We start from the raw sequence: 56,431 nt of genomic DNA, 5'->3' as shown, positions 1-56,431 counted from the left end.
GCCCCCGGCAGGCGGGCCCCACCGCGTAGAACACGGCGGTGGGCGCCTTCCGCGCGGAGGCGCCCACCGGTACGTCGTGTGCCGCCGCCAGGGCTCTCGGCCGTACGTGGCACGTCAGTTGGCGAGGGGCAGCCGTTCGACATGGGCGACCCGGAGGGAGTCGATGTCGGCCAGGGTGTGCTTGTCCGCCAGCTCCACGTACTCGTCGAAGTCGCCCTCGGCGGAGTCGGTCTCGCCCGGTCCGAGGTGGGTGGAGCTGACGTACGCCTGGCCCACGAAGTCGCCGTCGTCGTCGAACCCGTTGACGATCACGGTGTAGTTGGCGGGTTCGCCGCCCTTGTTGGTGATCTCGTAGTCGAAGCGGTACGTCGTGCTCGCGTCGCAGTCGTTGTAGTCGAACTCGTCGCGGTCGTTGCACCGTTCGCCCTCGTCGAGGAGGTCGTTCCGCTCCTTCGCGAGCTTCCCGCCCGAGATCTCGACATGGCTCATGGCGTCGTCCCCACCGGCCACGGACCACCAGGTGACGCCGGCGCCGACGAGCAGTCCCGCCACGACTCCGAGGGCGACGAGCGCGCCCCGTCCGCCCAGTCGCCTCGGCGTCACCTCGGGGCCGTGCGGCGTCACCTCGGTTCTCATCGGCGTCACATCGGGTATCTGCGGCATCCGGTCGGTCATGGCGCTGCTCCTCGTAGGGATGGATGGTCGTTCCACCGACATCCACACCGTTGGCGCGGAAACGGTTGCACTGATCGCCGTCCCGCCGTCCCGCCGATCACGGAAAACGACCACCACAGGACGATTTCAGCCCACTACAGGGCACCGCGGGGCCCGTACGTTCGTCGTATGCCAACCAGCAAGCACCTCCTGACCTCGGTCCAGGTGGCCCGCTTCGTCGCGCAGGGATTCCTGCGCCTGGACGGGGTGGTGCCGCCGGAGACCAACGAACGGGCCATCGCCGCGCTCGCCCAGGGCCTGCCCGGCGTGCCCTACGGCACCCCGCTGGGCGAGGCGTTCCCACCCGGCACCTTCGTCCGCGAACTGCTCGACCTGCCCGTCGTCGCCGGTGCCGTGGAGAGCCTGGTCGGGCCCGGACCGACCGTCGACCACCACGCCGTGCACGTCCGTGAGCCCCACGAGGGCCACGCCCAGGACCTCCACGCGGACGCGATCATCGACGTACGGCCGGACGCCTTCGACATCCAGCTCATGTACTACCCGCACGAGGTGACCGCCGAGATGGGCGGCACGCTCAGCGTGCCCGGCAGCCATCTGCGCAGGATCAACGAGACGGACATCGGCCGCGTCCAGAACCTGCGCGGCCAGACCCGGCTGACCTGCCCGGCGGGCACGGTCGTCCTCGTACACCACGGCATCTGGCACGGCGGCCGCCGCAACGACACCGCCCGCCGCCGCTACATGTACAAGCTGCGCCTCAACCCGACCGTGCCGCAGGTACGCCTGTGGGACACCACCGACCTGCACGACCCGGCCGTCACCGCCGAACTGGACACCCACTTCCCGTGGTACGAACAGGCCACCGGCCGACTGGAGATCCACAACCGGGCCCTGCTGTGGCGGGCCCTGACCGGCGACCCGTCGTTCGACGTCGAGTACTGGGTCACCCGCGTCAGCAACCGGCCCGCCCTGAGGAGCCACGCATGAGGCAACAGGTCCTGGTCCTCTATCTGTCGACCTCGGCGCTCGACTCCCCGGTCGTCGGCTGGTCCCGCTACGACGGGACCGGCCGGACCCGCCCCACGGCCGGCGACAGCGACGAACCGCCCTACGACACGGGGCTCGACGCGCTGCTCGACGGGTGGCGGCTGTTCCAGGCGTCGCAACTGCTGCCGCCCCAGTCCGGCCACGAGTACGACGTCTCCTTCCTGAAGCACGAGTTCTTCTTCGAGAAACTGGAGGAGACCTCGTCCTGATCCCCGGGGTGCCCGTGGCCCGGTCGCGGGGCGTGGCGTACCGGGCCACGGGAGTCCGGGATCAGTAGCCGTAGATCATCTTGTAGGCGACCTCGGGCAGGAACTGACCGGCCGAGGAACCGGGGCCGACACCGCAGTTGCCGTCCGACTCGCCCGGCACCTTGATCCACAGCAGCATCTCGGCGCCGCCGCCCATCTGTGTGGCCGGGCCGATCCGGCGGCCCGACGGGTTGCACCACTGGCCGTTGGAGCCGTTGCCGTTGCGGCTGGTGTCCACGACGAACGGCTTGGTGTAGCCGTAGCGGGCGCTGAGCTGGCTGTTCACCGCGTTGCCGTAGGCGGAGTTCTCGCCCGTGGTGAGGTAGTTGGAGATGTTCAGCGAGAAGCCGTGGGCCTGCCGCAGGCCCGCCTCGTGCAGCCGCTTGGCCATGGTCGCGGCGTCCGTCCAGGCGGGGTTGCCGGCGTCCATGTAGACCCAGGTGTTGGGAGCCTGGCGGCTGAACTGGGAGACGGCGCCGCTGAGCATGCTCTGGCGCTCGGCTATCTGGGCCTGGTTCATGCAGCCGTAGTCCCCGAGGGAGTCCGGCTCCAGGATCACCAGGGCCGGACGGTTGCCGATACCGCCGGCGAACTGGGAGATCCAGCTCGCGTAGGCGGACGGCGAGGAGGCCCCGCCCGCGGAGTGCCCGCCGCAGTAGTCGCGGTTGTAGACGTTGTACGCGACGAGGATGGGCAGCTTGTCCCGGCTGTCCGCGGCGCCCGTGAACGAGCTGGTGGCGGAGCCGATCGAGCCGCTCCACGAGCCGAACCAGCGGGCCATCGGGGTGTTGGCGATCGAGTTGTTGATCGCCGACGCCCGGCCGTCACCGGGGTTGGCCGCGACCCACCGCTTCGCGCTGTTGTCAGGGTCCACATAGAACCCGCTGGTCATGCTGGTCGGGTCGGCGGCATGGGCGGAGGGGGCGGCGGTGAGCGCGAGCGGCAGAGCGCAGAGCGCTGCCATCAGGACGCGGAGCCTGCGGCGCATGACTTCTCCTCGGATTCCTGGCAGGGATGCGGCGCGCGCTCTCGTCCAGAGCGTGCGACGCGCTGACTCTGAGGAAGTGCGGGGGTTCGACGTGCTCAGAAAGGGAGGTGGGAGCGCTCCCATTGGAAGCGCTTCCAGTGGTGCGGAGGGTGCTGAGAACCTTTGGGGTGTGCTCGGTATCGTGTGGCTGGCTGGTAGAACTGTCAAGAGTCGAGGTGTGAAACTCCCTCTGTACACGGTGAGTTCGAGGCTCTACGGTCGCTGTGACCGGAAGCGCTCCCAGTTTTCGGTCAGGGGGGAGAGGTACATGGTCATGGCGGACGATCCGCCGCGTCGGCAGCCCACACTCGAGGCCGTGGCCGAACTCGCGGGCGTCTCCCGGTCGGTGGCCTCCCGTGTCCTCAACAACGCGCCGCATGTCAGCCAGGGGAAACGCGACGCCGTCGAGCGGGCCGTCCGGGAACTGGGCTATGTGCCCAATCCGACCGCGCGCGCACTGGCCACCCGTCAGACGGGAGCGGCCGCCCTGGTCGTCTCCGGCGAGGACCCGTCGATCTTCGCGGACCCGTTCTTCGCCCAGGTGATCGTGGGGGCGTCGGCGGCGCTGGAGGAGGCCGACCTGCATCTGATGCTCTGCCTGGCCGCGACCGACCGGGGCCGCAAACGCGTGGAGGAACTCCTCCGCGGCAAGGGCGCCGACGGGGTCATGCTGATGGCGCTGCGCGAGAACGATCCGCTGGCGCGGACGGCCGAGGAGGCGGAGATGCCGGTGGTGTTCGGGGGCCGCCCCGTCGGCTCGGCTCCCCGTTGGTACGTGGACGTCGACAACACCGGCGGGGCGCGCGAGGCGACGGAGTACCTGCTCTCCCGGGGCCGGACCCGGGTGGCCGTGATCTGCGGGCGGCTGGACACCGAGGTGGGCCGTGCGCGGTACCGCGGCTACCAGGACGCCATGCTGGCCGCCGGCCTCGAACCGTTCCCGCCCCACGAGGGCGACTTCACGGAGCCCAGCGGGGCCGCTGTCATGGCCGCGCTGCTGCTCCAGCATCCCGACCTGGACGCGGTGTTCGCCGCCAACGACAACATGGCGGCGGGGGCGCTGCGCACCCTGCGGGAGGCCGGGCGAAGCGTCCCCGCCGACGTCGCCGTGGTCGGCTTCGACGACCTGGCCGTCGCCCGGATCGCGGATCCGCCGCTCACCACCGTCCACCAGCCGATACCGGCGCTCGGCCGCGAGATGGCCCGCATGCTCGTCGCCCTCCTCAACGGCGAGGATCCCACGCCACTGATCCTCCCCACCCGCCTGGTCACCCGCACCAGTGCGTGACCTTGACGGGGCTGGCCGTTGCGCCCCGGACCGCTACCGGGGTGTGGGTGTCGTCCTGTCGGTGGGTGTGGGCGTGGTGCAGGGCGAGGGTCGTCTTGCCGATCCCACCCAGTCCGTCTTGAGTGCGTGGGTCCGGCCGACAAACACCCCCGACGCCGAACCTGGCAGGTTCCCTGCCCCTGTCGGTGCCTGCACGTCCTGAGCCCAGCGCACCGCTTCAGCCGGAAGTGTCACCGTCCGGGCGCCGTCACCGGTGAGTGGTACGTCCCCTATCGGCATCTCCGCGGATGACTGGGCACGATCCGGTAGTCGCGCTGGAAGACCAGGTTGTGCAGGTCGCCGGTGGCGATGGCCCGCAGTGTGGGAACCTCCGCCGCCGCCTGGTCGGGCGTGAACACGTTCAGGGGCCAGTCGTGGACGGTCGCGCCTCGCAGATGCGGGTGGTGGAACCCGCCCCCGTAGTACGCCAGTAACGTGATCGGCGCGATCTCCGTCTCGCGCTGCTCCGGCCAGGACAGCGTCCAGGACGCTGCGAGGCCTGCGTCCCGGGTGTGTCGGACCCCGGTCGCGTCGACCTCGCCCGTGCCGAGGAGCAGAGTGGCGTCGAACTCGTCGAGGACCTGCACGGCGTACGGGTGGAGCAGTTCGACGGCGCGCCGGAAGTGCTGCTCCTTGCCGAGGCGGGACACGGTGTCGCCGCCCTCGCCGTGGGTGCCGTCGCGCAGGTCGGCGAAGTGCCGGGCCAGCGCCTCGATGTGCGGGAGGCCCGTGGTGTCCGGTGCCCTGGTTGTCATGCTGTCTCCTTCCGTGGCCACAGCCGGTCGCGCAGCGCCGTGCCGAGCCAGTGCCTCAGTGGAGGGTCATGCGGGTCGGAGCCGTCGGCGGTGAGGAAGACGGCGTGCGGGGTGCGGGGGAAGACCCGCAGACGTACGTCGTTACCGACGGCGCGCAGTCGTCGCGCGTACCCCGTGACGTCGTCGGCGACCGGGTCGAGATCCCCGACGGCGAGAATGGCCGGGGCCAGCCCGTCGAGCCGCCCGGCCTCCAGGGGGGTGCTGTGCAGCCGCTGGTCGTCCCGTACGGCGATGCCGTTCGCCCCGCGGTACCGCCGCCACGCCTGCCGCAGGTCCTCGGCTGCGGGGAACGCTCCCGGCACGCGGCTGTAGGAGGGGGCGGCGCAGTCGGGGTCGAGCGGCGGGTAGGCCAGCACCTGGGCAGCGAGCGGTTCACCCCGGTCGCGGCGGACGAGGGCCGCGCAGGCGGCGATGGTGCCGCCCGCGCTGTCACCCCCGACCACGACCGGTTCGCCGGGCTCCGCCTGCTCGCCTGCCCATGTCAGTGCGGTCAGGACGTCGTCGAGCTGGGCCGGGTGCCGGTGGCGGGGTGCCAGACGATATCCGGTGCTGACAACGGTGCATCCCGACACCCGGGCGAGATCCATGACCGGTTCGTGCCAGTGCTCCACGGACCCCGCCTGCCAGCTGCCCCCGTGCGCCCAGACCAGCCAACCGTACGGGTTCGGGCCGGGCCGGTAGACCCGCACCGGGATGCTGTGCGTCCCGGCGTCGAGCGACCTGCCCTCCCAGTCGGCCTCCTCGCGCCGCGGGTCGCCGAGACGTACGGAGGTGGGGGCCGGTAGGCCGGCGTCAGGCGGCCCGTACGGCCCGTCGTCAGTGCGCACTCGACCGGGCGCCGCGCAGGAACAGGGCGCTGGTGAGGGTGCCGAGGAGCACGATGGCGGCGTTCACCGCGATCGCGACCTTCAGACCGCCGAGGATGGCCGAGGCTCCGGCGCCGGTCATGGCGGCGGTGGCGACGGCACTCATGATCGGCGTGCCCATGGTGATGCCGACCTGCTGGGTCATCGTGGCGAGGCCGGTGGCCAGCCCCTGTTCGTGATCGGCGAGCCCCGAGGTGGCGGTGACCATGAAGCCCACGATGACGAGCATGTTGCCCACCCCACCGGCGAAGGTGCCGATCAGCAGCAGCCACATCCACGAGCGGTCGTCGCCGAGGCCGAGCAGCGCGGCCGTGAAGACGGTCTGCAGAATCCCGCCGGTGATCAGTGTCGACTTGCTGCCGATGCGTCCGATGACCTTCGGGGCGATGGTGCCGCCCACGACGGTTCCGATGCCGAGCACGCCGAAGGACAGACCGGCGGCGAGCGGGGAGAAACCGAGCACTTCCTGGAGGTAGAGGGTCAGCAGGAAGACCAGGGAGGTCTCGGTGAGGAACGCGATCAGGCCGGCGATATTGCCCCAGGCCACCGACCGCTTGCCGAGCACAGCGAGCGGCACGAGTGGCGCGGACACCTTGCGCTCGACGGCGTAGAACACCAGCAGCAGGGCCACACCCACGACCAGCGACACCAGGGCCTCGGACGAACCCCACCCCTTCTCGCCCGCCTGGGTGAGCCCGAAGACGATGGCCAGCAGGCCGAGCGTGACGCTGACGGCGCCGGGCAGATCCAGCTTGGGACGCTCGTCCGGGCGGGACTCCTTGATGACCGTCGGGGCGATGAACAGCACGGCGAGGGCCACGGGCACATTGATGAAGAACGCCCAGCGCCACGACAGCAGGTCGGTCAGCAGGCCGCCGAGGATGGCGCCGGTGGTGAACCCGGCCGACATCAGCGCCCCGTTGAGACCGAGGGCCTTCTCGCGCAGCGGGCCCTCCGGGAACGAGGTCGTCAGCAGCGACAGCCCGGCCGGGGTGACAGCGGCGGTGGCCAGGCCCTGGAAGACGCGGGCCACGATCAGTACCTCGGGGTTCTGCGCCAGGCCGCCCACGAGCGAGGCCGCGCCCAGGACGACGAGGCCGCCGAGGAACAGCCGGCGGCGGCCGAACAGGTCCGCGACCCGGCCGAACAGCAGGGTGAAGCCCGCCGCGCACAGTGCGAACGACGTGGCGATCCACTGCAGATGCGACAGTGAGAAGCCCAGACCCTCACCGATCACCGGCAGCGCCACGTTCAGGATGGAGAAGTCCACGGCCAGCATGAACTGGGCCGCGAGCAACAGCACCAGCACCAACCGAAGCCGGGGGGTGAGCGCGGCCGGGGCCGTACCGGCGGCGGTGCCGGAGACGGTACCGGCCGCCTCCGAATCAGTGACAGACATGACGTCGAATCCCTTTCCTCTTCCTCTCGTTTCCTGACACCCGGCGCGCGCTCGGTCGCGTCACGCGCGGTTACGGAAGAAGAGACTCGTCGACCCCCGGTATCCCTGCCAGCACCCTGTCTTGCACAGCCGGCGCGAGGGTAGTCATCACATGACCACCCTTAGGGCCTCCAACCTTCGGGACGGGCAGGCATCATGGGGAGTCAGCGGGAGTCAGTGGCCACGGCCTGTCGCACACCGCCGATCTGGAGGCATGGATGGACGCCCCGTCCGAGCTGGGAGACTTCCTCAAGTCGCGCCGCGCCGCGCTGCGCCCCGAGGACGTCGGCATCACCCCGCACCCGACTCGCCGCCGCGTCAGTGGTCTGCGCCGTGAGGAGTTGGCGGTGCTCGCCGGCGTCAGCATCACCCACTACACCCGTCTGGAACAGGGCCGTGCCCCCAGCGCCTCCGACGGCGTGCTGGAGGCGATCGCGCGTACGCTGCGCCTCTCCGACGACGAGACGGCCCATCTGAAGGACCTCGCCCGCCCCGTCGCCGCTGCCGCCCGCCCGGCTCCGCCCCGGGTCGCCCATGCCAGCGCCTCGGCCCGGCAGTTGCTGGCGGCGATGAGCGATGTGCCAGCCCTCGTCCTGGACCGGCGCAACGACGTTCTCGCCTGGAACCGGATGGGGCATGCTCTGCTCGCCGGACATCTGGCGCCCGAGAGCCCCGACGTGCCGGCGACCCGCCCCAACCTGACCCGGATGCTCTTCCTGGACGAGCGGTACCAGGAGTTGTTCACGAACTGGAACGAGGAGGCCCAACTCGGTGTCGCCTCCCTGCGCCTGGTTGCCGGCCGCCACCCCCACGACCGCGGCCTTGCGGAACTCGTCGGTCAGCTCACCATGAACAGCGACGAGTTCGCTTCCCGCTGGGCACGGCACCCGGTACGCACCTGCACCTCAGGGGTGAAACACCTGCGTCATCCGCAAGTCGGCGCGATGGACCTCAGCTTCGAGAACCTTGTCATCCCCGGCGCTTCCGGCCAACGCCTCATCGCCTACACGGCGGAGCCCGGCTCGCCGTCGGAGGCGGCGCTGCGGCTCCTCGGTAGCGTGACGGCTCCGGTGGCACAGGACCCGACGGCTGTACGGAGCTGAAGCGCCGCCGGACACGCCGCCGGGCGATGCCCGCCTCCCTCAGGCGCTGCGCCGCCCGGCGAGCGGAGGCTCCATCGGGTGCGCTACGTGGGCGAGGCGCGTGTAGGTGTACGCCGCCGAGGCCATGGTCATGTGGTGGTGCCAGGCGGGGAAGGAACGCCCGGCGAAGTCGAGCAGATCATGGCTGGGAGCTGGGCCGCCCCGCAGGGTCGAGCTCGGTGAACAGCCGGTACGTGTGCTGCCCACCGCTGGTCTGCCACGGCACGAGGGTGGACAGGATCTGCGCCTGCCGGAATCTGCCGTCGGCCCCCCGGTAACGGTGGCGATGCGCCGGCTCCACGGCCGTTGTGCACCGGGGGCGCCCGGGAGTCCGCCGACCGCAATGGCGGCCCTCACCGGGCACGGGCGGCGAGGAGCTACGTGTGGCCATGCTGCCCACCAGGTCGAGCATGTGCTTCCACGGCGGCTGGAAGCTCTCAGTCTCGGGTATGCGGGCGCGTCGGCGTAGCTGAGCGTCATCGGTCCACTGCCGAGGAAGGAACAGACGCCAGTCGATCGGGAAGTTGGCACCGGGGCATGACAGGAAGAGAGCGATCCCCAACTGGCAGTTGAGGCGCCGCCCGGTTGAGGTGACGAACCGCCGCTGCACGCCCACGGAGTGGCCGCCACGCTTGGGCACGGCGACCGGCGTCAGGGTCCAGGCCCGTACGGACGACCTCTCCTCGACCCACCGGTTCAGCGCGTCACGGGCGGGTTCCCACTCCCATGGACTGCTGTTGATGAACTGCTGTAAGGAATACCAGGCCGTAGGAGAGGCGGAGACGGACTCGGGCGTCTGGCCGTGGCCCAACGAGGTACTGCTCGCCAAGCTGGACGCGGCAGCGAAGCTCGACAGGTCGCGTTGTGTGGTCGACTCCTCCCACGTCAGGGCCTGCGGTTGGACCAGGGATCGCGTGGCGTGTCGGTCGGGTGGGCAGGGGCAGTGGCTGGGTGGTCGTTGCCCGGTGGCGGGACGCCCGGCCGGCGATGGGGTCGCGTCGTTGGACGGCCGGCCACGCGACCGCGAGAGCCACCGGCCCTGACCAGCTCGCGTCGGCCAGGTCGGCCCGTTCGGCCCCACCCCCGCCCGTCTGGACCCCACCCCGCCCTATTCGACCCCACTCCACTCAGCCTGCCCCTAACAGGCGCTGCCCCCGGCCGGGGCCCGGCGTGTCACGAGGCGTTCTTGCGGACCTCCTCCAGCTGGACCGGGCGGCGCTCGGCCACCGACAGCGTGCAGGCCTCGGCGATCCAGCTGGCCTCGATCGCGTCGGCGACCGTGCAGGGGGAGGGGCGGGTGCCTGCCACGACCTCGGTGAACGCGGTCAGTTCGGCGCGGTACGCGGGGGCGAAGCGGTCCATGAAGAAGTTGTGCGGCGGCCCGGCGGGGAAGGTCACGCCCGGCTCCGCTGAGCGCAGCGGGAGCTGGCCGTCGAGCCCCGCCGCGATGCTGTCCTTCATCCCGTGCACCTCAAGGCGCACGTCGTACCCGCGCGCGTTGTGGCGGGTGTTGGAGATGACGCCGATGGTCCCGTCGTCGAACGTGAGCAGCGAGGACGCCGTGTCGACGTCACCGGCCTCCTTGATGTACTCCGCGCCCTTGTTGCCGCCCGTCGCGTACACCTCCACGACCTCGCGGCCCGTCACCCAGCGCACGATGTCGAAGTCGTGCACCGCGCAGTCCCGGAAGATGCCGCCCGACACCGCCACGTACGCCGCCGGCGGCGGAGCCGGGTCCAGCGTCGTCGACCGCACGGTGTGCAGCGCGCCCAGCTCACCGCTGAGCACCGCCTCACGCGCGGTCACACAGCCCGCGTCGAAGCGGCGGTTGTAGCCGATCTGCACCTCGATGCCGCTGTCCCGGACGGCGCGCAGCACGGTGAGGCTGTCCTCCACCGTCTTCGCCACCGGCTTCTCGCAGAACACCGGGATGCCCGCCTCGACGGCGGCGAGGATCAGTCCGGGGTGCGCGTCCGTCGCCGCCGTGATCACGACTCCGTCGATCCCGGAGGCGAACACCGCCTCCGGGGAGTCGGCGACCGTGGCGCCGAACTTCTCCGCCGCCGCGGCCGCCGCCGCGGCCACCGGGTCGGAGACCACCAGCTCCTCCACGATGTCCAGCCCGGACAGTGTCCCGGCGTGGAAGGCGCCGATACGGCCCAGCCCCAGAATGCCAATACGCATGATCGAGTGTCCCTTTCAGATGTACGGGGGGAGAGAAGGAGGAGAAAGAAAACGAGGAGGAGGGTACGTGCAGGTCAGAGGGTCAGTCGGTCGCGCCCACCACGTTCTGGTCCCAGTCGATCAGTGAACCGGTGACCACACCACTGCGGTCGGACAGCAGGAACACGACGAAGTCGGCGATCTCGTCGACCTGGCCGAGCTTCCCCATCGGCAGCCGCTCCGCCGCCCGTTCCCGCCAGTCGTCGCCCGCGTCGTGGAACTCCCGCTGGATCGCGTCCTCGCCCTCCGTCTCCGTCCAGCCGATGTTGAGGTCGTTGATCCGGATCCGGTCCCAGCGGTGGGCGTGCGCGGCGTTGCGGGTGAGGCCCGCCAGGCCGGCCTTCGCGGCGGAGTACGGCGCGAGGAACGGAGGGCCGCCGTGCGCGCAGTTCGAGCCGATGTTGACGATCGTGCCGGGCGCCCCGCGGGCCACCAGATGCGCCACCACCGCCTGCATGGCGAAGAAGGGGGCGCGCAGGTTGATCGCGATGTGCGCGTCGAACAGCTCCGGTGAGGTGTCGAGCAGCGAGCCGCGCGAGGTCAGCCCAGCTGCGTTCACCAGGCTGTCGACCCGGCCGTGGGCCGCGATCACCTTGTCCACGCTGCCGCGCACCCGCTCCGGGTCGGCGAGGTCCGCCCGTACGAAGGTCGCGCCGGTCTCCGCCACCAGCTTCTCGCCGACCTCGGCGCGGCGGCCCGTGAACGCGACGGTCGCGCCCTCGCGCAGGGCCGCGCGGACGACGCCCGCGCCGACGCCCTGGCTGCCGCCGTTGACGAGGACGACCTTGTCCTCCAGGAGTGCCATCCGGGGTGCTTCCTTTCGTTCGAGCCCGGCGCTTCGGCCGACGGGCGGTGCCGGCGGCGAAACCGGCGCCGGCGGTTCAGGTGACGCGCCGGCGGTTCGGGTGACGCGCCGGCGGTTCGGGTGACGCGTCGACGGTCAGGTGACGCGCTGGTCGTCGGGTGACGCGCCGGCGGTTCACGTACGGCCCCCGCGGTTCAGGTGCGGCGTCGTTCCGCGTCGGCCCGTAGTGCCTCGCGCAGCCGTGCCGGGCTCCACTCCTCCGCCACCGCACGCCACAGCGTGTCCGCCTGGGACGGCGGGGCGAGTCCGTCGACCGGCGGGTCACGGTCCAGGTTCGTGGGGAACGCGTAGCCCTCGGCGGTGGCCGCGACCACGCGGCGCAGCGCGTCCTCGGGGGCGCCCTCGGCCCTGCGTGCCAGCAGGACCGGGAACACGGCGTTCGTCATGGCCTCGCGGTCCACCGTCTCCATCGCCCGGCCGAACGCGGAGGAGACCTGGAGCAGGTTCGCCATCCGCCGGATGTCCGTCGACCGGTTGTGCCCGGCGGCGTGGAACAGCGCCGGGTTGAAGAAGACCGCGTCGCCCTTCTCCAGCGGGAGCTGCACATGGTGGGCGTCGAAGTACGCGGCGAACTCGGGCAGCCGCCACGCCAGGTAGCCCGGCTCGTACGTCTGTGAGTACGGCAGGTACAGGGTCGGGCCGGACTCGACGGGCATGTCGCAGTGGGCGACCGCGCCCTGGAGGGTCAGCACGGGGGAGAGCCGGTGGACGTGCGCCGGGTACCCGGCCGCCCGCTCCCGGCCGAGGAAGCCGAGGTGGTAGTCGCGGTGCGGGCTCTGCGCCGCGCCGCCCGGGTTGACCACGTTGATCTGCGACGTCACCTGGTAGCCGGGGCCCAGCCAGGCCTCGGATACCAGCGCCAGCATGTCGTTGGCGTAGTAGTCGGCGAACGCCTCCGGGGCGCGCAGGGCCGTCTTCTCCAGCGCGTTCCACACCCGGTCGTTGGCGCCGGGCTTCGCGAAGTGGTCGCCGCGGGCCGACCCGGAGGCCCGTTCCTCCTCGATCAGCGCGGTGAAGGCCGCGGTGGCGGCGTCCACGACCCGCGGGTCCGGGAAGGCCCGCTTGAGGACGACGACACCGGGACCGTCGAGCATCGCCCGGACCAGCTCGACCTGCACGGCGCGGCGGTCCGCCGCCGCGCGGAGCCGCTCGCTGTCGTAGACGGGGACGTTCCGCTCGACGCCCTCCGCGTACGGGTGGTCGCGGGGATCGGTGGTGCGCTCGACCAGGGCGCGGAAGGCGTCGAGGTCGCAGTCCTCCTCGAACAGCCAGATCGCCGAGCCCGCAGCGGTGAGGGCCATGCCGGGTCCTTTCCCTGGTCTGGTCGGCCGGTCTTTCGTCGCGCCGCCGTCTCTGCCAGTCTTGGGCCCGGACCACCCTCATTCAACCCTCAGCAGCCCCTCAAAAACCCCTCATCCACAGCCGGGAACGCAGCCATGGGACACCCCTACACGATCCGTGAGATCGCCCGTCAGGCCGGGCTGAGCCTGGCCACGGTCGACCGGGTCCTCAACGGCCGCGGCGGGGTGCGGGAGAGCACCGCCCGCGAGGTCGAGCAGGCGATCAAGGACCTGGACCGGCAGCGGACCCAGGTGCGCATCGGCGGCCGTACGTTCATGGTCGACATCGTGATGCAGTCGCCGGACCGGTTCTCGACGGCGGTGCGGGAGGCCCTGGAGGCCGAACTGCCGTCCCTGCACCCGGCGGTCGTCCGTTCCCGCTTCCATTTCCGGGAGACCGGGCCCGCCTCGGAGATGGTGCGGATGCTCGACCGGATCGGGCGGCGCGGCTCGCAGGGCGTGATCCTCAAGGCCCCCGACGTCCCCGAGGTCACCGCCGCCATCGAACGGCTGGTCGCGGCCGGCATCCCTGTCGTCACCCTCGCGACGGACCTGCCGAGCAGCCCGCGCAGCGCGTACGTCGGCATCGACAACCGGGCCGCCGGGGCGACCGCCGCGTATCTGGTCCGGCAGTGGCTCGGCGACCGGCCCGGCGCCGTCCTGGTGACGATCAGCCGGGGCTTCTACCGCAACGAGGAGGAGCGCGAGATGGGCTTCCGGGCGGCGATGCGGGCCGCCGCACCGGCCCGGCGGCTCGTCGAGGTCACCGACAGCGACGGCCTCGACGCCACCCAGCGAGACCTGGTCCGGGACGCGCTGGAGCGGGAGCCGGATCTCGCCGCCGTCTACTCGATCGGCGGCGGCAACACCGCGACGCTCGACGCCTTCGCCGCCGCGGGGCGCGAGCCGCATGTCTTCGTCGCGCACGACCTGGACCACGACAACACCCGGCTGCTGCGGGCCGGCCGGCTGTCCGCCGTGCTCCACCACGACCTCCGCCAGGACCTGCGCCGCGCCTGCCAGACCATCATGCGCGCCCACCAGGCCCTCCCGGACGAGGGCCCGTCCCTGCCGTCGGCGATCCAGGTGGTCACTCCGTACAACATGCCGCCGGGGAACGGATAGGAGGGTGGCGACGGTGTGCATGGCCGGGCGGGACCGGTTGGCCGTCGGCCGGTCCGGCCGGTGGGCGAGCCCCGCTCGCCCTGTCTGCGGGTTCATTCGGGCCGACCGGGCTCGAGAAGGCCGCCGCCAGGTGCCGCCAGGTGAATCAGAGCCGGTTGGGTGACGATGGAGGTGTACGGCCGACCGTGCTCTTCCAGGAGGAGGCAGCGGCATGACTTATCCCTCTGATTCCTCGGGCACTCGCCCTCCGCGCGGCGGCGAGCCACAAGACGCCCCCTTGACCGAGGGCCTGGGCGCGTTGGCGAACAGGGGCTGGCAGATCCTGCTCACCACGGGCCTGGCCACGATCGCCCTGGGCGTCGTGGTGTTCGCCTGGCCGGAGGAGACGCTGCGGGTCGTCGGCGTGCTCTTCGGCATCTACCTGCTGGCCACCGGCGTGTTCCAGCTGGCCGCCGCCTTCGGCACACACGTCCCCCGGCATCTTCGGGTGCTGCACTTCCTCACGGGTGCGCTCTCCGTCCTGCTGGGGCTGATCTGCTTCCGGGGCACCGTGCAGTCGATCTTTCTGCTCGCCCTGTGGATCGGCTTCAGCTGGCTGCTGCGCGGCATCATGGTGACGGCCGCTGCGGCCTCCGCCGAGGACATGCCGGCACGCGGCTGGCAGCTGTTCTACGGGATCATCAGCACGCTGGCGGGCATCGTGCTGATCGTCTCGCCGTTCACCTCGATCGCCGCACTGACCCTGGCGGTGGGCGTCATGGCCGTGGTCCTCGGGGTGGTCGAGGTGTTCCAGGCCATCAGGATGCGCGTCGAAGTCGGCCGCCTCGCTCCGAGCGGCACTGCCACACAGCGGCGGCCCCTGTTCCACCGTCCGCACCCCCAGCACTGATCACCGGGACCGGACCGGGCAGCCACGGACGAGCGGCGACGCGGTACTCCGTGCAGTGCACTCCGTACAGCGGGCGGCCACCCGGGGACCCGGGAGTCCGCCCCTCCGGGACGTCCCCTCAGTGGCGCATCGCGCGCTTCGGCGGCATCCCCGGCCGGTCCTTCGGCAGCAGCAGGCGCAGGGCACCCGGCCGGACACCGCACACGACGGGCAGGGGCAGCCGTACCGCTTCGCCGTCGACGCCCGCGTCGAGATGCCGGACCTCACCGTGCAGCGTGATACGGGGAGCGGACCAGATGACGGCTCCGTCCCCCGCCGACCCGGCACCGCGCTCGTGCTGTCGCAGTTCGTCGCGCAGATGCCGCAAGAGTTCCGGGGGAGGCTGCGCCCGGTGCTTGAGAACGATGACGCCCAGCTGTCCTGTGCTGAGGGAGAAGCGACGTCCCAGCCAACGCGGTGTGGCCAGGTGGTAGGGGTTGTTGGAGATCAGCACCACCTGCGGGAACTCGACGGTTCCCCAGGGTGTGTCCACGCGGGCCTCGACCCACTGCTTGCCCTTGGCGTAGTCGGGTGCCACCGCGGCGAAGGCGCGAGGCTTGTCCTCCCGGTACCCGGGCTCCAGCAGGGCGTCGGCGTACACACCGAAAGAGACGTTGTTGACGAAGACACGCGAGCCGAGCACCCCCAGGTCCACCTGCGCGGGCTCACCGTCGACCAGGGCGTCCAGTGCCCGTCCCGGATCGCGCACATCGAGGCCCAGGTCCCGGGCGAAGTGGTTGCGGGTGCCCGCCGGGACCACGACCAGCGACCGGCCCGTGTCGGCGGCCACCGCGGCGACCGCCGACACGGTGCCGTCACCGCCGGCGACCCCCAGCACCTGCGCCCCCTCCACCACGGCGTTCCTCGCGAGCGACGACGCGTCCTCCTCCGCGCTGGTCGTCCGGACCTGGGCTCCCATGGCCTCGGCCTGCTGTACCAGGCCGTAACGAGCCGTCTTGCCGCCGCCTGAGCGTGGATTCATCACGATCACCACCGGGGCACGCGTCCGAGCGCCGGCCATCACCGCATCCCCTCTCGGTGCTCGGGAGGTGGGAAGGACGCGCCGGCCCTTGTTCGCCGGGGCCGCCGGGCTTCCGCCGGGCAGGGGGCCTGGGGTGCGGTGCCGTGCGGGGGAACGTGCCGGTGCCTGCTGGGGGTGCGGAGGGGGATGGCATGCCGTCTCACCTTCCCGGTAGAGGGCTGGACCGGTTCCCCTCCATCGTCACTCCGCCCAGCCTCGTCCTGCCTGGCGAGAGATGATCACTGCCGGCAGTCCTCTCGCCGCGCCCCCGCAAAGTCGGCACGGAACCACGGAGTGTCGACACCGGCCGTCGACTGACAGGTTCAGGCGCCCTCGGGCGCCGCCTCGGACCCGAACCGGCGTCTGTATGCCGACGGGGTGATGCCCGTCTCCCGGCGCATCAGAGTGCGAAGGTTGGCGGCCGTCCCGAGTCCGCTGTCCCGCGCGACCAGCTCGAAGCGCGACTGGCCTCGCTCGATCAACCGGCATGCCAGGGCGAGTCGTTCCCCGGTGAGCCAGGCCAACGGCGTCGTTCCGAGCTGGGCCCGGAAGCGGCGGTGCAGCGTCGCAGGGCTGACCGCCGCGCGCGCCGCGAGGTCGGAGACCGTCAGCGGTGCCGCCAGCCGTTCCTGGGCCCAGGCCAGGACCGGCGCCAGGGACTCGTCGGGCAGGTCGGGCATGGGCCGCTCCACGAACTGCCGCTGCCCGCCGTCCCGGTGGGCAGCGAAGACCAGTCGCCGGCTCACCGCGTTGGCGACCTCCGCGCCATGGTCGCGACGGACCACGTGCAGCCCGAGATCGAGCGCGGCCGCGCTCCCCGCGGCGGTGAGGATGTCGCCGTCGTCCACGAACAGAACGTCCGACTCGAGGCGTACGGCTGGGAAGCGGGCCCTGAAGGAATCCGCCCACTGCCAGTGCGCGGTGGCCCGGCGGCCATCGAGGACCCCCGCCTCCGCCAGGGTGAAGGCACCGCTGCAGAAGCCGACCAGACGCGCTCCCCGGGCGTGCGCCCGGCGGACGGCGTCGAGCACCGCAGGGCGGCGGGGCACGTCCACGTCGGGACGGTTGGGGACGATCAGGGTGTCCGCCGTGTCGGCCGCGTCGAGGTCGGCGACGTCGGTGAGCGTGAAGAATCCGTCCCGCATCGGGGTACGGGGCTCGGGGGAGCAGACCCTGAAGTCGTAGAGCTCACGGCCGATCTCCGGCCTGCGCAGTCCGAAGACCTCGGTGGCGCAGCCCAGCTCGAAGGGGTTCGAGTTCTCGTCGACGATCACGACGACCCGGTGCGCGCCCACCGAACGCGGTGCGTGCGAGGATTCTTTCGCCATGCGCGATTCCTAGCACTCACACCTGCCGGGCGGAACGGCTCAGCATGGGTCCATGAGCAACGAACCGATCCCTCTCAGCGGGGCGCTGGCCTCGTTCGACGCCCTGTGGAGCCCTCGCGTCGTCACGCGTGTCAACGACTACGACGTCCGTGTGGCCAAGGTCGAGGGCGAGCACGTCTGGCACGTCCACGACGCCACCGACGAGTTCTTCCTGGTGCTCGACGGCGAACTGCACATCTCCTTGCGCGAGCCCGCGGGCGAACGCACGGTCCTGCTCCCGCGAGGGTCGGTCTTCACCGTGCCCCGAGGCACGGAGCACAAGCCGTACGCCCCCTCCGGCGCCGCGATCCTCATGTTCGAGCCCTCCGGGACCCTGACCGTCGGCGATCGCCATGACGAGATCCCGGACCACGTGGACGCGACGACCGGCCACGCACTCGGCACCTGAGCCGCCAGGCTTCGGACTCGCCCCCTCGGCCGGGCGTACGCGCCAGCGGCCTACGCGTCGCTCGGCTCAGCTCGACACCAGCTGGGCCGCGCGGCGCTCCGCCGGGGCCTCCACGGTCACGGCCACGGTCACCTGCTCCGGCACGGTCACCGTGGCCGTCGCCGTCTCCCGGCCCTCACGGTTGCCGTACAGCCAGGCGATGTCCCGCCCGAACGACCAGACCAGCGAGCCCAGCGCCACCGCGACGACCGCGAAGTTCGCCGCGTACGGCAGCAGTCCGGAGGCGGCGACCAGCAGGAAGACGCCCTGGATCGCGGCGACCGTCTTGCGGGCCATGCTGTGCGGGAGGGAACCGTTCAGCCACGGCATGGCCTTGGCGGCGGCGACGAAGCCGTACCGCATCAGGCCGATCAGCAGCACCCACGGGCCGAGCGACATCGACACGTACACGCTCAGGACCAGGATCAGGAACGCGTCGACCTCCATGTCGAAGCGGGCGCCCAGCGCCGTCGACGTGCCCGTGCGCCGGGCCACCTTGCCGTCGACGCCGTCGAGTATCAGGGCCACGGCGGTCAGACCGACGAACAGCGAGACGGGCGGCGAGCTCTGGAAGGAGTCGGCGACCAGCGCGGTGACCGCGCCGACCAGGACCGCGCGGCCGAGCGTGACCCGGTTCGCGGGGCCGAAGGAGCGGGGCCGGGTGCGCAGCAGCGCGCGGTTGAGGACCGCCCAGGTGGCGAACGCGAACGCCAGCCCGGTCAGCCAGCCGGCGGGACCCAGTCCGATCGCCGTACCCAGGAAGGCGAGCAGCAGCACCTGGGCGCCCGCGCCCACCGCCGTCTCAGAGAGCACCAGCCGGCCGTCGTAAGTGTTGTTCAGGGCCACCGCAAACCTTCCGAACGTGTGTGGAAGAGTCGATCACCGCCGCGTACCGTTCCGCGACGTCCACCGCTGCGTACGTGGAGAACCGCCCGACCGTTCACGGAGACCCCTATGAAACACACAGCCCGCGCCTTCTGGCTCAGCGCCCCGGGACGGGGCGAGATCCGCGAGGAGCGCCTCGCCGCCCCGGCCGACGGCGAGGTGCTCGTCCGCACGCTGTACACGGGTGTCAGCCGGGGCACGGAGACCCTCGTGTTCAGCGGTCGCGTACCCGAGAACCAGCGCGCGACCATGCGCGCGCCCTTCCAGGAAGGGGAGTTCCCGGCCCCGGTGAAGTACGGCTATCTCAGCGTCGGCCGGGTCGAAGAGGGGCCGGACGCACTGGTCGGCCGGAACGTGTTCTGCCTGTATCCGCACCAGAGCCACTACGTCGTCCCGACGAGCGCCGTCACCGTCGTGCCGGAGTCCGTCCCCGCGGCCCGCGCCGTCCTCGCCGGCACCGTCGAGACCGCCGTCAACGCCCTGTGGGACGCCGCGCCCCTCGTCGGCGACCGGATCGCCGTCGTCGGCGGCGGCATGGTCGGCTGCTCGGTGGCCGCCCTCCTCGCCGGGTACCCCGGTGTCCGGGTCCAACTCGTCGACGCCGACCCCGCGCGCGCCGACATCGCCCGCGCCCTCGGTGTGGACTTCGCGCTGCCCGGCGACGCGCTCGGGGAGTGCGACCTCGTCGTGCACGCCAGCGCCAGCGAACAGGGCCTCGTCACCTCGCTCGGCCTGCTCGCCGCCGAGGGCACCGTCATCGAACTCAGCTGGTACGGCGACCGGCGGATCGCCCTGCCGCTCGGCGAGGCCTTCCACTCGCGCCGGCTCACCATCCGCAGCAGCCAGGTCGGCACCGTCTCCCCGGCTGCCCGCCCCGGCCGCACCTACGCCGACCGGTTGGCGCTCGCCCTCGAACTCCTCGCCGACGCACGCTTCGACGCGCTCGTCACGGGGGAGTGTGCCTTCGACGAACTCCCGGACGTGCTGCCGAGGCTCGCGAGCGGAGAGCTGCCGGGGCTCTGCCATCGGGTACGGTACGCCGCCGAGTGACCTACTGACCGGTCAGCGCTCCCGCCCCACCCGTCCCTGAACTGCCCCGACGGAACGCTGACCTCCAAGAAACCGCAAAACTCGGCTGAACAACGGGTAGGGAGCAGCCGTACTACACGGCATGCCCCGGCCCGGGGGCAGACGTACCGCACTGGAGGGTCGTCCGTTGTTCAGCATCACCGTCCGCGATCACATCATGATCGCCCACAGCTTCCGCGGGGAGGTCTTCGGACCCGCGCAGCGCCTGCACGGCGCCACCTTCCTCGTGGACGCCACCTTCCGGCGCGCCGAACTGGACGACGACAACATCGTCGTAGACATCGGGCTGGCCACGCAGGAGCTGGGTGCCGTGGTGAGCGAGTTGAACTACCGCAACCTCGACAACGAGCCCGACTTCGCGAACACCAACACCTCGACGGAGTTCCTCGCCAAGGTGATCGCGGACCGGCTCGCCGAGCGGATCCACAAGGGCGCCATGGGCGAGAACGCCAAGGGCATCGCGAGCATCACGGTCACTCTGCACGAATCGCACATCGCCTGGGCGAGTTACGAGCGTGCCCTGTGACCGACACGACCATCGAACGGGCGGACCTCGGCACCGCCTCCCAGACGAGCGGTGCAGCCCAGGCGGACGGGGGAGAGCAAGTGAGGCTCGGCTATGTGCCCGTGCAGAACGCGGCGCTGAAGACCGCCGCGATCGTGCCCATGTCGCTGCGCTCCGTGCACTTCGTGATGCCGGGCGGCGTCGACGACCTGGCCCGCCCCAGCGGCGGCAACGCCTACGACCGCCGGATCTGCCTCGATCTGCCCGGATTCGGCTGGCAGGTGCACCAGCACGCCCTTCCCGGCAGCTGGCCGCGCCCCGACGCGGACGCCCGCGCCGAACTCGCCCGTACGCTGCGGGAATTCCCCGACGGTACGGTCGTCCTCCTGGACGGACTTGTCGCCTGCGGGGTCCCCGAGATCATCCTCCCCGAGGCCGAACGCCTCTGCCTGGCCGTCCTGGTGCATCTGCCGCTCGGCGACGAGACCGGCCTGGAGCCGGACGTGGCCGCCGACCTCGACGCCAAGGAACGCACGACCCTGCGGGGCGTGTCCGCCGTGATCGCGACCAGCGACTGGGCGGTCCGCCGACTGGTGTCCCACCACGGCCTCGCTCCCGAGCGGGTCCATGTCGCCGCCCCCGGCGCCGACATCGCCCCCCTCGCCTCCGGCACCGACGGCGTCTCCCGGCTGCTGTGCGTCGCCGCGGTCACCCCGCGCAAGGGCCAGCACCGGCTGGTCGAGGCCCTCGCGACGGTCACCGACCTGCCGTGGAGCTGCGTCCTCGTCGGCGGCATCGACCAGGACCCCGAGTACGTCGACCACATCCGGGGCCTCGTCGCCAAGTTCGGCCTGGAGGACCGGCTGCACCTCGCCGGACCGCAGGCGGGCGCCGAACTCGACGCCAGCTACGCCTCCGCCGACCTGATGGTCCTCACCTCGTACGCGGAGACCTACGGCATGGCGGTCACCGAGGCCCTCGCCCGGGGGATCCCCGTGCTGGCCACGGACGTCGGCGGTCTCCCGGAGGCCGTCGGCCGCGCCCCCGACGGCGGCGTGCCCGGCATCCTCGTCCCGCCGGAGAACCCCGCGGCCATCGCGTCGGAGCTGCGCGGCTGGTTCGGGGAGGCCGACGTGCGGCGCCGGCTGAAGGCCGCGGCACGCGGACGCCGCGCCGCGCTCGACGGCTGGGCGACCACGGCCCGCAGCCTGGCCCACGTCCTCGGACGACTGCGTCACGAACCCCGGAGGGCGGCATGACCACTCCAGCCTCGACGGCGACCACGGCGACCGCGTCCGCGGGCGCGGCGGGTTCCCCGGGCATACCCGCGGGCGCCCCGCTCCCCGCGGGTGGGGCGGCGACCACCGTCGGTGGGGCGGCTCCCGTCGCGGGCATATCCGTGCTCTCCGCGGCCTCCGCCTCCGGCGCCGCGCTCAGCATGGCGGGGCGGGGCGGTGACACCCCGGCGGCCGAGGGACACCAGTACGCCCCGCAGTGGCTGGAGTTGCGGGAGAGCGCCGACGCCGCCGCGCGCGCGACGGACCTGCTCGACCCGCTGCGCATACGTCTCGCGAACCTGCCCCGCCGCGCCACCGGCCTGGTCGTCCACGACCTCGGCTGCGGCACCGGCTCGATGGGCCGCTGGCTCGCGCCCCGGCTCGACGGCGCCCAGCAGTGGGTCCTGCACGACCAGGACCCCGCCCTGCTGCGGCTGGCCATCGAGCGGGCGCCCCGCGCGGGCGCCGACGGCAGCCCCGTCACGGTCACCACCCGGCGCGGCGACATCGGGCGGCTCACGGCGGACGACCTGGCCGGGGCCTCCCTCGTCACCGCGTCCGCGCTGCTCGACGTCCTCACCCGCGAGGAGATCGAGGCGCTCGCCGGGGCCTGCGCGGACGCCGGCGTCCCCGCGCTGCTGACGCTCTCCGTCGTCGGCCGCGCCGACCTCGCACCGGCCCACCCCATGGACCAGGAGATAGCCGAGGCGTTCAACGCCCACCAGCGCGCGAGCGAGCTGCTCGGCCCCGACGCGATCACCGTGGCCTGCGAGGCGTTCGCCCAGCGGGGCGCCACGGTCCGGGTCCACCCGAGCCCCTGGCAGCTCGACGACCGGCACATCGCCCTCACCGAGGAGTGGCTGCGCGGCTGGGTCGGCGCGGCCTGCGAACAGCGCCCCGAACTCACCGAGCGCGCCGAGGCCTACCTGCGCGACCGCCTGGCGGCCTGCGCGGCGGGCGAGTTGCACGTCACCCTCCACCACAGCGACCTCCTGGCCCTGCCCCGGCCGACGGGCGGCACGTCATGACGGCGCCGGTGGACACCCGGGTGTCGGCGGGCGAACGACGGGTCCGGGTACGCCCGAAGGGAGTCCGGGCCCGTGTGCGGGCGAGCGCCCCGTCGGCGCGGGCGCGCATGCGCACCACCGCGCCCGTCACCCTCCCGCGCCAACGGACGCTGACCGAGGCACCGCCCACCGCGACACCGGCCGACACCCGCACGCAAGCCCACGGCGCCGCCGCGCGCCCCGCCCCGGCGAAGCCCCCGACCGTGGTCACCCCGGCGGCCCGCCGCCCCTCGCCGGGCCCGGTCCGGGCACCCCGGGCCTCCTCGGCCCCGCTGCCCGGCCACGCGCCCTTGACGGAGGCGCCCGCAGAGCCGTTCGACGGCCACCGGACCGGGGCCGACGCGGCACCCGGCCGTCCGGCACCGCGCGCGCTGCCGGGTGAGGGCGCCTCCGGTGCTCCGGCAGCCGTCCCGGCAGAGGGCGACGCCCCGGCCGAGCCACCCCGCCGGGGCGCCGGCAAGGTGCTCCGTGCCCTGCGCGCCCACTTCGGGAGCATTGCCGGAACGATCATTCTCGTGGTCGTCGTGTGGCGGCTCGGGACCGGTGTGTTCGTGGACGGGCTGCGGCGCATCGACGGCGGGACGCTGGTCGCCGCCGTCGGTATCGGCGTACTGACGACCGTGGTCAGCGCCTGGCGCTGGTGCGCGGTGACGAGGGCGCTGGGCCTGCGGCTGCCGCTCGGCCCGGCCGTCGCGGACTACTACCGGGCGCTGTTCCTCAACGCGGCGCTCCCCGGCGGTGTCCTCGGCGACGTGCACCGGGCCGTCCGGCACGGGCAGAGCTCCGGGGACATGGGGCGGGGCGTGCGCGCGGTGGTCATCGAGCGGACGGCGGGTCAGCTGGTGCTGGCCGTCGTGGGCGTGGCGGCTCTGCTGACGATGCCTTCACCGGTGCTGGAGCAGACCCGTCATACGGCGGGCGTCCTGGCGCTGGTCACCCTGGGTGCGACCGCGATCTGGGCGGCGCTGCGGATGGGCCGGAAGCCGCGTCCCGAGGCCGGCCGGGGCGGCCGGGTCCGCGCCGCCCTCACCGAGGCGCGCGGCGCCCTGCTGAACCGCGACAGCGGCCCGGCGGTGCTGATCTCCTCCGTGGTGGTGCTGGCCGGGTACGTGGCGATGTTCCTGCTCGCCGCCCGCGTCGCCGGCACCTCCGCGGGCCCGGCGGCCCTGGTGCCGCTCGCGCTGCTGGCCCTGATCGCCATGAGCCTGCCGCTGAACGTCGGCGGCTGGGGCCCCCGCGAGGGCGTCACCGCCTGGTCGTTCGGCGCGGCCGGCCTGGGGGCCTCCCAGGGCCTGACCGTGGCCGTCGTCTACGGCGTGCTCAGCTTCGCGGCGGCGCTGCCGGGGGCCCTGGTCCTCGTCGGCCGCTGGTACGGCTCGCTGCGGGCCCGCCGTCAGTCGGCGGCCGGAGCGTCCGAGGTGACCACGGAGAAGTACGCCCCGAAGGACTCGACGAACCCCTCCAGCAATTCCTTCCCCTTCGTGGCGGACGCCAACGAAGGACGGCCGATCACACCGGAATCGGTGTAGGCCGACATACCGAGGGAGAGGAGATGACGGCGGTCGTCGGCAAGGAAATCGGTGGTCTCGTGACCGGGCCGGACCAATTCCGGATGGCAATGCAGAAGTATGGAGGTCTCAATTTCTCCCGCATGCATATCACTGAGCAACGAGGTCTCGACGCCCGCCCGTTCACGGGCGGCCTCCCAGTCCTCCATCGCCGGGAAAAGCGCCATTCGATGTCCCGCCGCGGTGGATTCCTGGACGACATTGCCCAGGACGTAATTCCCGCCGTGTCCGTTCACCACGACCAGCGCCTCGACGCCCGACCGGCGCAGCGAGTCGGCGATGTCGCGGACCATCGCGTGCAGGGTCGTCGCGGAAATGCTCACCGTGCCCGGCCAGCCGGCGTGCTCGTGCGAGCAGGCGATGGTCACGGGCGGCAGGAGGTGCACCGGGTAGGCGGCGGCTATCTCCCGCGCTATGGCGCACGCCACCAGCGTGTCCGTGGCCAGCGGCAGATACGGGCCGTGCTGCTCGAAGCTGCCGACCGGAAGCACCGCGACCTGTCGGCCGACCCCCGCCCCGCGCTCCCGTACGTCCGCGGTGGTGTCGGCGGGCAGCAGACCGTATACCGTCGGCTGCTGTCCCCGTCCCTCCTGCCGCGCACCGGACTCCGTTCCCGAACTGCTCATCTTTTCCCGGCCTTTCGTCTCTGCTGATGCTCCGTCATTTTCGCATGACGTCAGGACTCACCAGATAGGAACCAGATCATGACAGAAAATGTTGGCGTACTCGGCGCTCACGCCCAGTCCTCCGGTGCCGTCCGCGTGGTCAATGCACCGCTGCCCACGACGTACGGCGACTTCGAGGCCGTAGGTTATCTCGACCAGGATCGCGGCGAGGAACAAGTGGCGCTGGTGTACGGCGACATCAGCGGCAGCGAGAACATACTCGTCCGGCTGCACTCGGAGTGCCTGACCGGTGACGCGTTCGGCTCCCAGCACTGCGAATGCGGGGAGCAGCTCGACAGCGCGCTGCGCGCCATCGTCACGGAGGGCCGGGGCGTCCTCGTCTACCTGCGTGGCCACGAGGGACGCGGCATCGGGCTGCTCGCCAAGCTCCAGGCGATGAAGCTCCAGGCCGAGGGTCTGGACACCGTCGAGGCGAACATCGCCCTCGGCCTGCCGGTGGACGCCCGCGACTACCGGGTGGCGGCCGAGATGCTGCACGACCTCGGCGTACGGTCCGTGCGGCTGATGTCGAACAACCCGCGCAAGCGGGAGGCGCTGCTGCGCCACGGCATCCAGGTCTCCGAGCAGGTGCCGCTGCTGATCACGCCCTGCGAGGACAACATCACCTACCTGCGCACCAAGCGTGAGCGGCTGGACCACTACCTGCCCCATCTGGACGCCGTGGTCCACTCCTCCTGAGCGCCGCACCACGTACGTTCCCGCACGTCGCACGGGGTCGCGCGGCGGCCGTCATCGGATCGTCCGACACCGGCCGCCGCGCCCGCCGTAACGTTCCGGCGGGGCGGTGCGCACGGCGCGCCCCCGGGCCCACTCCGCTGCCGTACCGCATGAACGTTCGCCTGTGGTGGAAGACCTGACTCCGTCGGGTGAACCGACCACGACCGGACGAAGGGAGCCGCGTACGTGATCCGCAGCGCACGGGTCGTCGTCATAGGCGGCGGTGTCATCGGCACGAGCATCGCCTACCATCTCGCCGCCGCAGGAGTGGACGACGTCGTCCTCGTCGAACGGGACGAACTCGCCTCCGGCTCCACCGCCCGGGCCGCCGGCGGCGTACGCGCACAGTTCTCCGACGAACTGAACATCCAGCTCGGTGCCCGCAGCCTGGAGGCGTTCGGCCGGTTCGGACAGGACCTGGGCCACGACATCGGGCTCCACCGCGTCGGCTACCTCTTCCTGCTGTCGACGCCCGACGAGGTCGCCCAGTTCGAGGCCGGCGTACAGCTGCAGAACGACCTGGGTGTGCCCAGCCGCATGATCGACCCCGCCGAGGCCCAGCGGCTCTCCCCGCTGATCAGCACCGACGGGCTGCTCGCCGCCGCGTTCTCGCCCGACGACGGGCACTGCACCCCCGAGTCCGTGGTCCACGGCTACGCCGCGGGCGCCCGCCGCCACGGCGCGACCGTCCTGCGCAACTGCGAGGTCCTCGGCATCGAGACCTGGCGGGACACCATCACCGCCGTGGTCACCGGCAAGGGCCGCATCGTCACCGACACCGTGGTGTGCGCGGCCGGCGCCTGGTCCCGCTCCGTCGGCGCCATGGTCGGCGTGGACCTCCCGGTGGAGCCGCTGCGCCGCCAGATCGCGGTCACCGAACCAGTGCCGGGCCTGCCGCCCGACCTGCCCATGACGATCGACTTCACCAGCAGCCTCTACTTCCACAGCGAGGGCCCCGGCCTCCTCGTCGGCATGTCCGACCCCGACGAACGGCCCGGCTTCGCCACCGACACCCACGACCGCTGGATCCCCCGCCTCTACGCGGCCATGGAACACCGGGCGCCCGCCCTGCTCGACCTGCGCCGCACGGGCGGCTGGGCCGGCCTGTACGAGATCACACCGGACCACAACGCCCTGATCGGCGAGGCCGGTTCATGCTCCCGCTTCCTCTACGCGACCGGTTTCTCCGGCCACGGGTTCCTCCAGGGCCCGGCGGTCGGCGAGGTGGTCCGCGACCTGTACCTCGGCCGCGTACCCTTCGTCGACATCAGCCCCTTGAGCGTCGACCGCTTCACGGCCGACGCGTTGCGCCCGGAGGCCAACCTCGTATGACCGATCGCCACTTGTGGCTCCGCCACGAGACCCGTACCACCGAACGCCGCACCCCGATCGTCCCGTCCGACGCCCGGCGGCTCGTCGAGAGCGGCGTACGGATCACCGTCGAGGACTCCCCGCAGCGGATCTTCCCGACGGAGGCGTACGAGGAGGCGGGCTGCGAGGTCACCGAGCCCGGCCGCTGGCCGTCGGCGCCGTCGAACGCCGTGATCGTCGGGCTGAAGGAACTCCCCGACGAGCCCGCCGAACTCACCCACCGGCACATCTTCTTCGGGCACGCCTACAAGGGCCAGCCCGGCGCCGAGGCGCTGCTGCGCAGGTTCGCCGCCGGGGGCGGGGCGCTGCTGGACCTGGAGTACCTGGTGGACGACCAGGGCCGCCGCCTTGCCGCGTTCGGCTTCTGGGCCGGCTACCTCGGCGCGGCCCTGGCGGTCCTGCACCACCGGGGTGGCCTGGAGACGCCGCTGGTACCCATGGCCAAGGAGGAGATGGAGGCCCGGCTGCGCGCCTCCGAGGGCGACCTCACCGCGCTGGTGATCGGCGCCCTGGGCCGCAGCGGGAGCGGTGCGCGAGCCGCGCTCGACGAGGCCGGCGTCGAGCCCACCTGCTGGGACGTGGCCGAGACCCGTGACCTCGACAGGGGCGCCCTGCTCGCCCACGACCTGATGGTCAACACCGTCCTGACGACGAGCCCGGTGCCGCCGTTCCTCACGGACAAGGACCTCGACGAACCGGACCGCCGACTGCGCACCCTCGCCGACGTCACCGTCGACGTCGGCTCACCCATGAACGTCCTGCCGGTCTACGACACCACCACCGACTGGGACCACCCGGTCCGCCGCCTGCGCGAGCACCCACCCCTCGACCTGATCGCGATCGACAACCTGCCCTCCCTGCTGCCCCGCGAGGCGAGCACCGACTTCTCCGCCGCGCTGCTGCCGCAGCTGCTGGACTTCCGGACCGGCGGCGCGTGGGGCCGCTGCCTCGACCGGTTCCGCCGCGCGTCCCATGAACTCGGCCTGACTACAAGGGAGTTGCCGGATGACTGATGGCGCGGTCCCCGCGAGCGGCACCGTCCACTGGGTCGGTGCCGGCCTCTCCACGGGCAGCGGCCTGGCGAAGCTGTGCGGCACCGCCGCCCGGGTACGGCTGTGGCACCGCACCGAGGAGCGCGCCGAGGGGGCCCTGACCGCCCTCGGCCTCGCGGGCCGCGCCGAGCCCCGCGCGTACACACGCGCGGGGCTCGCGGCCGAGCTGGCCCCGGGTGACGTGGTCGTCTCGATGCTCCCGGCCCCGGAGCACGCGCCGCTGCTCGGGGCGTGCGTCGAGGCGCGGGCGCACTTCGCCTGCTCCAGCTATGTCTCCGACCCGGTCCTGGAACTGGCGCCGGCGGCCGGGGCGGCGGGCGTCACCGTCCTCACCGAGGCGGGCCTCGACCCCGGCATCGACCACCTCTTCGCCCACAGCCTGATCGCCCGGGCGACCGCCGCGATCGGGCCCGACACGGCCGCCTCGTACACCCTGACCTCGTACTGCGGCGGCGTCCCGGCCGTACCGAACGACTTCCGATACCGCTTCAGCTGGGCGCCCGCCGGTGTCCTGAACGCCCTGCGCGCACCGGCCCGCTACATCGAGGACGGTACGGAGACGACGGTCGAGCGCCCCTGGCGGGCGACCCGCCCGTACGTCGTCGACGGTGCCGTCGACGGCACCGTCGACGGTGATGTCGGCGGTGATGTCAAAGGCGAGACCTTCGAGGCCTACCCCAACCGCGACAGCGTGTCGTTCCTCGCCCAGTACGGCCTCCCGCCGGCCTGGAAACCGCGCACCTTCGTCCGCGGCACGCTGCGCCTCGACGGCTGGCTCACCGCGTGGGCCCCGGTCTTCGCGGAACTCGAACGGGACGACGACCGGCGCATCGCCGCGCTGGCCGGTGAGCTGGCCGCGCGGCACCCGATGACGGAGACCGACCGGGACCGCGTCGTCCTGGCCGTCACCCTCGACGTCGACGCCGGCTCCGGTGACCGCTGGTCGGGCCGCTACCTCCTCGACCTGACCGGCACGGCGGAGGAGAGCGCCATGGCCCGCTGCGTCTCCCGCCCCCTGGCCCTCGGCGTCACCCACATCCTCGACGGCTCCCTGCCCCCGGGCCTCCTCCGCGCGGCGGAGACGGCGGAACGCTCGGAGAAGTGGCTCACGGAACTGGCCGAGGACGGGGTGGAGTTCGCGTTGCGGGTGGAGAACTGAGGGGGTGGGGGCGGTGTCATGGCCGCCCCCGGTGGGTGGATCAGGCGGTTTCCCGCGCCGAGTAACCGCTGTGCATCACGACGGTTGTCGGGATGCACGTGAGCGTTGCGATTGCGATTACTCCCAGTGCAGACAGCGCGATGAGTGCTGCCCTGTGCGTGCTTCTCAAGGCGTACCTCTCAGAGCATGAATCGCTCAGTTGTGCCACGCCGGAACGGTTGTTCGCGACGTGCCCGAAGCTTAGTGAATCATGCTCGGTGACGCCCGGGTGATCGCAGAATCGTTGATCTTGTAGCCGGTCACAGACGCAATCGATCAAACTCGATCACTCTCGTGCGGATGCGATCCAACTCTTCCTCGGCCCCCGCCTCCTCCTCCGCCGCCTGGAGCCGCCGCGCCGCTTCGATCGCGGCCGTCAGATGGCGGACCGCGGCGGCTGACCGGCCGCGTTCGAACTCGCAGACGCCGAGGGCGCGCCGGGCCTGGACCTCCTCCAGTGCCGCCCCGATGTCCCTGGCCAGCGTCAGGGCCCGCCGGAGGTGGTCCGCCGCGCGGTCGACGTCGGACAGGGCCCGGTGGGCGAGCCCCAGCCGGGTGAGGGTGATCGCCTCGTTCTTCTGCGCGCCCATCCGGCGGAAGACGGGCAGGGCCTCCCGGCACAGGGCGACCGCCGCCGGGGCCTTGCCCGTGAGCAGGTGGATCTCGGCGAGGTTGATCTGGAGGATCGCCCTGTCCGAGGGGCTCCCCGTGCGCTCCGCGATCCGCAGTGAGCGCTCCAACGTCCGTCGGGCGCGCTCCGGGTCGCCGGTGCGCAGGAACAGATTGCCGAGGTTGTTGAGCGTCTTGGCCAGCATGCGCTCGTCGCCCGTGGCCTCGAAACCCTCGATCGCGTCCTGGAACCAGGACAGCGCGTCCGCGTGCTCGGACAGGTAGAGCAGGCAGATGGCGATGTTGTTCTGGCATCGGGCCACGCGCCACCGGTCCCCGGCGGGCGCGCACAGCGTCAGGGACTCCCGCTGGAACTCCAGGGCCTCGGGAAAGCGGCCCATGTGCCAGTGCAGCACCCCCAGTTCACGGAGCGCCTCGGCCTGGGCGTCCTCGTCGCCGACGGTCCGCGCACAGGTCAGGGCCTCCCTCGCCGTCCGGTCCGCCTCCGGGAACCGCCCGGTCGCCGTGTACGCCGCGCACAGGTCGAGCAGGGCCCGGCACCACTCCTTGCGGCGCCCCGCACCGCGCCAGTACCCGGCGGCCGCGCCGTGCAGCCGTACCGCGTCGGTCCAGTAGCACTCGCCGTCCAGGAACCCCGCCAGGACATGGCTGAGGAGGGCTGCCCGGGCCGACGACCCGTGGCTCCGCAGCCGCTGTTCGGCGCTCAGCAGGTTCTGTCGCTCGGTGGTGAACCAGGTGAGGGCCTCGGCGGCGGTGCGGGGCACGGGCAGGTGTGCGGACCGGGCGGCGGGGGCCGGGTCGGGTAGGTCCAGACGGATACGGCGGGGGTACAGCAGCCGGTCGCAGTGGTCCGCCGTGCGGAGGTAGTGCTCCAGCAGTCGGTCGCGGGCCGCTTCGCGCCGCTCGTCGGTGTCCTGGGCGCCGCACAGCAGATGCGCGTACTCGCCGAGCAGGTCGTGGAAGCGGAAGCGGTTCGGGACCGGTTCCTGGAGGACGTGGCACTGCAGGAGCGACTCCAGGAGGCGTTCCGTCTCGTCGAGAGGCCGGCCGAGGAGCGCGGCGGCCGCCTGCGGGCCGAACTCGGGGCCCGGATGGAGGCTGAGCAGGCGGAAGGCGGACTGCTCGGCGGGGGAGAGGGTCTGGTAGGAGACCTCGAAGGCGCGGGCGATCTCGGAGTAGCCGTCGCGGATCTGGGCGAGGCGGTCGGTGGTCCGCGACAGCAGGCCCCGCAGCACGGAGAGGTCCCACGAGGGGTGTGCGCTCAGCCGGTTGGCGGCGATCTCGATGGCGAGCGGAAGATGGCCGCAGAGCCGGACGATCTCCTCCAACTCCTCCCGCTCCTTCCGCCCTTCTCGCTCCTCCCGCTCCCTCCGCCCTTCCTGCTCATCCAGTTCCTCCCGCTGACCGGCCCTGCCCGGGGGCCGTGGACCGTCGAGGCCGGCGCACTCGCGGAACAGTGCGACTGCGTCGGCCGTGGGCAGCACGTCCAAGGCCAGGGAGCGTCCCCGCGGCAATCCCACCAGCCGGCGGCGGCTGGTGATGAGGACGAAGCACTCCGTCGCGCCGGGCAGCAGGGGGCGTACCTGCTCCGGGCCCGCCGCGTCGTCGAGGATGATCAGGGCACGGCGGTGGCCGAGGGCCTGGCGCCACAGCGCGGCGCGTTCCTCGACGTCGGCGGGGATGGACTGCGGCGGCACCTCCAGAAGGCGCAGGAGCGTGGCGAGCGCGGCCCCGGAGGTGAGGGGCTCCTGGCCCTGGGCGTGGGCGCGGAGATTCACGTAGAGGCAGCCGTCGGGGAAGCGGCCGGTGAACTCGTGGGCCGCGCGGATCGCCAGCGCGGACTTGCCGACGCCCGCCATCCCGGAGATGGACTCCAGGGTGACGACCGCGCCGTCACGCGAGGCTGTGTCGATCGCGGAGCGGATCCGTTCCATCTCGGCGCGGCGGCCCACGAGGGGGCCCTGCCGGGGGAGATGGTCGGGCACGCGCTGCGGCCGGACGGCGGCCGGTGACGTGGGCCGTGGCTCGGCGGGCCGTCGGACGAGGTCGTGCGGCGGGCCCCCGGCGAGGATGTGCCGGTGGACGCGGACCAGTTCCTCGCCCGGGTCCGTGCCGAACTCGGTGCGCAGGATCCGCCGCACCCGCTGGTAGAGGTGCAGGGCCTCGGCCTGCCGGCCGCCGCCGTAGTACGCGACCATCAACTGGCCCGCGAGGGCCTCGTCGCCACGGTACTCGTCGACCAGCGGGGACAGCTCGCCCGCCGTCTCGGCGAAGCGGCCCAGTCGCAGCTCCACCGCGACGCGCGCGCCGACCACGGCACGTCTCTTCTCCGCGAGAGCGGTCCGGACCCGCCGGGCCCACAGGCCGGGCAGGCCGGCCAGCGGCTCCGTCCATAGGCTCTCGGCCTCCCGGAACAGCACCGCCGCACGGGTGTCGTCCCCCTCGGCGGCCACCGTTCCCGCGCGGTCGGCGAGACGGAGGAAGCGGTGCCAGTCGACCGTCTCGGGGGCGGCGACCAGGGTGTAGGTGTGGGTGCGATGCGTGATCGCCGGGGCGCTCGGGCCCGGCGCCGCCTCCCGGATCGCCCGGCGGAGCCGGGAGACATAGGTGTGGACGTTCTCCCGGGCGCGCCCCGGAGGATCGTCCCAGAGCCGGTCGACGAGAGAGTCCAGCGGCACCGGACGGCCGACGTCCAGGGCCAGGGCAGCCAGGACCGACGCCTCCTTGCCGGAACCGAGACCGAGCCGGCCGTCCTGGACACCGAGGCCGACGGGGCCGAGAACATGGATCTCCACCAGCGTTCCTCTCGCCGGTACACCCGTTCAAGGACCGCGCAGACTGCACAGAATGACACCTCGTCACCTGGGAAACCAGACACGCCTCGAACTGTCGGCCGGATCCTTGTCCTTTATCCGGGAGCGGTGGCGGGTAGGGCACCTTCGATGCATGTACGCGGCATCCGTCGGTGCCCGTCGCGGGCTCGGATTCGACCACGGGGGCGGACAGGATGAGCGGCGGCACGGGCGGACTCGGCGGCCTTCCCGGACGCGGTGAACGCGGTCCGGACGGTGGCGCGGCCACCATCGGCAACCACATCGGCGGGGACGCGCGGGTGCACGGAGTCGTCGTCCAGGCCGACGAGGTGCACGGAGGCATCCACACCCATCTGCCGCCCCCGGCCCCATCGACGCCCGTACCCCGCCAGCTTCCCCCCGCGGTGCCCCACTTCACCGACCGGGAGGGCGACCTCGCCGCGCTGGAGCGGCTGTCGCCGCGCCGGACCGGGCTGGTCGTCGTGACGGGGCCCGCCGGGGTGGGGAAGACCTCCCTGGTCACCCGGTGGCTGCGCCGGATCGGCGGTGACTTCCCCGACGGGCAGTTCTACGCCGATCTACGGGGCCACGACCTCGCCGACGCGGCGGCGCCCGGCGAGATCCTCGGCCGGTTCCTCCGCGCCCTGTACCCCGGCCCGGTGCCCGCCGACACCGCCGAACAGAGCGCGCTGTGGCGTTCGGTCACCTCCGGGCTGCGGCTCGCCGTCCTCCTCGACAACGCCTGCACCGCGGCCCAGGCCCGGCCGCTGCTGCCCGGCTCGGACCGCTGCCTCGTCGTCGTCACCGGCCGCCGCCGGCTGACCGGGCTCGGCATCGACGGCGCCGCCTTCCACACCGTCGAGGTCATGCCGCCCGAGGCGGCCGAGGAACTGCTGATCAGAGGAGTCGGCCGGGAACGGGTCGCCGACGACCCGGCCGCCGCCCGTGCGGTGGTCAGCCTCTGCGCGGGGCTGCCCCTGGCGGTGTGCGTGGCCGCCGCCCGGCTCGCCTCCCGCCCCAGACAGCCGCTCCGCGCGCTGGCCGAGGCGCTCGCCCGCCCCGGTGACCGACTGGCCGTGCTGGCCGTGGAAGGAGAGACCGCGGTGCGAGGCGCACTCGACGAGTCCTACCGGGCCCTGCCCGCCCCGGCGGCCCGGCTCTACCGGCTGCTGGGGCTGCTGCCCACCCCCGAGCTGGACGGACGGCTCGCCGCGGCCACCGGTGACCTGACCCTCGACGAGGCGGACGGACTGCTCGACGTGCTCGTCGAGTCCCACCTCCTCCAGGACCTCGGCGAGGACCGCTACCGCTTCCACGACCTCGTCCGTCTCCACGCCCGCCAGCAGGCCGCCGGCTACGAGCACGACGAGGCACTGCGCAGGGCCGGCGACTGGTACCTGGCGACCACCACCCGCGCCGAACAGCTCATCACTCCGGCGCAGTTCACCCTGGAGCGGGCCGACGAGCACTGGCCCGACCTCGAACCACCCTTCGACGACGAGACCGGTGCGCTGGCCTGGCTCGACCGTCACCGGACCAACCTGATGGCCGTGCTGCGCGCCGCCGCCGAACGCCGCTGGTCCACGCTCACCTGGCAGCTCGTCGACGCCATGTGGCCCCTCTTCCTGCGCCTGCGCTTCTACGACCTGTGGATCGAGGCCCACGAACTGGGACTCGCCGCCGCCCGCCACGCCGGACACGCCGAGGCCGAGCGCCAGATGCTCAACTCCGGCGCCATCGGCCTGAGCGCCGCGGGCCGCGTCGACGAGGCGATCACCTGGTACGCCGCCTCACGGGAGGCGGCCCGTGCCGCCGGCGACCACCGGGACGAGGGCCAGGCACTCCTCGGCCTCGGCGTGGCCCACTTCCGGTCGGGACGGCTCACCGAGGCCGTGCCCCCGGTGGAGCAGGCCATCGCCCTGTGGGAGGGAGCAGGCTACCCGCGCGGTACGGGACTGGCCCGGATCGTGCTGGGCGAGATCGCCCTCGCGGCGGGCGAACTGCCCCCGGCGGTCTTCCACTTGGAGCAGGCATACGCGATCCTCACCGCGGTGGACGACCCGCACGAGGCCGCGCGGGCGCTGGCCTTCCTGGGGCGGGCGCGGGCCCGGTCCGGGGAACGGGCCGCCGGCATCCGGCAACTGCGCAGCGCGCTGCGGACGTTCGAGCGGCTGGGCGCTCCGCACTGGCAGGCCCGGACCCTGGAGATGCTGGGCCGGTGCGCCGAGGACGCGGGCGACACCGATGCCGCCCGCGACCACTACCTACGGGCGCTGCCGCTGACCGCGACGGTCAGCGCCGACGACGAGCGCCGGGTCACGGCACTCCTCGACGCCCTGCCACGGCCGTGAAGGGGTACGCCCGACCGCCAGCCATCGCCCACCCGCCAGCGGCAGCACCACCAGCACACAGCCGGGGTGGGCCGCCAGCAGACCCGTGGCCTCGCCGGCGGCTCCGGCCGCGTTCGGCCTCGGCCGGAGCCCGAAGAGGACGTCCGCGAGGTCCCGCCGGGGCGCGGGGCCGTCCACGTCGACGCAGTGACCGTCGGTGAACCATGCGGCCAGGATCGCGGCGAGTCCTCCGGCCGGCACCGTCACGCGGGCACCTCCCGGCCGGCGGACGGCCAGATCAAGGACGCGTCGGGCAGCGGGAGCGGTCCGCCCAGCGGAGCGTGCGCGGGCTGCCCCAGACCCAGCAGCCGGTACAGCAACGCCCGCATATTGCGGTGGAAACGCCCCGGCTCGGAAGTGATGCGCGCCGCGACCGCCTCGTATGCGGGCCTGCGGTACTCGGCCGCCGCGTAGGCGAACTGCCCGGCGAGCGGGTGGAACGGGGAGAGAGCCGGGGCCAGCAGCGCCAGTTCGGCCGCGGGCGAGTCCGGGTTGGTCTCGTCGTCCGCCGTGCCGGTCAGCAGGATCGGCGCCTCGGTCAGGGTGCCGTACAGGGTGACCGAGCCGTGGTCGCCGACGATGAGGTCGGCGGCGCACAGCACCGGCCGCCAGTCCATGTCGGGGGGTACGACGCCGAGGCCCCGTTCCGTCCAGGAGGCCAGCCAGGCGCGGACCTGACGCGCACCATGGCCGGACCACACATTGGGGTGGACGAGGACGACGACGCGGTGGAGGTCGTCGCGGAGTTCGTGGACCAGCCGGGGCAGGAGGCTCTCGAAGCGGGCGAACGAGGACTCGGGCCCCCACGTCGAGGTCACCGCGATCAGCCGCCGTCCCGCGTGGAGGCCGAGCGCCCGGCGGTAGGCGTCCCGCCGGGGCAGGCTCGCGACGATCCGGTCGTGCGCGGGGTCGCCCACCACCTGAGCGACGGGCAGGGCCTCCGGGCACGAGCCGGCCAGGGCGGCACGGTCGTCCTCATGGGCCAGGACCACCGCGGCCGGCGGGCGCCCGCCGGGCAGCAGGTCCTCCCGGCGCAGACCGAAGACCGGCGAGCCCGCCGCGGCGGCGAAACGCTTGAGGAAGCAGGCCCCGTGCGGCAGCAGCACCACCGGGGCACGCACCCCGTCCATGGCGCGCGGGCCCGCCGCGACGGCGAGGTCGAACGAGGCGCGCGTCGCCTCCTCCCAGGGCAGCACCGCGCCGCCCGACCCGCGCAGGTAGCGGACCGTGCCGTCACTCAGCTCGTGCGGCGGCACGGTGAACACGACCTGCACGCGGAAGTCCGACTCCAGCAGCGCGACCACGTCGAGCAGACGCTTGACGTAGGTGACGGTGTGGGCGACCACCAGGACGGTTCTGCGCCCGGTCAGTGTGAGCCACTGCCGGGCCGGAGTCCCCGCAAGCGCCGGGAGGTCCGAGGAACGAGCGGGCGTACCGAATGCCGACATGACATCCCCCGTGTCGTACAGCCGATTGGATACCCGGCCTCTTCCCGCACGACTGGACGGAGCCCTTGCCCGTTCCTTGCAGAAACCTTGCCCGCCGGGTCAGTCCAGCACGGCCTCGTGGACCAGTCGTTTCAGGTCCGGGTATACCGAGAACGACGAGCGGCGTCGTACCTGGGTCATGAACTGGACGGTCAGGTCCCGGCGGGGGTCCACCCAGAAGATCGTGGTGGCGGCGCCGGTCCAGCCGAAGGTGCCGAGGGAGGAGGGGCTCTCGGTGACCTCGGGGTCGATGACGACGGAGACGCCGAGGCCGAAGCCGACGCCCACGTTCCCCGGCTGCCGGTGGAAGCCACTGCCGTAGGTGTGGATGTCGACGCCGCCCGGCAGCTGGTTGGAGGCCATCATGTCGACGGACTCGGGAGTCAGCAGACGGACCCCGTCGAGTTCGCCGCGGCGGCGCAGGAACTCCGCGAAGCGGTGGTAGTCGCGGGCGGTGGCGACCATGCCGCCGCTGCCGGACAGGAAGCGGGGCCGGCCGTGCAGGGGCAGCCCCGGCACCGGGGCGATCGAGCCGTCCTCCTGCTCGCCGTACAGCTGGGCCAGCCGCCCGGCCTGCTCGGGGGAGACCTGGAAACCCGCGTCGGTCATCCCCAGCGGGCCGAGGATCCGCTCGGCGAAGAACGCGTCGAGGGACTGCCCCGACACCACCTCGACGATCCGGCCGAGGACGTTGCTGGCGACGGAGTAGTTCCACTGCGTGCCCGGCTCGAACTGCAGGGGCAGACGCGCGTACTCCGCGCAGGTCTGGGCGAGGTCGGCGCCCGGCCGGACCGAGTGCTCCAAGCCCGCGTCCCGATAGAGCGCGTCCACCGGGTGGTCGTAGTAGAAGCCGAACGTCAGGCCCGAGGTGTGGGTCATCAGATGCCGGACGAGGATCGGCTGCCGCGCCGGACGGGTCCGGATCCCGGCGCCCTCACCGGACTCGTACACCCGGGGCTCGGCGAACTCCGGCAGATGGCGGGAGACCGGGTCCGTGAGGGACAGCAGCCCCTCCTCGACCAGTATCAGCGCGGCCACCGACGTGACCGGCTTGGTCATCGAGTAGACCCGCCACAATGTGTCGGTCTCGACGGGCAGCCCCGCGTCCACGTCGCGCCGGCCGTACGTCGTGAGGTGGGCGACGCGGCCGTGCCGGGCGACGGAGAGCAGATAGCCGGGGAGCCGGCCGTCGTCGACCTGGCGGCCCAGGTACTCGTCGAGGCGGGCCAGGGTCTTCGGGTCGAGGCCGGCCTCGCGCGGCTCGCTCTGTCGGCGCAGTCGTTCCATGGTGCTTCTCCTCCGGTGGCCCGGTCACGGCTCACAGTCGTCCTTGCCTTCATCGTTCCGTACTGATCGCGATCCATCCCTCGGAGCACGGGCGGGTCGGGGCATTCGTCCGGCAAGTGGCGCACCCAGCGCCGACACCCCGGCCAGCAGCCAGAACGCGGGCCCCGCGGCGAGCGGCAGCAGCGTCGCGGCGGCCGCCACGCCGAGCGTCGGCCCGATGTTCATCGCCGTCTGCTGGAGGCCGCCCACCACCCCCGCCGCCTCCGGCGGAGCGTCCCGTACGACCACCGCGGTGGCCGTCACCATCATCGCGCCGAACCCGGCGCCCAGGAGCAGGAAGCCACCGCCGATCACCGCCGTCGGGGAGCCGGGCCGCACCGCCGACAGCACCAGCACCCCGGCGGTGAGCAGCAGGGTCCCGGTCAGGGCCGTCGGGCGGGCGCCCCACCGGCGCAGCAGCACCGCCGAGAGCGGTGCGCCGAGGATCATCATGACGCCGCCGGGCAGCGCGACGAGGCTGGTGCGCAGCGGGTCCATGCCGAGCACGTCCTGGAGCAGGTGGCTGCCGACGAACAGCGCGCCCATCATCGCCGCCGACGCGGTCACCAGCACCCCGAGGGCCGCGCCCGCCGTCGCCGAGCCGAGCACGGCGGGCGGCAACAGCGGATCGGGCGCCCGCCGTTCATGCCGTACGAGGGCAGCGCCGGCGGCGCCGGCCACGAGCAGGCCGAGCACACCGGTCACCGTCCAGCCGTGCCCCGGGATCCCGACCAGGGTGTGCACGAGCGCAGCGAGCGCCACGGCGAGCAGGGCCGCGCCACGGGTGTCGAGGCCGCCGACGGGCGCGCCGCGGGCCGCCCGCGGAGCGCGGACCGCGAGGGCCAGCAGGCCCATGACCAGCGCCGGTATCACGTTCAGGAAGAACACCGCGCGCCAGCCCAGCTCCGTCACCAGCACGCCGCCCACCAGCGGGCCGGCCGCGGCGGCCACCCCGATGGCGCTGGTCCGCAGCGCCACGGGCATGCCCAGCCGGTCGGGCGGGAACGCGGCCCGCAGCATCCCGAGCGTGGCCGGCTGCAGCAGCGCCCCGAACACCCCCTGGACGACCCGCAGCGCGATCACCCATCCCACACCGGGCGCGAGGCCGATGCCCGCCGAGGCGGCGCCGAACCCCAACACGCCCCAGGCGAAGACCCGTTGGTGCCCGAACCGGTCACCGAGTCGCCCCGCGAAGACCAGCAGGCTCGCCACCGTGATCAGATAGGCGGTGCTGGTCCACTGCACCTCGGCGAAGGAGGCGTCCAGGTCCCGGCGCAGGGTGGGCTGGGCGATCGTCAGCACGGTTCCGTCGAGGGCGACGATCACCGCGCCGAGCACGCTGTTCGCGAGCGTCAGCCGGCGGTACGGCACCGACACGGCCGGCCGTTCGTCCGCGCCGGCCTCCCGGGTGACCGCGCTCATCGGTCCTCACGCCCGAGGTGCGCGTCGAGGGCAGCGTCGAGCAGGGGCGTGAAGTCGTCCTTCCCCGTGGTGAGTTGGAGGCTGCCCCAGGCCCACAGCTGGGCGATGCCGTACAGGTTCGCCAGGAGCGCCCCGGCGACGAGCCGGGCGTCGACGTCCGGCCGGGCCCGGCCGACGAGGTCCACGAGTAGTCCGAACACCGGGAGGCTGGCGTCGCGCAGCCCCAACGTGTTGCTCTCCAGCAGATCATGACGGAACATCAGCTCGTGCATGCCCCGGTGGGTGAGCGCGAAGTCGAGGTACACCCGGCCCAGCGTCGCCACCTGCCGCCGGGGGCTCTCCGTGCCGTCGCCGAGGGCCGCGGCGCCCCTGGCCGCGAGGTCCTCGAAGCCCCGGCGCGCGATCGCCGACAGCAGCTCCAGATGCGTCGGGAAGTACCGGCGCGGCGCCCCGTGGGACACCCCCGCCCGCCGTGCGATCTCCCGCAACGACAGCGCCTGCACACCCTCGGTCGTCACCAACTCGACCCCGACATCCACGAGCCGGGTCCTGAGACCGGCGTTCCGCTCACTCATGGACACTGTCTACCGCACGGGCGTAGACAGTGTCTACCAGTTGCGTGCGGCGTATCGGGGAATCACGGGCCACCGTCGGCACGTTGACCTGTCATGACCCCGGACACATCTGACACGGACGCCGTACAGAACGCCCTGCTCGGCCTGGTCTCCACAGTCGACGGCGGCGTGCTGGTCACCCTCAAGGCGGACGGCCGCCCCCAGCTCTCGAACGTCAACCACGCCTATTACCCCGACGAGCGGACGATCCGGGTGTCGATCACCGACGGACGCGCCAAGACCCGCAACATGCGCCGCGACCCCCGCGTCTCGTACCACGTGACCAGCGCCGACCGCTGGGCCTACACGGTCGCCGAGGGCACGGCCGACCTCACGCCGGTGGCCGAGGATCCCTACGACGAGACCGTCGAGGAACTGGTCAGGCTGTACCGGGACGTGCTGGGCGAGCACCCCGACTGGGACGACTACCGCGCGGCGATGGTCCGCGACCGCAGGCTCGTGCTGCGGCTGCGCGTGGAACGGGCATACGGCATCCCCAAACGCTGAGGTGTCATCCGGCGGCCCCGTCGACCTTGTCGAGCACGCACAGGTCCCCGTTGTCGGGGTCGCCGATGAACATCCACAGGACGGCCTTCTCGGGCGTCCCCCGCGCCTCGTACTCCGTCCACACCTCGCTCGGCGTGAAGGTGAGGCGGACCTCCGACATGGGTCTGTCGGTCTCGAACTCCTCCGACTCGCGGTGCTCCCAGATGCCGGTGCCGGGGTCCGGTGCCCTGCTGGGGGCGAGGTCGTCGCCCTTGAAGTCGCCGCACACCCCGTCCGAGGTGAACGTCCCGTCCTCGCGCAGCACCAGCCGCCCGCCGGAGTCGTCCCGCCAGGTGCCGACGACCTGCTCGTCGCGCAGGGCGAGCGCCTCGCCGTCCGGTATCGGGAGCGGACTCAGCGCCCGGCCCAGGAGCATCAGGGTGACGGCCCCGACGACCAGCAGGACGGGGGCCACCAGCAGGCACCCCACCCCGGCCGCCAGGCCGATCAGCACACCCTTGCGGGACTTCTCTCTCCGCATCCCCACCCCCGGCCGGCCCCGCGTGATCGCGGCGCCGGCGTCATCATCCCTCCGACCTGCGCGGACCTCCGCGGCGGGGTGGCCGCCCGCGGTGCGGCGACCGTCCGGGTGCCCGAAGGGGGGAGGGGGCGCACGGCAGGGCCCCGAACACCACCGGTGCTCGGGGCCCGTGATCGGGGACGGGGAGGTCAGGCCGCGACGCGCTCCCGGTCGTTCGCCGGGTCGGTCGCGCGGACGCCGAGGAGTTCGGTCGGGACCTTGTGGGTCTCGCGGGCGGTGAGGGCCGCGAGCACCGGCGGCACGCACAGCGCCGCGGTGAACAGCGCCACCGCGAACCAGTCGTCCCCGTCGGGCCCGGCGATCTGCGCGGCGAAGGTGACGGCGAAACCGGCGACCGCGAAGCCGATCTGGGTGCCGATGGCCATGCCGGACAGCCGGACCTTCGTGGAGAACATCTCGCCGTAGAAGGAGGGCCAGATGCCGTTCGCGGCGCTGTAGACGACACCGAAGGTGACGATGCCGAGGACGAGGACCAGCGGATACGCGCCGGTGGAGACCGCCCACAGGTAGACGAACATCATCACCGCGCTGCCGGCCGCGCCGATCAGGAACACCGGGCGGCGGCCGACGCGGTCGGAGAGCGTGGCCCACAGCGGGATCGCGGCGAGCGCGACCAGGTTGGCCAGCGCGCCCACCCACAGCATCGAGGAACGCGACAGACCGACCGACTCGCTCGTGCCGTACGCCAGCGCCCACACGGTGAAGATCGTCGAGACCGAGGCGACCATGGCGCCCGCGATCACCCGCAGCACATCCGCCCAGTGCTCACGCATCAGCACGGCGAGCGGGAGCTTCGCGACACCCTCGGAGGCGGTCTGCTGCCGGGTGAACGCGGGGGTCTCGTTCAGCGTGCGGCGGATGACGTAGCCCGCGACGGCGACCGCGATGCTCATCCAGAACGGGACGCGCCAACCCCAGGACAGCAGCTGGTCCTCGGGGAGCGCGGCGATCGGGATGAAGACCAGGGTCGCGAGCAGCTGGCCGCCCTGGGTGCCGCTCAGGGTGAAGCTGGTGAAGAAGCCGCGCCGGTCCTCCGGTGCGTGTTCCAGCGTCATGGAGTTGGCGCTGGCCTGCTCACCCGCCGCCGAGATGCCCTGGAGGACACGGCAGAGCACCAGCAGGACCGGGGCGAGGGTGCCGACCTGGTCACGGGTGGGCAGGCAGCCGATGAGGAACGTCGACAGACCCATCAGGATCAGTGTGAAGACCATGATCTTCTTGCGGCCCAGCCGGTCACCGAAGTGGCCGAGGAAGAGCGCGCCGATCGGCCGCGCCGCGTAGGCGACACCGAAGGTGGCCAGGGACAGCAGGGTCGCGGTCGCCGGGTCGGACTCGTCGAAGAAGACCGTCGGGAAGATCAGGGCGGCGGCGCTGCCGTAGATGAAGAAGTCGTAGTACTCCAGGGCGCTGCCGATCCAGGCGGCCGTGGCGGCCTTCCTGGGCTGACCGGGAGGTGCGGCGGGGACGGACACGGCGTGCTCCTTCGAGGGATCTCCCCCATGGGAGGGAGTGAAGCGGAGGAAGGCTAGGCAGGGCAAGACATGCCTGGGCAGAGCAGGGCGGTGCGAGACGTGGGGGAGGGGGCCGGGTCCCCGGGGGTGCTGGGGCGGCCGTGCCGGGTGCTACCCGGGTAATTAACGCACTGGATAGTTAGTAGCGGTTGGCTACGGATGTTGCGCCCACGTTTCCCGGGTGTCAAGGGGTGGCGTCGAACGAACCTCCCGGCCCCGGAGCGGGTGGGGGCGCCGTCGTCAGTCCGCCGCGCGGTCCGCCGTCAGATATGCGATCACCATGTCGCCGAGCATCTTGCGGTAGTGCTCGCGCAGGTCGGGGGCGACCAGGTCGCGGCCGAAGAGGGCTCCGAAGGTGTGCCGGTTGGAGACCCGGAAGAAGCAGAAGGAGCTGATCATCGCGTGCAGGTCGACGGCGTCGACATCGGCCGTGAACAGGCCGGACCGCTGCCCCGACTCCAGGATGCGGCGGATCACGTCCAGCGCCGGCGAGCCGATCCTGCCCAGCTTCTCGGAGGCGGCGATGTGCTCGGCCTCGTGGATGTTCTCGATGCTGACCAGGCGGATGAAGTCCGGGTGCCGTTCGTGGTGGTCAAAGGTGACCTCGGCCAGGCGCCGGATGGCGGCGACCGGGTCCAGGTGCTCGACGTCCAGCTCCTGCTCCGCCTGCCGGATCACGGAGTACGCCCGCTCCAGCACGGCCGTGAACAACTGCTCCTTGCCGCCGAAGTAGTAGTAGATCATCCGCTTGGTGGTGCGGGTGCGGGCGGCGATCTCGTCGACCCGGGCCCCCGCGAAACCGGAGCGGGCGAACTCCTTGGTCGCGACGTCGAGGATCTCGGCCTTGGTGCGGGCCGCGTCACGGATGCGCCCGTTCGGTCGTGCCGGTTCTTCGACGCTGGTCATCGCGTTCCTTCGGGCAAGGGGCCAGTGACCGCGATTGTAGAAGAGGGCTTCCCCTGGTCGATCCGGGGTGCTATCACTAACGTACTAGTTCGTACATTAGAGAGCCGCTCAGGAGGCCCCGCCGTGCCCCAGGTCTCGACCCCCGCCCCGACCCGTGACGCGTATCTCGTCGGCCTCATCGGCTCCGGCATCGGGCCCTCGCTCAGCCCCGCGCTGCACCAGCGGGAGGCCGACCGGCAGGGGCTGCGGTACCTGTACCGGCTGATCGACATCGACCGCGTCGGCGTCGGCCCCGAGGCGGTGGGGGACCTGGTGCGCGCCGCCCGGGACCTCGGCTTCGACGGGCTGAACATCACCCACCCCTGCAAGCAGCTCGTCATCGAGCATCTCGACGCGCTCGCGCCGGGGGCCGCCGCGCTCGGCGCCGTCAACACCGTGGTCTTCGAGGACGGCCGCGCCATCGGCCACAACACGGACGTCACCGGCTTCGCCGCGTCCTTCGCCCGCGGCCTGCCCGACGTCCCGCTGGAGAAGGTCGTGCAGCTGGGCGCCGGCGGCGCCGGTGCGGCCGTCGCCCACGCCATGCTCACCCTCGGCGCGGAGCACGTCACCGTCGTCGACGCGATGTCCGACCGCGCGGCCGGCCTCGCCACTGCCCTCGACCGGCACTTCGGCGCGGGACGCGCGGCCGCCGCGACCCCGGACGCGTTGCCGGCGCTGCTCGGCCGGGCCGACGGCGTGGTGCACGCGACGCCGACCGGAATGGCCGCGCACCCCGGCCTGCCCTTCGCCGCGGAGCTGCTGCACCCCGGGCTGTGGGTGGCCGAGGTGGTGTACCGCCCCCTGGAGACGGAGCTGCTGCGCACGGCCCGCACGATGGGGTGCGCCACGCTGGACGGGGGAGGGATGGCGGTGTTCCAGGCGGCGGACGCGTTCCGCCTGTTCACGGGGAGGGAGGCGGACGCGACCCGCATGCTGGCCGACATCGCCGAGCTGGCCGGGGTCGCGGGGGCCGCGCGCTAGCCGCGTCGCCGCGTCCCTGAGGGGACCGTCCCGATCGTCGGCAGCACAGTCGGCCTCGCCCGGCGTCGGCAGCACAGTCGGCCTCGCCCGGCGTCGGCAGCACAGACGAAATCACCCGGTCGTCGGCAGTACAGCCTGCCTCACCCGGTCGTCGGCAGCACAGCTGGAATAGAGGAGCAGCACCATGCGCACAGCCATCGCCACCGTCTCCCTCAGCGGGTCCCTCACCGAGAAGCTCACCGCCGCCGCGCGGGCCGGGTTCGACGGGGTGGAGATCTTCGAGAACGATCTGCTGGCCAGTCCGCTCTCGCCGGAGGAGATCCGCGCCCGGTGCGCCGACCTGGGACTGGGCATCGACCTGTACCAGCCGATGCGGGACATCGAGGCCGTGCCGGCGGACGAGTTCGACCGGAACCTGCGGCGGGCCCGGCACAAGTTCGAGCTGATGCGGCGGCTCGGCGCCGACACGGTCCTCGTGTGCTCCAGCGTCCATCCGCTCGCCGAGGACGACGACGCCCTCGCCGCCGCCCAGCTGCACCGGCTCGCCGAACTCGCCCAGGACTTCGGGATCCGCGTCGCCTACGAGGCGCTGGCCTGGGGGCGGCACGTCAGCACGTACGACCACGCCTGGCGCATCGTCGAGGCCGCCGACCACCCCGCGCTCGGCACCTGCCTCGACAGTTTCCACATCCTCGCCCGGGGCTCCGACCCCAAGGGCATCGAGGACATCCCCGGCGAGAAGATCTTCTTCCTCCAGCTGGCCGACGCCCCGCTGATGGCGATGGACGTGCTCCAGTGGAGCCGCCACTACCGCTGCTTCCCCGGCCAGGGCGGCTTCGACCTCGCGGGCCTCGTCCGGCATGTGCGGGCGGCGGGATACCAGGGCCCCCTGTCCCTGGAGGTCTTCAACGACGTGTTCCGGCAGGCCGAGGCAGGCCCCACCGCCGTCGACGCCCACCGCTCCCTGCTGATGCTCCAGGAGGCGACGGGCCTGGCCACGCTGCCGGAGCCCGTCGTGCCCACCGGCGTCGCGTTCACCGAACTCGTCACCCCCGACGCCGAGCCCGTGGCCGCCCTGCTCGGCGCCCTCGGCTTCGCCCGCACCGCCCGCCACCGCAGCAAGCCGGTGGACCTGTGGCGGCAGGGCGAGGCACGGGTCCTGGTCAACACCGGCCCGGCGGCCCGCCGCGACGGCACCCAACTCGCCGCGATCGGCCTGGAGTCACCCGACCCGGCGGGCGCCGCCCGCCGCGCGGAGGCCCTGCTCGCCCCGGTGCTGCCCCGCCGCCGCGCCCCCGAGGACGTCGCCCTCGACGCGGTCGCCGCCCCCGACGGCACCGAACTCTTCTTCTGCGCCACCGACCGCCCCGAACTCCCCAGCTGGACGGACGACTTCCGTCCCCTGCCCCACGCGGAACCCGCCCACCACCTCCAGCGCGTGGACCACCTCGCGCTCACCCAGCCCTGGCACCAGTTCGACGAGGCGGCCCTCTTCCACCGGACCGTCCTCGGCCTGCCCGCCCACGAGAGCGTGGACGTCGCCGACCCCTACGGCCTGTTCCGCAGCCGCCCCGTCAGCAACGCCGACGGCAGTGTCCGGATCGCCCTGAGCGTCGGCCCGGCCCCCACGGACGACTCCGCCCGCGCCCAGCACATCGCCCTCACCACGGACGACGTGGTCGCCGCGGCCCGCGCCTTCCGTGCCGCCGGGGGCCGGCTCCTCGCCGTCCCCGCCAACTACCACGACGACCTGGCCGCCCGCTTCGAGTTCGCCGACGGCGAGCTGGAGACGTACCGCGAACTCGGCATCCTCTACGACCGCGACGCGGACGGCGTCTTCCGCCACTGCTACACCGAGACCGTCGGCCGCGTCTTCTTCGAACTCGTCCAACGCGACGGCGACTACCGCGGCTACGGAGCCCAGAACGCCCCCGTACGCCTTGCCGCCCAGCACGGCCGCCGCCCCGTCGGATGACGCGGGTCGTCGACGACCGGACCGGGACGAACGTCCGTCGCGGTCCATCGAACGATGCAGCGCGGGATCGTCCGGAGGACTGACGAGCCGCCGCCCCCGCTCTTCCTACGATGAAGCCGATCCCCTCACCGGCCGCACGTGAGCGTGGTGTGTCTTCGACGGAAAGAGCCGAGCAGTGAGTCCTGCCTCCAAGAACCTGACCGAAGGATCCGCGACCTTCCTCGTCGGCCTGGCCCTGAAGCTGTTCACCGGCGGCGTCGAGATCCCGGTTCTCACCCTCACCAAGGTGGGAGTGGTCCTGATGGCCGTCGGCGGCTGCCTGGTCCTCCTGGGTCTCGTCCAGGCAGGGAGGACGGCCGGCTCGCGACACTGAAGGGCCGACGCCTGCTCACTGGCGGCTGACGGTGCGCGTCACACCCGTGACCACCGTCGTGGCCAGGATCCAGCCCGTGATGACGAGGACGTACGACAGCCACTGCCCCCCACCCTCGGGCGCGTACGCCCGTTCCTGACCGAAGTCGATGATCGGCAGCAGCAGGTCGAGGGTGTAGAAGACCGCGTTGAACTCCGGCGCCTCGTCGGCCTTCAGGGGCTCCGGCGGGTGCAGGGCGTACGCCACCGAGCCCACCGCCAGCAGGGACAGCAGCCAGACGGCCGCGCGCAGCGGACGGAACCCGTAGCCGACGGTCGCGTCCTGGACGAGGCCCCACAGCCGCCCGTACCAGGGGAGGGTGGCCCGTCGCCGGCGCTGCTTGGCGAGCTGCACCAGACGGGCCGCGTCATCGTCGCCGATGCGACGGTACGCGGCGGTCAACTGCTCGTAGGAGTGGGGGATGAACCCGTCGTCGTCCCGCGCCAGCATCGGCAGCCGCCGCGGCGCCGGGAGATGCGACAGGAGCGAGGTGTAGGTCAGGTCGTTGAGGCGTACCTGCGCGGGCACCACGTCGGGTTCCATGAGCAGGACCTCGATCTGCGAGCGACGGAGGTTGAGGACGCCCTCCATCCGGGGGCCGCCGCGCAGCCACAGTTCACCGACGACGCAACTGCTGGCCCGTAACGCCGTGCCGCCGGGGTGCGCCAGACGCGCGTACGACAGATCCAGGCGCCCCGCGACGCGGGCGCCGCGCATCTCGACCCGGCCCCGCACCTGCGCGCGACGCAGCTCCACGTCGGCCTCGGCGGTGAGCGTCTCGGCGGTGAGCGCGACGCCGTCCCGCCGGTCCAGGCGGGCGTCGTTGAGGTTGACGGATCCGGCGACCCGCGCGCCGGCGAGCCTGACCTCGCCCCGCGCCCGCAGCCCGGGGGCGCACAACTCCTCGCCGACCTCGGCCTGGTTCAGCCGCAGCGCCGGTTCCTCGCCGTCCGGCGCGGTGAACTCGGCCCGCTCCATGAACAGGGTCCCGGAGATCTGCGCCCCCGTCAGCTTCACCGGGCCCCCGAACCGGCAGCGCGTCAGCCGCAGTCCGCCGTCGACCCGGACCCGCGCCGACCGCAGTCCCGGCAGCACGGAGCCGGTGAGGTTGAGATAGGCGAGCTGCGCGCCGGAGAGGTCCGGGACCTCCTCGAAGCGGCAGTCGCTGAGCCGTACGACGCTGTCGACCGTCGCGTACTTCAGATCCAGCGTGCCGGTGATCCGGGCCCCCGAGATCTTGAGCGCGGCGACCTCGCCCTCCTCGCGGGGCGCGGTGAGGAGCAGTGTCCGCAGGACCGCCGCCCGCACGGTCCTTCCGGGACCCCCATCAGGTCCCTCCGTGGCCCCGTCGTCGGTGGCTCCGTCCTCGGCGGCGCCGAAGTCCACCGAGACACCGCGGGGGAAGGCCTCCCAGACGCGTCGCTCGGCCGGGGTGAGGTCGTCGATCATCATCAACGGGACTCTCACCCGCGACACTTGTACCTGTCAACCACCCCGTTTCGGCCGGTCAGTGGCCCCAGACAAAGTCGTGGGAGCGGTGCGCGTCCGTGAGGCCGTTCACGAAGAACCGGTCGTAGTACTCGTTCTCCACGTGATGGACCTGGAGCCACACGCCCGGCACATGGATGGCGTCCGTGTGCGCGGGGAAGCGGCCGTGGGTGCGCAGGACGTACTCGCAGACGTCACGGGCGCACTCCACGACCCGGTCGTCGTACTCGCTGGCCTCCGTGAGATACCGCTGCCCGTAGTCCTCCCGGTAGATACGGGCGAAGACGTCACGGTCCGTGTAGACGCCGTCCTTGCCGAACTTCGCGTCGATGATCGTCCGTACGGCCTCGGCCATGGACGGGAACGCGGGCGGGCAGGCCGCGGCGATCAACTGCTCCCCGTCGGGGGAGCGCAGACCCACCGGGTGCGCGCGCACCGTCGCGTACTTCGGCAGGGGGATGTGCCAGCGGAGGATGTCGGCGGGACGCCAGCGCGGGGTGACGAAGTCGAAGCCGAGCATCCTGCCGTACGCCCGGGAGAACTTGGGGTCGCCGAGGGCGATCTGCGGGTTCACGGACGCGTGGATCCAGGCGCCGAGGCCCATCGCCTCGGCGGTGAGCATCAGGTTCTGCAGCAGCAGATCGGCCTCGATCTGGGTGCGCATGGGGCCGAGGGCGCCGAGCGGCAGCTTCAGATCGCCGTTCAGGAAGCCGTTCCTGACCCACTTGCGCACCCCCGCCGGGCGGTAGAAGTTGCGGTCGTCGACGAACGTGGGGCGGGCGCCGTCCGGCTGCGTCAGCAGATACATCAGGGCGTTGACGTACTGGTGGGAGAGGTCCACCACCGGGAACAGCAGGGTCGTGCCCGGCAGGTTGGACAGGAAGCGGTTCGAGTCGAGGTACGCGGGGAAGTCCCGCTTGCCCGGCGCGACGTCGAGCCGGTGGTCCAGCACCTTCACCTTCGCCCGGTGCGCCCGTGCCACCAGGGTCTCGGCGTCGAACGGCTCGTCCGGCGCCGGCGGCAGCCTGCGCAGGAAGTAGGTGCCCGAGTCGTTGATGAGGAAGAAGTGGGTGCCCTGGGCGTTGTCCGGGCTCCCGGCGGTGCGGCCCGCCATCGTCAGGTTGGGCTTGGACATGATGGGTGTGCCGTTGTCCGGGTCCTCGAAGGGCCGGTCGGGCATGGTCAGCCCCGTGGTGCCGGTGATCGCGATCAGCACCGCCTCCTCCAGCTCCGTCAGCGGGCGCACGGCGTGGGAGGAGGTGTAGGTCATGGTCCCCGCGGACACCTTGGCGCCCCGGCTGACCCGGTGGGTACGGCGCCGCCACACGGTGTTCAGCAGCGGACGCCGGAAGAGGTCGGCGAGGCCGGGATGGGTGGACGCGGTGAGGCCGGTCGTGCCGGAGTGCTCGTCCCCGGGCAGCCCGGACGGGTTGTCGGTGAAGGTCATGCTGTTCCCCCGTTGTGTGGTTCAGGGCCCGGGGCCGTACCGCACCCCGGGCCGTGGGTCACGGCGTCATGGTGAACCGCCGTCGCTCGTGGTGCCGTTGTCCGTCGGCCGCACCGTCCGCCACGGAGCGAACGCGCTCGCCCCGCGCGGGAGCAGCGGCGCCAGCTCCGGACAGTGGCGCAGGACGACGGAGTTCATGCCGCCCTTCTCGACCCAGTCGATGCCGAGCGGTGTGTAGACCTCCGGCCGGTAGTCGACCGTCAGGAAGCGGTCGCTCTGGAGCCGCCGACTGGCCATCAGGATGAAGATCCGGAACGCGGTGTCGCTGAACCCGAAGCCCTCCGGCGGGTTCTCCGCGAACAGCCCCACCACGGTGTCGATCTCGTCGACGTCGCGGTACACGTCCTTCAGCCGGGCCACGGTCTCCGCGTTCTCCGTCAACTCCTCGAACGAACGGATCCGCGGCTTGTGCAGCCCGGCCCGGAAGTCGTTGTAGCGCGGCACCCCGCGCCGCCTGGTGCGGACGAGGTCCACCACCGACAGGTCGATGATCTCCCCGTCGCGCTCGAACCGCTGGAGCGAGCGCGGGAAGTTGTGCAGGGTGATCGCGCCCGGGTGGGCGATGCCGAACGAGTACAGGGAGTTCGCGAGGCCCGTCTTGCGGATCTGCGTCTCGGCGGCGCCGCCCTGGATGTCCGGGAAGCCCACCGTCTCCAGGCGCCGCCCGAACTGGTGCTCACGCAGCTCGTAGTCGTCCGGGATCAGCGGATGCATGCGGTAGACGGTGACGAAGTCCTCCGTCAGCGAGTACGGCGCCGTGTGGTGGTCCGGCAGCGTCTTCGGGATGCCGGTCAGCGAGTGCGCCTCGAACAGCCACAGCCCCAGCTGGTTCAGCCAGTTCTTCGGCGGGCCCGACCAGTTGGTGTGCAGCGCGACGTCGATCGCCTCGGTGGCGAGGATCGCCGGGGTCCACTCCACCGTGTGGATCTTCGCGATCAGCGCGGAGACCACCAGCCGGGCGGTGTGGTAGATCCGTTCCTCGCTCATCGTCGGGTACTCGGCGCGCAGCGCCGCGCAGACCGCGTTGTGCTCGCGGGCGAACAGCGTGTGCATCGCGCTGAGCCCCATCCACCAGCTCTCGTTGAACCCGGTGAGCGGGATGCCGTTGCCGTTCATCGGCAAGTGGCCTTCCTCCAAACGGAGTTCGGCACGTCCGTCGGCCTCCCGGAGGAACCGCGCGGTCCGCTCGTCCGCCCCGTACACCTCGGAGCCGTCCCACCAGTGGGAGGCGCTGTTGGCGAACAGGATCGGCGGCTGCCCCGGCCGTTCGATGCCCTCGTTCTCCGCGAACCGCATCACGTTCTCGGCCGGCCCGTTCGGGGTGTTGTGCCATCCGCCGTGTCCGGGCGGGAGCGGCACCTCCACACTGCGGTCGCCGGGCTTGTGGCGGCGGTGGTTGACCCAGTCGTGCACCTGGAACTGGATCCATGCCGCCGCCAGCACATTGAGCGAGGTCGCGGGCACGAAGCTCTCGCGGTGCAGCAGCTGACGGCTGACCGTGACCGGGTTCGGGACGTCGAAGAGGTCCGGCCGGTGGTCCGGTGCCAGATTGCGGCCGAAGGCGGCACCGACCGCGCCCATCCTCGGCTCGGACAGGTCGTTGTACGTCCCGTCGTACGACCGCTCCGTGCGCAGCCGCTCCGGGATCGGCTCCGGCACGGGCTGGGTCTGGGGCGGCGCCTCGCCCGGCTCGGTGTCGATCAGGTTCAGCCGGCGCAGCACCTTCCGCAGGAACACCAGGTTCAGCAGGCTCAGCGACACCGGCAGCCGGTGCCAGGGGACGTACCGGTTCAGCAGCGCCATCGCGGCCCCCACGGGACGGCCGAGGAGCCGGTTGCGCAAGGGTTCCGCGGTGACGAAGCGCAGCCCGAGACGGTGCGCGCCGCTCGCCCGGTACGCGGCCTTCCGCGCCCGGTTGATGTTCCCCAGTGGCCGGAATTCGTCGGTCGTGTACCAGGGGTTGAAGGTCAGGTCCTCGACGCGCCCCGCCGCGGCCCGCGCCTCGGCGCCGTCCAGCTCCTGGCTCGGGATGGTGAGCCGCGCGATCGGCACCGCCGGCGCCACCGCGTCCTTCCACTCCACCGACGCGTCCTCGACAGGGGTGCGCCGCTCGTCCACGTACCGCTGGACGCACAGGTCGAACGCCACGTCGGCCTGCCCGAGGCGCCGCGCGAACTCGCGGTGCAGGAAGTCGGGGTCCCGCCGGTCGGGCGCGGGTGCCACCGGCGTCCCTGGCGCGGGCCGGAGCAGGTACCGCACGGGCCCGGCGTCGCCCCACAGCATCGCCCCGCGGCTCCAATAGGTCTCGTTCGCAAGGGAGTTCACCGAGCGGCGGGTGGCCTCGCGCACGTTTCGCCGCATCCGCCCGGCAGCGCTGAACCCCACGGCCAGCGGCAGCTTCACCAACAGCCCGAACGCCTTCCGCAGCGGACTCCGCGCCCCCGCCATGGCCTTGGCGAACGCCACGAACTCGCGCGCGTTCGCGGCGTGCGACACCGGGAAGCTGGTGGCCAGCAGGTCGTGGCTCTCGTCGTCCGACACCCGTACGCGTATCGCCGCGCCCCGCAGGTCCGGGGAGCCGTCGCCCTGCCGGATGCCGCTCGCGTTGGAGAGCCGGACCACCGCCGGATACTCGGCGCCGGGCTGCGCGAAGCCGACGCGCAGGGCCGCCGGGAGGTCGTCGTGGAAACGCAGCCGCGCGTTCTCCACGGCCACCGGTGCCTTGGCGTGGAACGCCCGCGCGATCCCGCCGCCCCCGGCCCGCCGGTTCCTGACCTGGACCTCCATCAGCTCCCGGGCCAGCCGCTCGAACACGAGCCGCTCGGCCTCCGGGCTGCCGCCTTCGTACCGCTCGTATCGCTGGTTGCGCTGTTCGTGCTGCCCGGTCTCGGCCATCGGTCGCTTCCTTCGTGCGGACGCGTACACATGCGTACGGGATGCATACGGGACAGGGGCCGCACGCTACCGGCGGCGCCCGGTGGCCACAGCGACAGTTCACGCCATGTACACATCTAAGTACAATATGGAGGACAGTCGTATTTGGCATGTCATGGCGGCATTCGAACGCGCGTCCGGCTCGTCTTGACCCCGTTAACCCCGTCGCCGCGTGTCCGGGCCCGGCGGTAGGGTCGCGCGCATGTCGGAGGGGTGGAAGTCGATCGACCGGGCTGAGCTGGAAGCGGTCGACTGGGCGGGGCTGAAGCACAACTACGGGACCGCGGAGGACGTGCCGGAACTGCTGCGCCGCTGCGCGGGATCTGACCCGGACGACGCGGAGGACGCCGCGTTCGATTTGCTGAACCACCTCTACCACCAGGGCGGTTGGGTCTGCCCGGCCGCGACGGCCGCGCTCCCCTTCGTGCTGCGCCTGGCCGCCGCCCCGCAGGTGACGCCCCGGCGCACGCTGCTGGAACTGGTGGGACGTCTGGCCGCGGACGCCGGAATGGTCGAGGCGCGGTTCCTGGACCCCCACTGGTCCGCGACGTGGGAACGCCATCTGCCCGATGTGCTCGCCCTGCTGGCCGACCCCCAACCGGAGATCCGACGGGCCGCCGCCGACGTCATCGGCGCGTGCGCCGACCCCGGAGACGACGCCCTTCCCGCACTCCTGAGCCGCTGGCACGCCGAGAGCGACCCGGTGACCCGGCTCGACCTGGTCCTCGCGCTCGGCAACGCGGTCCGCCGGGGGCCGGTCGGCGCCCTGTCCGACGAGGCCGCCGCCCCGTCGGATGAGGCCGCCACCCCGTCCTACGAGGCCGCCGCCCTCCTCGATTCGCTGCTCGCCGCTCCGGAGCCGCAACTGCGCCTGGCGGCGGTGCTTGCGCTCGGCGACGGCCCCCGGGCCTCCGCGGCTGCTTCGGCGGAGGGGCGGCTGGAGATCGCGCTGGGCGCGTTGCGTGATCCGAGTGTGGAGCTGTGGCAGCGCACCAGTGCCGGGGAGTGCGGCGCGCGGGGCATGCACCAGTGGACGGCGTCCCTGTTCGACGACGCGTCCCCCGCCTTCGCCCTCGGCCTGATGGCCGATCACCCCGACGAGGAACAGCGGGTCGGCGGTCTCGAACAGGCGGCCAGGGTGCTGTCGCGGTGGCGGTCACCCGCCGACGCGCTGCTGCCGGGCGTCGTGGCACGGCTGGACGACCCGGCCACCGAGGTCCGCTACCGGGCGGCCGAACTGCTGGCCTGCCTGGGCCCGGCGGCGACCGCCCACGCCGACGCGGTCGCCGCGCTGCTCGACGACACCGCCGTCCGGGCGACCCGCGGGGGAGAGACGGTCGCCGAGGCGGCGGTATGGGCACTGGCCCGGATGGACGACCCGCGCTGCCTGCCCCGCCTGACCGAACATGTGGCCGGTACCCGCCCCGGCTTCGCGTCGGTCGGCGCGTACTACGGCAGCTCCGCGAACTCCTTCCATCACCCCACCCTGCCCGCCCTCCACGAGGTGCTGGTCCGCCTCCCGGACCACGCGGAGGCGCTGCTGCCGGGCGTCTGCGACCGGCTCAGCCCCACCGAGGACATCCGGCTGCTCGGCCGGTTGGGCGAGGTGCTCGCCGCGTGGGGGCCCGCCGCGGAGCCGGCGGTACCACGGCTGCTCGACCTCCTGGCGGACGACGAACGGTGGCCGGCGGCGGCGACGGCCCTGGCGGGCATCGGCCGGGCCGGCCGGGCGGGACGAGAGGCGCTGCTGGCCCGGTCACGCACCGGCGGGCCGGACGCGGAACTCGCCGCCTGGGCGTACTGGCGGGTCGGCGGCGATCCTGGACCCGCCCTGGACGTGCTCGGACCCGCCGCCACGGACGAGGACCGCGCCACCCACACCGCGCTGAGCAGACTGGCCGACCTCGGCCCGCACGCCGCCGGGTACGCGGACCGGCTCCGCGAGCTGGCGGCGGCGGAGGACGACTGGGGCAGAACACAGGCGGCGCACGCGCTGTGGGCCGTGACCGGCGGCGACACGGAGACCGCCGTCCCGGCGCTCATGGAGACGGTGAGGAAGCTGCCCACCGGCACGTACCTGCCGGCGATGCTGCCGGCGGTACGTCACCTGGCCCGCATGGGCGAAGCCGCGGTCCCGGCGGCCCGTCTCCTCCAGGACCTGCCCGCCGACGACCGCCGCGTGCACTACTTCGGCGGCTGGCGGGGCTTCACGGAGGACGAGTCCATCCGGATGGCGGTCGATGAGCTGCTGGCGGGGTGCTCGGGCGCCTAGTGGGTGGAGGGCTCGGGTGCTTGGGCGGGTGCGGGTGGGTGGGGGCTGGTCGCGCAGTTCCCCGCGCCCCTGAAGGGATCGGGCCTGCGGCCCGCCCTTCATCGGAAAAGCACGGGGCCGCAGGCCCCTGCTTTTCCAGGGGCGCGGGGAACTGCGTGAGAAACCACGACGAACCCGCACCCGGACAACGCACCCCCGGAGGGCTACTCCTTCGAGGACTCCACCGCATGCCCCCCGAACTGGTTCCGCAGCGCCGCCACCATCTTCATCTGCGGGGAGTCGTCCTGGCGGGACGCGAAGCGGGCGAACAGGGACGCGGTGATCGCCGGCAGCGGTACCGCGTTGTCGATGGCGGCCTCGACCGTCCACCGCCCCTCCCCGGAGTCGGCGGCGTAGCCGCGCAGCTTCTCCAGGTGTTCGTCGGCGTCCAGCGCGTTGACCGCGAGGTCCAGCAGCCAGGAACGGATGACCGTCCCCTGCTGCCAGGACCGGAACACCTCACGGACGTCCGTCACCGAGTCCACGGCCTCCAGCAGCTCCCAGCCCTCGGCGTACGCCTGCATCATGGCGTACTCGATGCCGTTGTGGACCATCTTGGAGAAGTGCCCGGCGCCGACCTTCCCGGCGTGGACGTACCCGTACGGCCCTTCCGGCTTGAGCGCTTCGAAGATCGGCTGGAGCCGGTCCACGTGCTCCTTGTCGCCGCCGACCATCAGCGCGTAGCCGTTCTCCAGGCCCCACACGCCGCCCGAGACGCCCGCGTCGACGAAGCCGATGCCCTTGGCTCCCAGCTCCTCGGCGTGCTTCTCGTCGTCCGTCCAGCGGGAGTTGCCGCCGTCGACGACGGTGTCGCCGGCCGACAGCAGGTCCGCCAACTCGTCCACGACGGACTGGGTGGCGCCGCCGGCGGGGACCATCACCCAGACCGTGCGGGGCGCTTCGAGCCGCTCGACGAGTTCGGCCAGGCTGCCCACGTCGGAGACGTCGGGGTTGCGGTCGTAGCCGATGACGGTGTGGCCGGCGCGGCGGATCCGCTCGCGCATGTTCCCGCCCATCTTGCCGAGACCGATGAGACCGAGCTGCATGTCAGTTCACTTCTTCCTGAGCGTCACGGGAGTCATGGGAGTCGTGGGTGTCGTGGGTGGCATGGGGGGCGTTGGCGTCGCGCAGCGCGCGGTACGCGGCGACCAGGGCCGCCGTGGACGGGTCGAGCCCGGTCACGTCGGCGCCGTCGGTCAGCGCGGGTTCCACCCGCTTCGCGAGGACCTTGCCCAGCTCGACGCCCCACTGGTCGAAGGAGTCGATGTTCCAGATCGC

At 72.4% G+C, this 56,431-nt stretch carries 48 protein-coding genes and 2 pseudogenes (2 of these 50 only partly in view); 23 read left to right on the top strand and 27 right to left on the bottom strand.

Features of this window, described 5'->3' with window-relative positions:
• Positions 1–29, top strand: the 3' portion of a protein-coding gene (locus M8J73_RS04925; RefSeq protein ID WP_055537269.1) for a DUF397 domain-containing protein. 187 nt of this gene lie to the left of the window's left edge; 29 of the gene's 216 nt are visible here — the last part of the coding sequence; the start codon falls outside the window, past its left edge; it ends in the stop codon at positions 27–29.
• Between the two features lie 85 nt (positions 30–114).
• Here the strand turns inward: M8J73_RS04925 and M8J73_RS04920 are convergent, their stop codons facing one another.
• On the bottom strand, positions 115–675 hold the full coding sequence (locus M8J73_RS04920) for an FxLYD domain-containing protein (RefSeq protein ID WP_055537268.1): 561 nt from the start codon (positions 673–675) through the stop codon (positions 115–117).
• A 168-nt stretch (positions 676–843) separates the two neighbouring features.
• Between M8J73_RS04920 and M8J73_RS04915 the strand changes: the two genes are divergently transcribed.
• Entirely contained in the window at positions 844–1,662 is an 819-nt protein-coding gene (locus M8J73_RS04915) for a phytanoyl-CoA dioxygenase family protein (RefSeq protein WP_206187769.1), read from the top strand.
• A complete protein-coding gene (locus tag M8J73_RS04910; RefSeq protein WP_055537267.1) occupies positions 1,659–1,931 on the top strand; it encodes a hypothetical protein in 273 nt (90 codons plus the stop codon). Before M8J73_RS04915 ends, M8J73_RS04910 begins: the two co-directional genes overlap by 4 nt.
• A 61-nt stretch (positions 1,932–1,992) precedes the next feature.
• Here the strand turns inward: M8J73_RS04910 and M8J73_RS04905 are convergent, their stop codons facing one another.
• Positions 1,993–2,958 (bottom strand): glycoside hydrolase family 6 protein, encoded by a 966-nt coding sequence (locus M8J73_RS04905; protein WP_055537266.1) that lies wholly within the window; start codon positions 2,956–2,958, stop codon positions 1,993–1,995.
• Between the two features lie 313 nt (positions 2,959–3,271).
• Here M8J73_RS04905 and M8J73_RS04900 point away from each other — a divergent pair, with 313 nt between their 5' ends.
• On the top strand, positions 3,272–4,285 hold the full coding sequence (locus M8J73_RS04900; RefSeq protein WP_206187768.1) for a LacI family DNA-binding transcriptional regulator: 1,014 nt from the start codon (positions 3,272–3,274) through the stop codon (positions 4,283–4,285).
• 269 nt (positions 4,286–4,554) lie between these two features.
• Here the strand turns inward: M8J73_RS04900 and M8J73_RS04895 are convergent, their stop codons facing one another.
• The 3 genes from M8J73_RS04895 to M8J73_RS04885 are packed head-to-tail and all read right to left on the bottom strand — an operon-like array spanning position 4,555 to position 7,404.
• Positions 4,555–5,079 (bottom strand): hypothetical protein, encoded by a 525-nt coding sequence (locus M8J73_RS04895; RefSeq protein WP_055537264.1) that lies wholly within the window; start codon positions 5,077–5,079, stop codon positions 4,555–4,557.
• Positions 5,076–5,966, bottom strand: coding sequence for an alpha/beta hydrolase (locus M8J73_RS04890; RefSeq protein ID WP_079054679.1), 891 nt, complete (start codon positions 5,964–5,966; stop codon positions 5,076–5,078). The genes M8J73_RS04895 and M8J73_RS04890 overlap by 4 nt, the downstream gene beginning before the upstream one ends.
• Positions 5,956–7,404: an MFS transporter gene (locus tag M8J73_RS04885; protein WP_055537263.1), complete on the bottom strand. Its 1,449-nt coding sequence runs from the start codon at positions 7,402–7,404 to the stop codon at positions 5,956–5,958. The genes M8J73_RS04890 and M8J73_RS04885 overlap by 11 nt, the downstream gene beginning before the upstream one ends.
• Positions 7,405–7,661: 257 nt before the next feature.
• Between M8J73_RS04885 and M8J73_RS04880 the strand changes: the two genes are divergently transcribed.
• Positions 7,662–8,546 carry a helix-turn-helix transcriptional regulator gene (locus M8J73_RS04880; protein WP_055537262.1) on the top strand — a complete coding sequence of 295 codons (885 nt, stop codon included), beginning with the start codon at positions 7,662–7,664 and terminating at the stop codon, positions 8,544–8,546.
• A gap of 39 nt (positions 8,547–8,585) precedes the next feature.
• Here M8J73_RS04880 and M8J73_RS45725 read toward each other — a convergent pair.
• From M8J73_RS45725 to M8J73_RS04855, 4 genes and pseudogenes are all read right to left on the bottom strand, one after another.
• Positions 8,586–9,375 (bottom strand): annotated as a pseudogene (locus tag M8J73_RS45725) (transposase); the annotation flags it as partial.
• 383 nt (positions 9,376–9,758) lie between these two features.
• On the bottom strand, positions 9,759–10,769 hold the full coding sequence (locus tag M8J73_RS04865; protein ID WP_249828285.1) for a Gfo/Idh/MocA family protein: 1,011 nt from the start codon (positions 10,767–10,769) through the stop codon (positions 9,759–9,761).
• Between the two features lie 82 nt (positions 10,770–10,851).
• Positions 10,852–11,613, bottom strand: coding sequence for an SDR family oxidoreductase (locus M8J73_RS04860; RefSeq protein ID WP_055537551.1), 762 nt, complete (start codon positions 11,611–11,613; stop codon positions 10,852–10,854).
• A gap of 194 nt (positions 11,614–11,807) precedes the next feature.
• Complete coding sequence (locus tag M8J73_RS04855) at positions 11,808–12,974, bottom strand: phytanoyl-CoA dioxygenase family protein (protein ID WP_055537552.1); 1,167 nt, start codon at positions 12,972–12,974, stop codon at positions 11,808–11,810.
• A gap of 135 nt (positions 12,975–13,109) precedes the next feature.
• Between M8J73_RS04855 and M8J73_RS04850 the strand changes: the two genes are divergently transcribed.
• The gene (locus M8J73_RS04850) at positions 13,110–14,138 is read left to right on the top strand and encodes a LacI family DNA-binding transcriptional regulator (RefSeq protein ID WP_055537553.1); all 1,029 of its coding nucleotides are present in this window, start codon (positions 13,110–13,112) and stop codon (positions 14,136–14,138) included.
• Between the two features lie 211 nt (positions 14,139–14,349).
• Positions 14,350–15,027 (top strand): HdeD family acid-resistance protein, encoded by a 678-nt coding sequence (locus tag M8J73_RS04845; RefSeq protein ID WP_055537554.1) that lies wholly within the window; start codon positions 14,350–14,352, stop codon positions 15,025–15,027.
• 118 nt (positions 15,028–15,145) lie between these two features.
• Here M8J73_RS04845 and M8J73_RS04840 read toward each other — a convergent pair whose 3' ends face one another.
• Both M8J73_RS04840 and M8J73_RS04835 read right to left on the bottom strand, forming a co-directional pair.
• Entirely contained in the window at positions 15,146–16,048 is a 903-nt protein-coding gene (locus M8J73_RS04840) for a diacylglycerol/lipid kinase family protein (RefSeq protein WP_240501073.1), read from the bottom strand.
• Positions 16,049–16,410: 362 nt separating this feature from the next.
• Positions 16,411–17,415 carry a GlxA family transcriptional regulator gene (locus M8J73_RS04835; RefSeq protein ID WP_055540699.1) on the bottom strand — a complete coding sequence of 335 codons (1,005 nt, stop codon included), beginning with the start codon at positions 17,413–17,415 and terminating at the stop codon, positions 16,411–16,413.
• Between the two features lie 52 nt (positions 17,416–17,467).
• On the opposite strand from M8J73_RS04835, the gene M8J73_RS04830 reads away from it, so the two are divergent.
• Positions 17,468–17,863 (top strand): cupin domain-containing protein, encoded by a 396-nt coding sequence (locus tag M8J73_RS04830; RefSeq protein ID WP_055540698.1) that lies wholly within the window; start codon positions 17,468–17,470, stop codon positions 17,861–17,863.
• A gap of 66 nt (positions 17,864–17,929) precedes the next feature.
• Here M8J73_RS04830 and M8J73_RS04825 read toward each other — a convergent pair whose 3' ends face one another.
• Positions 17,930–18,748, bottom strand: a complete 819-nt coding sequence (locus M8J73_RS04825) for a CDP-alcohol phosphatidyltransferase family protein (protein WP_055540697.1) — start codon at positions 18,746–18,748, stop codon at positions 17,930–17,932.
• 108 nt (positions 18,749–18,856) lie between these two features.
• Between M8J73_RS04825 and M8J73_RS04820 the strand changes: the two genes are divergently transcribed.
• From M8J73_RS04820 to M8J73_RS04800, 5 genes and pseudogenes are all read left to right on the top strand, one after another.
• Positions 18,857–19,837: a zinc-dependent alcohol dehydrogenase gene (locus M8J73_RS04820; RefSeq protein WP_055540696.1), complete on the top strand. Its 981-nt coding sequence runs from the start codon at positions 18,857–18,859 to the stop codon at positions 19,835–19,837.
• Positions 19,838–20,003: 166 nt separating this feature from the next.
• The gene (locus tag M8J73_RS04815; RefSeq protein WP_055540695.1) at positions 20,004–20,402 is read left to right on the top strand and encodes a 6-pyruvoyl trahydropterin synthase family protein; all 399 of its coding nucleotides are present in this window, start codon (positions 20,004–20,006) and stop codon (positions 20,400–20,402) included.
• Positions 20,399–21,640: a glycosyltransferase family 4 protein gene (locus M8J73_RS04810; protein WP_055540694.1), complete on the top strand. Its 1,242-nt coding sequence runs from the start codon at positions 20,399–20,401 to the stop codon at positions 21,638–21,640. Before M8J73_RS04815 ends, M8J73_RS04810 begins: the two co-directional genes overlap by 4 nt.
• On the top strand, positions 21,637–22,686 hold the full coding sequence (locus M8J73_RS04805; protein WP_249828284.1) for a class I SAM-dependent methyltransferase: 1,050 nt from the start codon (positions 21,637–21,639) through the stop codon (positions 22,684–22,686). Before M8J73_RS04810 ends, M8J73_RS04805 begins: the two co-directional genes overlap by 4 nt.
• Positions 22,683–24,047, top strand: a pseudogene (locus tag M8J73_RS04800) (lysylphosphatidylglycerol synthase transmembrane domain-containing protein); the annotation flags it as partial. The gene M8J73_RS04805 and the pseudogene M8J73_RS04800, both read left to right, overlap by 4 nt.
• 71 nt (positions 24,048–24,118) lie before the next feature.
• Here the strand turns inward: M8J73_RS04800 and M8J73_RS04795 are convergent.
• Positions 24,119–24,919: a creatininase family protein gene (locus tag M8J73_RS04795; protein ID WP_079055284.1), complete on the bottom strand. Its 801-nt coding sequence runs from the start codon at positions 24,917–24,919 to the stop codon at positions 24,119–24,121.
• Between the two features lie 78 nt (positions 24,920–24,997).
• On the opposite strand from M8J73_RS04795, the gene ribA reads away from it, so the two are divergent.
• The 4 genes from ribA (at position 24,998) to M8J73_RS04775 (ending at position 29,278) form a co-directional block, all read left to right on the top strand.
• Positions 24,998–25,657: a GTP cyclohydrolase II gene (gene ribA / locus M8J73_RS04790; RefSeq protein WP_055543099.1), complete on the top strand. Its 660-nt coding sequence runs from the start codon at positions 24,998–25,000 to the stop codon at positions 25,655–25,657.
• Positions 25,658–25,882: 225 nt separating this feature from the next.
• Entirely contained in the window at positions 25,883–27,028 is a 1,146-nt protein-coding gene (locus tag M8J73_RS04785; RefSeq protein ID WP_055543098.1) for an NAD(P)/FAD-dependent oxidoreductase, read from the top strand.
• Positions 27,025–28,080 (top strand): saccharopine dehydrogenase, encoded by a 1,056-nt coding sequence (locus tag M8J73_RS04780; RefSeq protein ID WP_055543097.1) that lies wholly within the window; start codon positions 27,025–27,027, stop codon positions 28,078–28,080. Before M8J73_RS04785 ends, M8J73_RS04780 begins: the two co-directional genes overlap by 4 nt.
• Positions 28,073–29,278: a saccharopine dehydrogenase family protein gene (locus M8J73_RS04775; RefSeq protein ID WP_055543096.1), complete on the top strand. Its 1,206-nt coding sequence runs from the start codon at positions 28,073–28,075 to the stop codon at positions 29,276–29,278. The genes M8J73_RS04780 and M8J73_RS04775 overlap by 8 nt, the downstream gene beginning before the upstream one ends.
• A 299-nt stretch (positions 29,279–29,577) precedes the next feature.
• On the opposite strand, the gene M8J73_RS04765 is transcribed toward M8J73_RS04775, so the two are convergent.
• Entirely contained in the window at positions 29,578–32,742 is a 3,165-nt protein-coding gene (locus M8J73_RS04765; RefSeq protein ID WP_274757590.1) for an AfsR/SARP family transcriptional regulator, read from the bottom strand.
• Positions 32,743–32,954: 212 nt separating this feature from the next.
• Here M8J73_RS04765 and M8J73_RS04760 point away from each other — a divergent pair, with 212 nt between their 5' ends.
• Entirely contained in the window at positions 32,955–35,111 is a 2,157-nt protein-coding gene (locus M8J73_RS04760; protein ID WP_249828283.1) for an ATP-binding protein, read from the top strand.
• Here the strand turns inward: M8J73_RS04760 and M8J73_RS04755 are convergent.
• The 5 genes from M8J73_RS04755 to M8J73_RS04735 form a co-directional block, all read right to left on the bottom strand.
• Positions 35,025–35,357, bottom strand: coding sequence for a hypothetical protein (locus M8J73_RS04755; RefSeq protein WP_055542886.1), 333 nt, complete (start codon positions 35,355–35,357; stop codon positions 35,025–35,027). The two genes, M8J73_RS04760 and M8J73_RS04755, sit on opposite strands and share 87 nt — an antisense overlap.
• Positions 35,354–36,598, bottom strand: coding sequence for a hypothetical protein (locus M8J73_RS04750; RefSeq protein ID WP_206188065.1), 1,245 nt, complete (start codon positions 36,596–36,598; stop codon positions 35,354–35,356). Before M8J73_RS04750 ends, M8J73_RS04755 begins: the two co-directional genes overlap by 4 nt.
• Before the next feature lie 99 nt (positions 36,599–36,697).
• The gene (locus tag M8J73_RS04745) at positions 36,698–37,924 is read right to left on the bottom strand and encodes a serine hydrolase domain-containing protein (protein WP_055542885.1); all 1,227 of its coding nucleotides are present in this window, start codon (positions 37,922–37,924) and stop codon (positions 36,698–36,700) included.
• A 24-nt stretch (positions 37,925–37,948) separates the two neighbouring features.
• The gene (locus tag M8J73_RS04740) at positions 37,949–39,385 is read right to left on the bottom strand and encodes an MFS transporter (protein WP_249828282.1); all 1,437 of its coding nucleotides are present in this window, start codon (positions 39,383–39,385) and stop codon (positions 37,949–37,951) included.
• On the bottom strand, positions 39,382–39,960 hold the full coding sequence (locus M8J73_RS04735; protein ID WP_249828281.1) for a TetR/AcrR family transcriptional regulator: 579 nt from the start codon (positions 39,958–39,960) through the stop codon (positions 39,382–39,384). The genes M8J73_RS04740 and M8J73_RS04735 overlap by 4 nt, the downstream gene beginning before the upstream one ends.
• Positions 39,961–40,053: 93 nt before the next feature.
• Between M8J73_RS04735 and M8J73_RS04730 the strand changes: the two genes are divergently transcribed.
• Positions 40,054–40,506, top strand: coding sequence for a TIGR03618 family F420-dependent PPOX class oxidoreductase (locus M8J73_RS04730; RefSeq protein WP_055542869.1), 453 nt, complete (start codon positions 40,054–40,056; stop codon positions 40,504–40,506).
• A 4-nt stretch (positions 40,507–40,510) separates the two neighbouring features.
• Here the strand turns inward: M8J73_RS04730 and M8J73_RS04725 are convergent, their stop codons facing one another.
• The 3 genes from M8J73_RS04725 to M8J73_RS04715 form a co-directional block, all read right to left on the bottom strand.
• Positions 40,511–41,026 (bottom strand): hypothetical protein, encoded by a 516-nt coding sequence (locus M8J73_RS04725; protein ID WP_249828280.1) that lies wholly within the window; start codon positions 41,024–41,026, stop codon positions 40,511–40,513.
• Positions 41,027–41,214: 188 nt separating this feature from the next.
• Complete coding sequence (locus M8J73_RS04720) at positions 41,215–42,558, bottom strand: MFS transporter (protein WP_249828279.1); 1,344 nt, start codon at positions 42,556–42,558, stop codon at positions 41,215–41,217.
• Between the two features lie 279 nt (positions 42,559–42,837).
• Entirely contained in the window at positions 42,838–43,503 is a 666-nt protein-coding gene (locus M8J73_RS04715; protein WP_099966263.1) for a TetR/AcrR family transcriptional regulator, read from the bottom strand.
• Between the two features lie 123 nt (positions 43,504–43,626).
• Between M8J73_RS04715 and M8J73_RS04710 the strand changes: the two genes are divergently transcribed.
• The 3 genes from M8J73_RS04710 to M8J73_RS04700 all read left to right on the top strand — a co-directional run bounded on the left by M8J73_RS04710 (position 43,627) and on the right by M8J73_RS04700 (position 46,874).
• Positions 43,627–44,526, top strand: a complete 900-nt coding sequence (locus tag M8J73_RS04710; RefSeq protein ID WP_249828278.1) for a shikimate dehydrogenase — start codon at positions 43,627–43,629, stop codon at positions 44,524–44,526.
• A gap of 184 nt (positions 44,527–44,710) precedes the next feature.
• Entirely contained in the window at positions 44,711–46,501 is a 1,791-nt protein-coding gene (locus tag M8J73_RS04705) for a bifunctional sugar phosphate isomerase/epimerase/4-hydroxyphenylpyruvate dioxygenase family protein (protein ID WP_249828277.1), read from the top strand.
• Between the two features lie 175 nt (positions 46,502–46,676).
• On the top strand, positions 46,677–46,874 hold the full coding sequence (locus M8J73_RS04700; protein ID WP_055542195.1) for a DUF5708 family protein: 198 nt from the start codon (positions 46,677–46,679) through the stop codon (positions 46,872–46,874).
• Positions 46,875–46,889: 15 nt separating this feature from the next.
• Here the strand turns inward: M8J73_RS04700 and M8J73_RS04695 are convergent, their stop codons facing one another.
• The 3 genes from M8J73_RS04695 to M8J73_RS04685 all read right to left on the bottom strand — a co-directional run bounded on the left by M8J73_RS04695 (position 46,890) and on the right by M8J73_RS04685 (position 52,803).
• The gene (locus tag M8J73_RS04695; RefSeq protein ID WP_055542194.1) at positions 46,890–48,365 is read right to left on the bottom strand and encodes a hypothetical protein; all 1,476 of its coding nucleotides are present in this window, start codon (positions 48,363–48,365) and stop codon (positions 46,890–46,892) included.
• A gap of 55 nt (positions 48,366–48,420) precedes the next feature.
• Positions 48,421–49,848 carry a hypothetical protein gene (locus tag M8J73_RS04690; RefSeq protein ID WP_055542193.1) on the bottom strand — a complete coding sequence of 476 codons (1,428 nt, stop codon included), beginning with the start codon at positions 49,846–49,848 and terminating at the stop codon, positions 48,421–48,423.
• Positions 49,849–49,914: 66 nt separating this feature from the next.
• Entirely contained in the window at positions 49,915–52,803 is a 2,889-nt protein-coding gene (locus tag M8J73_RS04685; protein ID WP_055542192.1) for a peroxidase family protein, read from the bottom strand.
• Between the two features lie 241 nt (positions 52,804–53,044).
• On the opposite strand from M8J73_RS04685, the gene M8J73_RS44670 reads away from it, so the two are divergent.
• Positions 53,045–55,114 carry a HEAT repeat domain-containing protein gene (locus M8J73_RS44670; protein ID WP_274757591.1) on the top strand — a complete coding sequence of 690 codons (2,070 nt, stop codon included), beginning with the start codon at positions 53,045–53,047 and terminating at the stop codon, positions 55,112–55,114.
• Positions 55,115–55,317: 203 nt separating this feature from the next.
• Here the strand turns inward: M8J73_RS44670 and gnd are convergent, their stop codons facing one another.
• A complete protein-coding gene (gene gnd / locus M8J73_RS04670; RefSeq protein ID WP_055539502.1) occupies positions 55,318–56,199 on the bottom strand; it encodes a phosphogluconate dehydrogenase (NAD(+)-dependent, decarboxylating) in 882 nt (293 codons plus the stop codon).
• 1 nt (position 56,200) lies between these two features.
• A protein-coding gene (gene pgi, locus M8J73_RS04665; protein WP_055539501.1) for a glucose-6-phosphate isomerase crosses the window boundary here: on the bottom strand, positions 56,201–56,431 show its 3' portion. Its footprint extends 1,536 nt past the window's final position; the window shows 231 of its 1,767 coding nt (coding positions 1,537–1,767); its start codon lies off the right edge, out of view; its stop codon occupies positions 56,201–56,203.

Source organism: Streptomyces neyagawaensis, from assembly GCF_023516595.1.
GTDB classification, from domain to species: Bacteria; Actinomycetota; Actinomycetes; order Streptomycetales; family Streptomycetaceae; genus Streptomyces; species Streptomyces neyagawaensis.
The sequence above is the reverse complement of the archived record's forward strand: the minus strand, read 5'-3'. Positions and strand labels throughout refer to the sequence as shown.

Bases quoted from the DNA above. Each gene is read 5' to 3' on its own strand.
- M8J73_RS04840 (WP_240501073.1), bottom strand. From the start codon at position 16,048: ATGAATCCACGCTCAGGCGGCGGCAAGACGGCTCGTTACGGCCTGGTA.
- M8J73_RS04905 (WP_055537266.1), bottom strand. From the start codon at position 2,958: ATGCGCCGCAGGCTCCGCGTCCTGATGGCAGCGCTCTGCGCTCTGCCG.
- M8J73_RS04835 (WP_055540699.1), bottom strand. From the start codon at position 17,415: ATGGCGAAAGAATCCTCGCACGCACCGCGTTCGGTGGGCGCGCACCGG.
- M8J73_RS04730 (WP_055542869.1), top strand. From the start codon at position 40,054: ATGACCCCGGACACATCTGACACGGACGCCGTACAGAACGCCCTGCTC.
- M8J73_RS04735 (WP_249828281.1), bottom strand. From the start codon at position 39,960: ATGAGTGAGCGGAACGCCGGTCTCAGGACCCGGCTCGTGGATGTCGGG.
- M8J73_RS04845 (WP_055537554.1), top strand. From the start codon at position 14,350: ATGACTTATCCCTCTGATTCCTCGGGCACTCGCCCTCCGCGCGGCGGC.
- M8J73_RS04885 (WP_055537263.1), bottom strand. From the start codon at position 7,404: ATGTCTGTCACTGATTCGGAGGCGGCCGGTACCGTCTCCGGCACCGCC.
- M8J73_RS04705 (WP_249828277.1), top strand. From the start codon at position 44,711: ATGCGCACAGCCATCGCCACCGTCTCCCTCAGCGGGTCCCTCACCGAG.
- M8J73_RS04740 (WP_249828282.1), bottom strand. From the start codon at position 39,385: ATGAGCGCGGTCACCCGGGAGGCCGGCGCGGACGAACGGCCGGCCGTG.
- M8J73_RS04850 (WP_055537553.1), top strand. From the start codon at position 13,110: ATGGGACACCCCTACACGATCCGTGAGATCGCCCGTCAGGCCGGGCTG.
- M8J73_RS04865 (WP_249828285.1), bottom strand. From the start codon at position 10,769: ATGCGTATTGGCATTCTGGGGCTGGGCCGTATCGGCGCCTTCCACGCC.
- M8J73_RS04860 (WP_055537551.1), bottom strand. From the start codon at position 11,613: ATGGCACTCCTGGAGGACAAGGTCGTCCTCGTCAACGGCGGCAGCCAG.
- M8J73_RS04745 (WP_055542885.1), bottom strand. From the start codon at position 37,924: ATGGAACGACTGCGCCGACAGAGCGAGCCGCGCGAGGCCGGCCTCGAC.
- gnd (WP_055539502.1), bottom strand. From the start codon at position 56,199: ATGCAGCTCGGTCTCATCGGTCTCGGCAAGATGGGCGGGAACATGCGC.
- M8J73_RS04880 (WP_055537262.1), top strand. From the start codon at position 7,662: ATGGACGCCCCGTCCGAGCTGGGAGACTTCCTCAAGTCGCGCCGCGCC.
- M8J73_RS04900 (WP_206187768.1), top strand. From the start codon at position 3,272: ATGGCGGACGATCCGCCGCGTCGGCAGCCCACACTCGAGGCCGTGGCC.
- M8J73_RS04920 (WP_055537268.1), bottom strand. From the start codon at position 675: ATGACCGACCGGATGCCGCAGATACCCGATGTGACGCCGATGAGAACC.
- M8J73_RS44670 (WP_274757591.1), top strand. From the start codon at position 53,045: ATGTCGGAGGGGTGGAAGTCGATCGACCGGGCTGAGCTGGAAGCGGTC.
- M8J73_RS04820 (WP_055540696.1), top strand. From the start codon at position 18,857: ATGAAACACACAGCCCGCGCCTTCTGGCTCAGCGCCCCGGGACGGGGC.
- M8J73_RS04750 (WP_206188065.1), bottom strand. From the start codon at position 36,598: ATGTCGGCATTCGGTACGCCCGCTCGTTCCTCGGACCTCCCGGCGCTT.
- M8J73_RS04695 (WP_055542194.1), bottom strand. From the start codon at position 48,365: ATGATGATCGACGACCTCACCCCGGCCGAGCGACGCGTCTGGGAGGCC.
- M8J73_RS04775 (WP_055543096.1), top strand. From the start codon at position 28,073: ATGACTGATGGCGCGGTCCCCGCGAGCGGCACCGTCCACTGGGTCGGT.
- M8J73_RS04685 (WP_055542192.1), bottom strand. From the start codon at position 52,803: ATGGCCGAGACCGGGCAGCACGAACAGCGCAACCAGCGATACGAGCGG.
- M8J73_RS04915 (WP_206187769.1), top strand. From the start codon at position 844: ATGCCAACCAGCAAGCACCTCCTGACCTCGGTCCAGGTGGCCCGCTTC.
- M8J73_RS04910 (WP_055537267.1), top strand. From the start codon at position 1,659: ATGAGGCAACAGGTCCTGGTCCTCTATCTGTCGACCTCGGCGCTCGAC.
- ribA (WP_055543099.1), top strand. From the start codon at position 24,998: ATGACAGAAAATGTTGGCGTACTCGGCGCTCACGCCCAGTCCTCCGGT.
- M8J73_RS04830 (WP_055540698.1), top strand. From the start codon at position 17,468: ATGAGCAACGAACCGATCCCTCTCAGCGGGGCGCTGGCCTCGTTCGAC.
- M8J73_RS04895 (WP_055537264.1), bottom strand. From the start codon at position 5,079: ATGACAACCAGGGCACCGGACACCACGGGCCTCCCGCACATCGAGGCG.
- M8J73_RS04855 (WP_055537552.1), bottom strand. From the start codon at position 12,974: ATGGCCCTCACCGCTGCGGGCTCGGCGATCTGGCTGTTCGAGGAGGAC.
- M8J73_RS04760 (WP_249828283.1), top strand. From the start codon at position 32,955: ATGAGCGGCGGCACGGGCGGACTCGGCGGCCTTCCCGGACGCGGTGAA.
- M8J73_RS04715 (WP_099966263.1), bottom strand. From the start codon at position 43,503: ATGACCAGCGTCGAAGAACCGGCACGACCGAACGGGCGCATCCGTGAC.
- M8J73_RS04805 (WP_249828284.1), top strand. From the start codon at position 21,637: ATGACCACTCCAGCCTCGACGGCGACCACGGCGACCGCGTCCGCGGGC.
- M8J73_RS04725 (WP_249828280.1), bottom strand. From the start codon at position 41,026: ATGCGGAGAGAGAAGTCCCGCAAGGGTGTGCTGATCGGCCTGGCGGCC.
- M8J73_RS04780 (WP_055543097.1), top strand. From the start codon at position 27,025: ATGACCGATCGCCACTTGTGGCTCCGCCACGAGACCCGTACCACCGAA.
- M8J73_RS04690 (WP_055542193.1), bottom strand. From the start codon at position 49,848: ATGACCTTCACCGACAACCCGTCCGGGCTGCCCGGGGACGAGCACTCC.
- M8J73_RS04795 (WP_079055284.1), bottom strand. From the start codon at position 24,919: ATGAGCAGTTCGGGAACGGAGTCCGGTGCGCGGCAGGAGGGACGGGGA.